The organism is Kitasatospora sp. NPDC002965 (assembly GCF_040611255.1).
Lineage (GTDB): Bacteria > Actinomycetota > Actinomycetes > Streptomycetales > Streptomycetaceae > Kitasatospora.
In genome coordinates this window covers 1-57,188 of the sequence record NZ_JBEXNT010000024.1, presented here as the reverse complement: position 1 = coordinate 57,188, position 57,188 = coordinate 1, and the positions used below count along the sequence as shown (strand labels likewise).

48 protein-coding genes and 1 pseudogene (1 of these 49 running past the window's edge) are annotated in these 57,188 nt (G+C 73.7%); 27 read left to right on the top strand and 22 right to left on the bottom strand.

Features of this window, described 5'->3' with window-relative positions; all coding sequences use genetic code 11:
* The 7 genes from ABZY91_RS13125 to ABZY91_RS13095 all read right to left on the bottom strand — a co-directional run.
* Window positions 1-612 carry the 5' portion of a hypothetical protein gene (locus ABZY91_RS13125; protein ID WP_355402086.1) on the bottom strand. The gene continues 450 nt to the left of window position 1, outside the view, so 612 of the gene's 1,062 nt are visible here — the first part of the coding sequence; it begins with the start codon at window positions 610-612; its stop codon lies off the left edge, out of view.
* A gap of 113 nt (window positions 613-725) precedes the next feature.
* A complete protein-coding gene (locus ABZY91_RS13120; protein WP_355402084.1) occupies window positions 726-2,123 on the bottom strand; it encodes a lysine 2,3-aminomutase in 1,398 nt (465 codons plus the stop codon).
* Between the two features lie 36 nt (window positions 2,124-2,159).
* On the bottom strand, window positions 2,160-3,893 hold the full coding sequence (locus ABZY91_RS13115; RefSeq protein WP_355402082.1) for a class I adenylate-forming enzyme family protein: 1,734 nt from the start codon (window positions 3,891-3,893) through the stop codon (window positions 2,160-2,162).
* A 299-nt stretch (window positions 3,894-4,192) separates the two neighbouring features.
* Window positions 4,193-5,626, bottom strand: coding sequence for an FAD-dependent oxidoreductase (locus ABZY91_RS13110; RefSeq protein WP_355402080.1), 1,434 nt, complete (start codon window positions 5,624-5,626; stop codon window positions 4,193-4,195).
* Window positions 5,623-5,862: a phosphopantetheine-binding protein gene (locus ABZY91_RS13105; protein WP_329878174.1), complete on the bottom strand. Its 240-nt coding sequence runs from the start codon at window positions 5,860-5,862 to the stop codon at window positions 5,623-5,625. Before ABZY91_RS13105 ends, ABZY91_RS13110 begins: the two co-directional genes overlap by 4 nt.
* Before the next feature lie 230 nt (window positions 5,863-6,092).
* Window positions 6,093-7,880, bottom strand: a complete 1,788-nt coding sequence (locus ABZY91_RS13100; protein ID WP_355402078.1) for an AMP-binding protein — start codon at window positions 7,878-7,880, stop codon at window positions 6,093-6,095.
* A 417-nt stretch (window positions 7,881-8,297) separates the two neighbouring features.
* Window positions 8,298-8,825, bottom strand: a complete 528-nt coding sequence (locus ABZY91_RS13095) for a cupin domain-containing protein (RefSeq protein WP_355402076.1) — start codon at window positions 8,823-8,825, stop codon at window positions 8,298-8,300.
* A gap of 121 nt (window positions 8,826-8,946) precedes the next feature.
* On the opposite strand from ABZY91_RS13095, the gene ABZY91_RS13090 reads away from it, so the two are divergent.
* The 7 genes from ABZY91_RS13090 to ABZY91_RS13060 all read left to right on the top strand — a co-directional run bounded on the left by ABZY91_RS13090 (window position 8,947) and on the right by ABZY91_RS13060 (window position 15,036).
* Entirely contained in the window at window positions 8,947-9,843 is an 897-nt protein-coding gene (locus ABZY91_RS13090) for a LysR substrate-binding domain-containing protein (protein ID WP_355402074.1), read from the top strand.
* 150 nt (window positions 9,844-9,993) lie between these two features.
* On the top strand, window positions 9,994-10,557 hold the full coding sequence (locus tag ABZY91_RS13085) for an RNA polymerase sigma factor (RefSeq protein ID WP_355402072.1): 564 nt from the start codon (window positions 9,994-9,996) through the stop codon (window positions 10,555-10,557).
* Window positions 10,554-11,369: a zf-HC2 domain-containing protein gene (locus ABZY91_RS13080; RefSeq protein ID WP_329951956.1), complete on the top strand. Its 816-nt coding sequence runs from the start codon at window positions 10,554-10,556 to the stop codon at window positions 11,367-11,369. The genes ABZY91_RS13085 and ABZY91_RS13080 overlap by 4 nt, the downstream gene beginning before the upstream one ends.
* 152 nt (window positions 11,370-11,521) lie before the next feature.
* Window positions 11,522-12,328: an ABC transporter ATP-binding protein gene (locus ABZY91_RS13075; RefSeq protein ID WP_355402070.1), complete on the top strand. Its 807-nt coding sequence runs from the start codon at window positions 11,522-11,524 to the stop codon at window positions 12,326-12,328.
* Window positions 12,325-13,710, top strand: a complete 1,386-nt coding sequence (locus tag ABZY91_RS13070) for a hypothetical protein (protein ID WP_355402068.1) — start codon at window positions 12,325-12,327, stop codon at window positions 13,708-13,710. The genes ABZY91_RS13075 and ABZY91_RS13070 overlap by 4 nt, the downstream gene beginning before the upstream one ends.
* Window positions 13,707-14,282: a hypothetical protein gene (locus ABZY91_RS13065; protein ID WP_355402067.1), complete on the top strand. Its 576-nt coding sequence runs from the start codon at window positions 13,707-13,709 to the stop codon at window positions 14,280-14,282. Before ABZY91_RS13070 ends, ABZY91_RS13065 begins: the two co-directional genes overlap by 4 nt.
* Window positions 14,283-14,472: 190 nt before the next feature.
* Window positions 14,473-15,036 (top strand): HD domain-containing protein, encoded by a 564-nt coding sequence (locus ABZY91_RS13060; protein ID WP_355402065.1) that lies wholly within the window; start codon window positions 14,473-14,475, stop codon window positions 15,034-15,036.
* On the opposite strand, the gene ABZY91_RS13055 is transcribed toward ABZY91_RS13060, so the two are convergent.
* Window positions 15,024-15,491: an NUDIX domain-containing protein gene (locus tag ABZY91_RS13055; RefSeq protein WP_329878192.1), complete on the bottom strand. Its 468-nt coding sequence runs from the start codon at window positions 15,489-15,491 to the stop codon at window positions 15,024-15,026. The two genes, ABZY91_RS13060 and ABZY91_RS13055, sit on opposite strands and share 13 nt — an antisense overlap.
* Entirely contained in the window at window positions 15,478-16,248 is a 771-nt protein-coding gene (locus ABZY91_RS13050; RefSeq protein WP_355402063.1) for an XRE family transcriptional regulator, read from the bottom strand. Before ABZY91_RS13050 ends, ABZY91_RS13055 begins: the two co-directional genes overlap by 14 nt.
* A gap of 94 nt (window positions 16,249-16,342) precedes the next feature.
* On the opposite strand from ABZY91_RS13050, the gene ABZY91_RS13045 reads away from it, so the two are divergent.
* The 5 genes from ABZY91_RS13045 to ABZY91_RS13025 all read left to right on the top strand — a co-directional run bounded on the left by ABZY91_RS13045 (window position 16,343) and on the right by ABZY91_RS13025 (window position 19,861).
* A complete protein-coding gene (locus ABZY91_RS13045; RefSeq protein WP_329878196.1) occupies window positions 16,343-17,035 on the top strand; it encodes a haloacid dehalogenase-like hydrolase in 693 nt (230 codons plus the stop codon).
* A 107-nt stretch (window positions 17,036-17,142) separates the two neighbouring features.
* Window positions 17,143-18,045: a radical SAM protein gene (locus tag ABZY91_RS13040; RefSeq protein ID WP_355402061.1), complete on the top strand. Its 903-nt coding sequence runs from the start codon at window positions 17,143-17,145 to the stop codon at window positions 18,043-18,045.
* Entirely contained in the window at window positions 18,038-18,679 is a 642-nt protein-coding gene (locus ABZY91_RS13035; protein WP_355402059.1) for a hypothetical protein, read from the top strand. The genes ABZY91_RS13040 and ABZY91_RS13035 overlap by 8 nt, the downstream gene beginning before the upstream one ends.
* A complete protein-coding gene (locus ABZY91_RS13030) occupies window positions 18,597-19,274 on the top strand; it encodes an SAM-dependent methyltransferase (RefSeq protein ID WP_355402057.1) in 678 nt (225 codons plus the stop codon). Before ABZY91_RS13035 ends, ABZY91_RS13030 begins: the two co-directional genes overlap by 83 nt.
* Entirely contained in the window at window positions 19,271-19,861 is a 591-nt protein-coding gene (locus tag ABZY91_RS13025; protein WP_355402055.1) for a class IV adenylate cyclase, read from the top strand. The genes ABZY91_RS13030 and ABZY91_RS13025 overlap by 4 nt, the downstream gene beginning before the upstream one ends.
* 117 nt (window positions 19,862-19,978) lie before the next feature.
* Here ABZY91_RS13025 and ABZY91_RS13020 read toward each other — a convergent pair whose 3' ends face one another.
* On the bottom strand, window positions 19,979-20,581 hold the full coding sequence (locus tag ABZY91_RS13020) for a hypothetical protein (protein WP_355402053.1): 603 nt from the start codon (window positions 20,579-20,581) through the stop codon (window positions 19,979-19,981).
* A gap of 698 nt (window positions 20,582-21,279) precedes the next feature.
* On the opposite strand from ABZY91_RS13020, the gene ABZY91_RS13015 reads away from it, so the two are divergent.
* Window positions 21,280-21,711: a VOC family protein gene (locus ABZY91_RS13015; protein WP_355402051.1), complete on the top strand. Its 432-nt coding sequence runs from the start codon at window positions 21,280-21,282 to the stop codon at window positions 21,709-21,711.
* A 70-nt stretch (window positions 21,712-21,781) separates the two neighbouring features.
* Here ABZY91_RS13015 and ABZY91_RS13010 read toward each other — a convergent pair.
* Window positions 21,782-21,883: pseudogene (locus tag ABZY91_RS13010) on the bottom strand (IS5/IS1182 family transposase); the annotation flags it as partial.
* 122 nt (window positions 21,884-22,005) lie between these two features.
* Window positions 22,006-23,445 carry a GuaB1 family IMP dehydrogenase-related protein gene (locus ABZY91_RS13005; protein ID WP_355402049.1) on the bottom strand — a complete coding sequence of 480 codons (1,440 nt, stop codon included), beginning with the start codon at window positions 23,443-23,445 and terminating at the stop codon, window positions 22,006-22,008.
* A gap of 302 nt (window positions 23,446-23,747) precedes the next feature.
* Between ABZY91_RS13005 and ABZY91_RS13000 the strand changes: the two genes are divergently transcribed.
* Window positions 23,748-25,253, top strand: coding sequence for an SDR family NAD(P)-dependent oxidoreductase (locus tag ABZY91_RS13000; protein ID WP_355402047.1), 1,506 nt, complete (start codon window positions 23,748-23,750; stop codon window positions 25,251-25,253).
* 47 nt (window positions 25,254-25,300) lie between these two features.
* Window positions 25,301-25,756, top strand: coding sequence for an NUDIX domain-containing protein (locus ABZY91_RS12995; RefSeq protein WP_355402045.1), 456 nt, complete (start codon window positions 25,301-25,303; stop codon window positions 25,754-25,756).
* Window positions 25,757-25,831: 75 nt separating this feature from the next.
* Here ABZY91_RS12995 and ABZY91_RS12990 read toward each other — a convergent pair whose 3' ends face one another.
* Genes ABZY91_RS12990 through ABZY91_RS12980 form a run of 3 tightly spaced genes read right to left on the bottom strand, consistent with a single transcriptional unit; the run spans window position 25,832 to window position 29,291 of the window.
* Entirely contained in the window at window positions 25,832-28,063 is a 2,232-nt protein-coding gene (locus tag ABZY91_RS12990) for an FtsX-like permease family protein (protein ID WP_355402043.1), read from the bottom strand.
* A complete protein-coding gene (locus ABZY91_RS12985; RefSeq protein ID WP_355402041.1) occupies window positions 28,060-28,770 on the bottom strand; it encodes an ABC transporter ATP-binding protein in 711 nt (236 codons plus the stop codon). Before ABZY91_RS12985 ends, ABZY91_RS12990 begins: the two co-directional genes overlap by 4 nt.
* Window positions 28,767-29,291 (bottom strand): PadR family transcriptional regulator, encoded by a 525-nt coding sequence (locus ABZY91_RS12980; RefSeq protein ID WP_329948583.1) that lies wholly within the window; start codon window positions 29,289-29,291, stop codon window positions 28,767-28,769. Before ABZY91_RS12980 ends, ABZY91_RS12985 begins: the two co-directional genes overlap by 4 nt.
* A gap of 463 nt (window positions 29,292-29,754) precedes the next feature.
* Here ABZY91_RS12980 and ABZY91_RS12975 point away from each other — a divergent pair, with 463 nt between their 5' ends.
* The 4 genes from ABZY91_RS12975 to ABZY91_RS12960 all read left to right on the top strand — a co-directional run bounded on the left by ABZY91_RS12975 (window position 29,755) and on the right by ABZY91_RS12960 (window position 31,938).
* Entirely contained in the window at window positions 29,755-30,201 is a 447-nt protein-coding gene (locus tag ABZY91_RS12975) for a hypothetical protein (RefSeq protein ID WP_355402039.1), read from the top strand.
* Window positions 30,202-30,389: 188 nt separating this feature from the next.
* Complete coding sequence (locus ABZY91_RS12970; protein WP_355402037.1) at window positions 30,390-31,055, top strand: hypothetical protein; 666 nt, start codon at window positions 30,390-30,392, stop codon at window positions 31,053-31,055.
* A gap of 8 nt (window positions 31,056-31,063) precedes the next feature.
* The gene (locus ABZY91_RS12965) at window positions 31,064-31,588 is read left to right on the top strand and encodes a GNAT family N-acetyltransferase (protein WP_355402035.1); all 525 of its coding nucleotides are present in this window, start codon (window positions 31,064-31,066) and stop codon (window positions 31,586-31,588) included.
* Entirely contained in the window at window positions 31,585-31,938 is a 354-nt protein-coding gene (locus tag ABZY91_RS12960) for a hypothetical protein (protein WP_355402033.1), read from the top strand. The genes ABZY91_RS12965 and ABZY91_RS12960 overlap by 4 nt, the downstream gene beginning before the upstream one ends.
* Here the strand turns inward: ABZY91_RS12960 and ABZY91_RS12955 are convergent.
* From ABZY91_RS12955 to ABZY91_RS12945, 3 genes are all read right to left on the bottom strand, one after another.
* Window positions 31,898-32,578 (bottom strand): YoaK family protein, encoded by a 681-nt coding sequence (locus ABZY91_RS12955; protein ID WP_355402031.1) that lies wholly within the window; start codon window positions 32,576-32,578, stop codon window positions 31,898-31,900. The genes ABZY91_RS12960 and ABZY91_RS12955 overlap by 41 nt on opposite strands.
* A 318-nt stretch (window positions 32,579-32,896) precedes the next feature.
* A complete protein-coding gene (gene asnB / locus ABZY91_RS12950) occupies window positions 32,897-34,729 on the bottom strand; it encodes an asparagine synthase (glutamine-hydrolyzing) (RefSeq protein WP_329876715.1) in 1,833 nt (610 codons plus the stop codon).
* A gap of 262 nt (window positions 34,730-34,991) precedes the next feature.
* Window positions 34,992-35,789, bottom strand: a complete 798-nt coding sequence (locus ABZY91_RS12945) for a DUF2785 domain-containing protein (protein ID WP_355402029.1) — start codon at window positions 35,787-35,789, stop codon at window positions 34,992-34,994.
* 219 nt (window positions 35,790-36,008) lie between these two features.
* On the opposite strand from ABZY91_RS12945, the gene ABZY91_RS12940 reads away from it, so the two are divergent.
* Window positions 36,009-36,944, top strand: a complete 936-nt coding sequence (locus ABZY91_RS12940) for a TIGR01777 family oxidoreductase (protein WP_329876719.1) — start codon at window positions 36,009-36,011, stop codon at window positions 36,942-36,944.
* A 70-nt stretch (window positions 36,945-37,014) separates the two neighbouring features.
* Here the strand turns inward: ABZY91_RS12940 and ABZY91_RS12935 are convergent, their stop codons facing one another.
* Entirely contained in the window at window positions 37,015-37,599 is a 585-nt protein-coding gene (locus ABZY91_RS12935) for a helix-turn-helix domain-containing protein (protein ID WP_355402027.1), read from the bottom strand.
* Between the two features lie 138 nt (window positions 37,600-37,737).
* Here ABZY91_RS12935 and ABZY91_RS12930 point away from each other — a divergent pair, with 138 nt between their 5' ends.
* From ABZY91_RS12930 to meaB, 4 genes are all read left to right on the top strand, one after another.
* The gene (locus ABZY91_RS12930) at window positions 37,738-39,216 is read left to right on the top strand and encodes an MFS transporter (protein ID WP_355402025.1); all 1,479 of its coding nucleotides are present in this window, start codon (window positions 37,738-37,740) and stop codon (window positions 39,214-39,216) included.
* A 321-nt stretch (window positions 39,217-39,537) separates the two neighbouring features.
* Window positions 39,538-41,454, top strand: coding sequence for a methylmalonyl-CoA mutase family protein (locus tag ABZY91_RS12925; protein WP_355402023.1), 1,917 nt, complete (start codon window positions 39,538-39,540; stop codon window positions 41,452-41,454).
* Entirely contained in the window at window positions 41,454-43,658 is a 2,205-nt protein-coding gene (gene scpA, locus ABZY91_RS12920) for a methylmalonyl-CoA mutase (protein ID WP_329876728.1), read from the top strand. The genes ABZY91_RS12925 and scpA overlap by 1 nt, the downstream gene beginning before the upstream one ends.
* A gap of 11 nt (window positions 43,659-43,669) precedes the next feature.
* Window positions 43,670-44,668, top strand: a complete 999-nt coding sequence (meaB, locus tag ABZY91_RS12915; protein ID WP_329876730.1) for a methylmalonyl Co-A mutase-associated GTPase MeaB — start codon at window positions 43,670-43,672, stop codon at window positions 44,666-44,668.
* Between the two features lie 188 nt (window positions 44,669-44,856).
* Here the strand turns inward: meaB and ABZY91_RS12910 are convergent, their stop codons facing one another.
* Complete coding sequence (locus ABZY91_RS12910; protein WP_329876732.1) at window positions 44,857-45,459, bottom strand: superoxide dismutase; 603 nt, start codon at window positions 45,457-45,459, stop codon at window positions 44,857-44,859.
* Between the two features lie 203 nt (window positions 45,460-45,662).
* On the opposite strand from ABZY91_RS12910, the gene tsaD reads away from it, so the two are divergent.
* The 3 genes from tsaD (at window position 45,663) to ABZY91_RS12895 (ending at window position 51,858) form a co-directional block, all read left to right on the top strand.
* Window positions 45,663-46,715 (top strand): tRNA (adenosine(37)-N6)-threonylcarbamoyltransferase complex transferase subunit TsaD, encoded by a 1,053-nt coding sequence (gene tsaD, locus ABZY91_RS12905; RefSeq protein ID WP_355402116.1) that lies wholly within the window; start codon window positions 45,663-45,665, stop codon window positions 46,713-46,715.
* Window positions 46,716-46,960: 245 nt separating this feature from the next.
* Window positions 46,961-49,285, top strand: a complete 2,325-nt coding sequence (locus ABZY91_RS12900) for a collagenase (protein ID WP_355402020.1) — start codon at window positions 46,961-46,963, stop codon at window positions 49,283-49,285.
* Between the two features lie 266 nt (window positions 49,286-49,551).
* Window positions 49,552-51,858 (top strand): collagenase, encoded by a 2,307-nt coding sequence (locus ABZY91_RS12895; protein ID WP_355402018.1) that lies wholly within the window; start codon window positions 49,552-49,554, stop codon window positions 51,856-51,858.
* 85 nt (window positions 51,859-51,943) lie between these two features.
* Here the strand turns inward: ABZY91_RS12895 and ABZY91_RS12890 are convergent, their stop codons facing one another.
* Window positions 51,944-52,444 (bottom strand): DUF5990 family protein, encoded by a 501-nt coding sequence (locus tag ABZY91_RS12890; protein ID WP_355402016.1) that lies wholly within the window; start codon window positions 52,442-52,444, stop codon window positions 51,944-51,946.
* An 84-nt stretch (window positions 52,445-52,528) separates the two neighbouring features.
* On the bottom strand, window positions 52,529-57,188 hold a 4,660-nt coding region (locus ABZY91_RS12885), incomplete at its 5' end, for a pentapeptide repeat-containing protein (RefSeq protein WP_355402014.1).

The following is a 57,188-nucleotide window of genomic DNA, read 5'->3' as shown; positions in this document are numbered from 1 at the left end:
GTCGACGGTGCCGTCGCCGAGGTACGGCTGGGCGACGAGCGTGGTGTCGCCGCCCTGGGCGAGGCTGGCCAGGCCCCGGATGTCCTCCGGACCGCGGGCCAGGTTGATCCCCCCGCCGCCGCACCAGCCGGCCGGCTTCACGATGGCCGGGTAGGTGAGGCCGCCCAGCGCCACCTCGTACAGGTGCTTGCTGATGTCCCGGCCGGTGCCGATCCGGACCGACGGGATCGCCGGCACGGGGGAGTCGGCGAAGTGCAGGACGGTGGCGACCTTGTCGTTGCCGATCAGCGAGACGTGTGGCGGGAACGGCAGGTAGAAGCCGGCCTGTTCGAGCACCGCGTACAGCGCGTACTGGTTGAAGACGTCCATCGACTGGTAGGGCAGCGAGTAGAGCGCGGTGATGAACAGGGTGTCCTGCGGGGTCACCGGCTCCTCGTCCACGTAGACCAGCGGACGGGCGGGGTCGGAGGCGTCCACGGTCACCGCGTCGGGCGAGTGCCGGCACCAGGTGAGGCCGAGCTCCTCGGCGATCTCCGCGTAGAGGTCCCAGAAGAAGTGGTGCCAGGTCGCGGACATCCGGCTCGACTCGCGGTCGGGGAAGATCCAGCACATCCGGCGCAGCGGGCCGGAGCCGTCCGCGGAACCGGGGGCGTGCGCGGGGCCTGTGGGGTTCTCGGTGTCTGTGGGGTTTGCGGGGTCAATGGGGTGTGCGGGGCCGGTGGGGTTCACCGTGCTCCTTCCGGGTTCGTCGGGTGCCCGGCGTGCCCGGCCCACCAGCGGCGGCCGGGCTCCGGGAGGGTGTCCACCGGGTCGTAGTACGGGTGGCGCCGGTCGAGCGGGTCGTCACCGTCCGGTCCGCCGCCCTCGCGGACCTCCAGCTCGGTGCGGTAGTTCTTGGTCCAGTACGAGATGCCGCGCTCGCGGTCGTACCCCACCGCCTGGTGCACCCAGCGCTTGCCGAGGTCCGGCACGTCGCAGACCAGGCGGGGAGTGGCGTAGCCGGGGAGGTAGCCCATGATCGCCTCCTGGAGCCGCTGCGCCTCGTGCACCGAGGTCCGCCAGTGCTCGGCGTTCGGGATCATGTCGCAGAGGTAGAAGTAGTACGGCAGGATGTTCGCCTCGCCCTGGAGGGCGAAGCAGAGGTCCAGCAGGTCGCCGGGGGTGGCGTTGACGCCGCGCATCAGCACGCCCTGGTTGCGGACGTCGCGGACGCCCGCGTCCAGCAGCCCCCGGGCCGCCTCGGCCACCAGCGGGGTCACCGACCGGACGTGGTTGGCGTGGGTGTGGACGGCCAGGTTCACCGCGCGGCGCGCGGCGACGGCGGCTACCCGGGCCACGCCCTCCCGGATCTGCGGCTGGAGCCAGTGCTGGGGCAGTCCCACCACCGCCTTGCTGGCGAGCCGGATGTCGCGGACCGACTCCAGTTCCAGCAGCCGCAGCAGGAACGACTCCAGCTGCGGCCAGGGCACGTTGGCGAGGTCGCCGCCGGAGACCACCACGTCGCGCACGGCCGGGGTGCGCTTGAGGTAGTCGAGCATCTGCTCCTGCCGGTGGGCGGGCCGGAGCACCAGCCGCTTCTTGGCGACCTGGGCCGTGGAGGTGCCGACCAGGTCCATCCGGGTGCAGTGCCCGCAGTACTGCGGGCAGGTGGAGACCAGCTCGGCCAGCACCTTGGTGGGGTAGCGGTGGGTCAGGCCCTCGACCACCCACATCTCGGCCTCGTGCAGCGAGTCGCGCTCGGCCCGGGGATGGCTGGGCCACCGGGGGTGCCGGTCGGAGCGGACGGGCAGCATGTACCGGCGGACCGGGTCGGCGAGGAACGCCTCGGTGAACGCCTCCGGCACGGTCGGGGCGCGCGGGGCCACGGTGTTGAGCATCTGCGGCGGGAGCAGGATCGGCATCGTCGCGAACTCGGCCTGGTCGGCGAGGAGTTCCTCGTAGAACCGGTCGGTCAGCAGGTCGCCGACGACGGCCCGCAGCTGCCGGACGTTCTTCACGCAGTGCGCCCGCTGCCACTGGGCGTCCCGCCACTGGGCCTCGGTGACGTCGCGCCAGCCCGGCAGTCTCCGCCAGTCCGGTTCGACCAGCGGGGTCCGGACGTACTGGTACGGCTGCCCCGTCACGGGGTGTGCGGGGGGTAGGGGGCGGTCCATCCGGCACTACCGGCCGGTGAAGAGCGTGGCGAGGCGGGTCCGCAGCTCGCGCTTGAGCACCTTGCCGGTCGGCCCGAGCGGGAACTCCTCGGCGGTGCGCGCGATCCGGACGGCGGCGAGGGCGGACAGCCCGGCCCCGGCCAGCGCCTTGTTGGCGGCCTCCTGGACCTCCTCGGCGCCCACCTGGTCGGCTTCGTGCTGCAACTGAACCACTGCGACGGGGAGTTGACCCTTCCCGGCGCCGCCGGGCACGCCGATCACCGAACAGTCCCGCACCAGCTCGGCGCAGTCGGCCAGCAGTACCTCCTCGATCGGCAGGCTGTAGACCGGCCCCGCCACGGTGTCGACGACGTCCACCGTGCGGTCGAGGTGGTAGAAGGAGCCGTCCGCGTCCCGCCGGGCGACGTCCCCGGTGAGCCAGTAGCCGTTCAGCTCGAAGCTGCCGGTCAGCCTGGCGTTGTTCCAGTAGCCGGGCGTCCGGGACGGCGTGACCACGCCGAGCAGCCCGACCGTGCCGTCCGGGACCTCGGCGCCGTCCTGGTCCAGCACGGCCGCCTTGAGCACCACTTCGAGCGGCTTGCCGACGCACCGGTCATTGCGCGTGCTCTCCGGCGTCGTCACCTGGCCGAACAGCGCCATGCCCATCTCGGACGATCCCAGGCCGTCGACGAACTGCGAACCTGGCAGGGCGGGTTGCTCGGCCTTCTCGCTCGGCAGCAGCCAGGGCCGGATCAGCCCGGCGGGCCGTTCGCCCAGCCCGACCAGCCGGCGGATGTGCCCGTAGTGCGCGCTGTCGCCGGTGTTGAACCAGGAGTGGACCCGGGCTGCGCCCGCCACCGGCAGCTCCCCGGTGGCGAGTTCGACGAACGTGCGCGGGAAGGAGGCCACCATGGTCGGCAGGAACGCCTCCATCACCGGCTCCACCACCGCGCGCCGCCAGTCGGACATGACGACCGTCGGCAGACCGAGCAGGGTGGCGGTGAGGAAGTAGCTCAGCCCGCCGGCGTGGGTGTGCGGCATCAGCGACATCAGCCGGTCGTACGGCTCGGCGGGGAACCGGACCATCCGCGGCTGCTTGCCGTCCCAGAACTGGCGGTGCGCCAGCATGGTCGACTTGGGCGTGCCGGTGGTGCCGGAGGAGTGGATCAGCCCGACCACGTCGTCCGCCGCGTGCCGGTACGGGTACGCCTCGGGGAGTCCGCCGGACGCGGCGGCGTCGAAGGCCTGGATCTCGGCGGCGAGCGCGAGGAAGCGGGGCCGGCTCTGCGGGTCCTCACGGTAGGCGGCGGCCAGCCGGGTGGTGTCGTCGGCGACCACGCCGACCACGCCGACGTGGTGGAGGTAGCGGACCATCACGTCGTGCCGCATGGCGTCGTTGACCAGGGCCGGGACGGCGCCCAGCGCGGTGAGCGCGAGGAAGTGCAGCAGCGGCTCCAGACCCTCGCCGACCACCACGGCGACCGGCTCGCCCGGGCGCACGCCGTTGGCGTGGTACCAGGCGGCGTACCGGTCGCGCAGGGCGGCGAGGTCCAGCAGACTGTGGCCGCGCAGCACCACGGCGCCGCGGTGGTCGGTGTGGTGGCTGAACGCGAACGGGACCGCGCGGTTGGGGTTCACCGCGATGGCGTGTTCGAGGAAGTTGCCGGCCCCGAGCTCCGGCTCGGTCATCAGCCGCTCCCGGGCGGCGAGGGGCGCGACGGGGCTCTGGCCGGCGGGCTGGATGGAACTCTGGTCGCTCATGGCGTCTCCTGAGGGGGTGGCCCGCCGCGGTTCTTGTGGAACACACGGGGCGGGCCGACGGGGGGTGGGAGAACTGGTGCTCGGCGGACGGGTTCGTGCGGTGGTGCGGGTCCTGTGCGGCGGTGGTGCGTTCGTCCGGTCGTGCTCTCCGCGGCAGGTGGTCGCCTCCGCCGGTGGGGTGGCGCGGCGGTGGTGCGGGGCGGAGCGGGGATCGCGGTGGTACGGGGAAGCGCGGCGGTGCGGGGTGGTCCGGGGTGGTGGGGTGGGTACGGGGCGGTACGGGTGCGGCGGGCCGCGGCTCAGCGGTGGTCGCCGAGGATCTCCGCGACCACGCGGTGGCCGGAGCGGATCGCCCCCTCCATCAGCCCGAAGAACTCCGTACTGGTCTCGGTGCCGGCCCAGTGCACCCGGCCGTGCGGTGCGGTCAGTGCCGGGCCCTGCCCGAGCCAGTCGCCGGGACCGAACAGCGCGGCGTAACAGCCCCTGCTGTAGGGCTCGTTGACCCAGTCGGTGACATGGAACCCGATCGGCTCCGGGAGCATCGGGAAGAGCCGGGCGGCCTGCGCGACCGCGGTGGTCCGCTGCTGCTCCGGGCTCCGCGCGGCGAACCGGTGCGCCTCGGCGCCGGTCACGAAGCCGGTCAGGACCCCGACCCCGTCGGCCGTCGGCGAGTCGTCGACGGTCGAGAGCAGCGGGCCCTCCGCGTTGACCGACCACCCGGAGAGTCCGTGGTCGCGCCAACCGGGCGACGGATAGACCAGGTTGACCTTCACCGCGCAGCCGCGCCCGGTACGCGCGCCGGCCCGGGGGCCGGGCGGGGCGGGCCGGTGGTCGAGGCCGTCGGCCAGCAGCGGGGGGAGCGCGACCACCGCCGCGTCCGCCCGGTGGACGCCCCGCCCGGTGCGGACGGTGACCCCGTCGGCGTCCTGGTGGACCGCCACGGCGGGTTCGCCGAGCCACAGCCGCGCGCCCGGTCGCTCGGACAGCCGTTCGGCGAGCCGCTCGCACAGCAGGTGGGCGCCGCCCGCGACGCGGTCCTGCTGGGCGCCGCCCTCGAAGGCGTTGAGATAGCGCAGACCGCCGCCCGACCGGAGGTAGAAGGCCATGTGCAGGACGGAGAGTTCGGCCGGGTCGGCGGCCATCATCTCGCCGAGGAAGAGCGGGAAGAAGAGCCGGGCGTCCGGGTGGGTCAGGTGCCGGTCGGCCCACTCGGCCGCGGTGAGGGTGTCCAGGCGCTCCGCGTCGGGGGTGAGCCACGGCGCGTCGGGCCGCACCGCTGCGGTGAGTTCGGCCAGCCGGTCGAAGAGGTCGCCGAGTGCCACGGCGTTGAGGGGTGGGAACCGCCCGTCGCGGGTGGCGTGTTCGGGTCCGCCGAGCGCGAAGCGGCTGGCGCCGAGCATCGTGGTCGGCGTGGTGTCGAGGCCCGACTCCTTGAGCAGGGCGAGGAGTTCGGTGTGCCGGTCGCCCAGGTAGGCGGCGCCGGCGTCGACCCAGGAACCCGGGGCCACCTCGTGGCCGTGGATCCGGCCGCCGACCCGCTCGCGTGCTTCGAGCACGGTGACCTCGACCCCGCGGGACGCGAGCCCGTTCGCGGCGGTCAGGCCCGCGAGGCCGGCGCCGACGACGACGGCGGAGCGGACGCCCGCCGGGCCGGAGCCCTGCGGGGCGTCGTGCTGTCTCCCGGAGTCCTGGGGGGCTTCGTCCCGCCCGGCGGCCGTGTCCCGGCCGCTCATCCGGCTGCCGCGATCAGCTCGGCGAGGCCCTCGGGGGTGGGTGCGAGCACGAAGTCCTCGAAGGACAGCTCGACGCCGTACGTCCGGGCGACCGCGCTCAGTACGCGGGTGGCGATGAGCGAGTCACCGCCGAGGAGGAAGAAGTCCGAGTCCGCGGCGACGTCGGTGGTCTCCAGGACGCGGCGGAAGATCGCCACCACGTCCTCGGCGTCGGCGGAGGTGGTGTCAACGCTCATCGAGGCTCTCCTTTTCATGGACCGGCAGGTGCCGCCTGTCGGCGCACCTGGTGGGGTGTCGGTGAGGGGCCCGGCGAGGGGCCTCGGGACGGGTCCTGCCCGGGGATCTGCCCGGGGCCCGCCCCGCGTGCGGGGTGTGTCCGTGTGCGGGGGTGCGCCTGGGTGCCCGCGGTTCTGCGGGCCCGCCCGTCGGCGCGTCGGCGCGTCGGCGCGTCGGCGCGTCGGCGCGTCTAGTGCGGGGAAGGCGTCGCGCGTGCCGCCCGGAGCGGCTGCGCCGGGTACACCGGATGCGGTGGATGCGCCGGGGCGGCCGAGTGGCGGCGGTGGGAGCCCGCCCGGTCGACCTTGCCGCTGGCGGTGAGCACCAGCTCGGGCACGACGGTGATCCGGCTGGGCACGAGGTGGCCTGGCACCCGACTGCTCAGGTAGGCCCGGACGTCGGCGTCCAGCGTCCCCGCCGCCGCTCCGGCGCGCGGCACCAGGTACGCGACCAGGGCGGACCGGCCGGCCACCGTCGCCCCGGCCACCGCCACCGCGCTCACCCCCGGGTGGCCGGCGATGTGTGCCTCGACCTCGGCCGGGTCGACCCGGATGCCGCGCACCTTGATCTCGCCGTCCAGCCGGCCCCGGTGGGTGAGCACGCCGTCCGGCGCGCGGCTCACCCGGTCGCCGGTGCGGAACCAGCGCTCGCCGTCGACGACGGTGAACCGGGCCGCGGTGGCCTCCGGCAGCCCGTGGTAGCCCGCCGCGACGGCCGGGCCGCCGATGACCAACTCACCCTCCGCGCTGATCTGTTCGACGACGTGCGGCAGTGCCCGCCCGATCGGCGCGGGCTCGCCGGCCGTCCAGTCCGGTCCGGACGAGGGTGCTCCTGGTCCGTGCAGGTCGACGGCGTGGGTGATCAGCGTGGTCTCGGTGCAGCCGTAGGTGTTGAGCAGGCGGATCCGCCCGGTGTCGAGGCGGCTCCAGTCGGCGAGCCTGGCCGGGTTGGCCGCCTCGCCGCCGATGACCAGCAGCCGGACCGAGTCGGGCAGGCCGGCCTGCTCCTCGGTGAGGTGGAGGACCAGTTCGTGCCAGAACGCGGTCGGCAGGTCGAGGACGGTGATCCGCTCGCGCCCGACCATCCGCAGGAACCGGGGGAACGATCCCGAGTGCGCCTCGTCGTCGAGGACGAGGGCGGCGCCGGTGGTGAGCGCCGGGAGGATCTCCTCGAAACAGGTGTCCCAGTTCAGCGACGCGAACTGCAGCACCCGGTCGTCGGCCGTGAGGCCGAACAGTCCGCGCAGCGCGTGCACGGTGGCGGAGATCGCCCGGCGGGGCGTCACGACGGGTTTCGGCTGCCCGGTCGAACCCGACGTGAAGAGGAGGTAGGCCGGCTGCTCGGGGTCGGCCGGTCGCGGCCGTTCGGGCTGCGGCGGAGCCGGCGGACGCGGGGGACCCGCCGGCGCTGCGGGCCCCGACGGACCGCGCGGAACCGCCTGATCGGCCTGAACCGCCTGATCGGCCTGACCCGGCGCGGCTGCGTCGGGTGCGGCTAATCGCGGCAGGTCGACGATCTCCGGCCCGGACGGCCCGGACGGCCCGGACGGCCCCGGCGACCCCGACAGCCCCGACAGCCCCGACGACCCCGACGACCCCGACGGCCCGGACGGCCCGGATCGGGCGTCGGGGTCGGTGACCGGCGCTGCGAGCCCGGTGCGACACCCCACCGCCGACAGCATCGCCTGTTGGCGCTGCGGCGGAAAGGCCGGATCGACCGGGCAGTACACGCCGCCGGCCGCGAGCACACCGAGCAGTCCGACGACCGTCTCCGGCGCATGGACCGCCGGGACGGCGACCACACCGGGCCCGGCCCCCAGCCGGACGGCCAAACTGCTTGCCAACTCGTCGAGTTGGCGATAACTAAGGACGCGTCCGTGGTGGACGATCGCCGGCCGTTCGGGAAATCGCCCGACGGTTTCCGTGAACGCGTCAATCAGGTCGGAAGTGGCCCCGTTGATGTTGCGGTTATTTGTCATGCCCGCCCCAAAGAATGCCGTGCGAGCACTTGTCGGTGCTCGGCGGAGCGGGACTCTACCTTCGAACATGCGTGGCCACAATGCTTGTTGAGGATGTCGCTTCAAGGATGTGTGGTTGACATGTGAACGTGACGCGGTCCACCTGGGCGGGTTGCTGGGGCCCGAGTGGCTTCGAGTGGTAGTCGCCCGGATGCGGGGAGTGTTCGGCGCTCCGGCGGTGGAACCCTCCAGTACGTACGCGATCCGAACCGCCCTCTGTTTTACGAGGGTTGCCCGGCCCGGATTCCTGATGGATCGTCAAAAACATGGTCCGTACAGGAACATGTCGGGCGTTCCGGCCGGTCGTGGCCGGGGGGACGGACCTCCGGCCCCGCCGCGGCCGAAGGTCCGGGGAAAATCCGGCACGGGTGCTGGATTTCACGGAAGAACGCCGACGGACCGTCGGGCGGGCGGCTGTCGGCGGCGAGCGGTGTCCCAGACCTCGCTCGACCCGAAGTGGACGTCGTACCGGTCCTGCAAGGGCGTCAGCCGGTCGAACGGCTGCCGCCCCCAGGCCGCTTCCGCGAGTTCCCGGAAGTACCCGAAGCGCTCGACCCCCGGCGACGCGACGACCAGGAGGTCGGTCGGGCTGCCGGCCGCCGCCCCGAAGGCGTGCGGCAGCAGCGGCGGTACCGACACCACCCCGCCCGCGGCCACGGTCACCAGGGAGTCGCCGAGCAGGAACTCCGCCACGCCGTCGAGGACGTAGAACAGCTCCCAGGACACCGCGTGGTGGTGCGGCCGGGCGCCGTCGGCCCCGACGCCGAGCGTCAGCCGGTTGGCGCCGTACGAACCGCCGGTCGCGTCCGCGTCGACCAGCAGGCCGAACGCGCCGCCCGCCGGCAGCGCGAGGCGCTCCGCCTCCTGCGACCGGACGACCAGGGCGCGTGGTTGATCCGCGGTCATGGCTCTCCCCTTTCCCCTCGGGATCACGTGTACGGCACCATTCGACCCGGGGAGCGACCACCGGGCCAGAAGCAGTCGGAGCGGGCGGTGATCACCGATCGAGATGAGTGGGGGTCCGCGCATGGAGCTCAGGCAACTGCAGTACTTCGTCGCCGTGGCCGAGGAGGGCGGGTTCGGCCGGGCCGCCGAACGGCTGACCATCGTGCAGTCCGCCGTGAGCCAGCAGGTCCGCCGCCTGGAGCGCGAACTCGGCGTGGTGCTCCTCGACCGGTCCACCCGGGGGACCCGCCTGTCCGCCGCCGGTGAGCGCCTCCTCCCGCAGGCCCGCGCCGCACTCGCCGCCGCCGAGCAGGTCCGGCGCACGGCGGCCGGCATCCGCGCGGGAGCCGACGGCGTCCTCCGCCTCGGCGCCGTCCAGACCCCGGGGACCCGCCTGGACGACGCCCTGGCGCGGCTCGCCGACCGCGCACCCGGCCTCCGGGTGCGACTGCGGCAGGGCCCGCCCGCCGAGCGGCTGGAGGCCCTGCGGACGGGCGGGCTGGACGCCGCCCTGTTCTGCGCGGTCACCGCGCACCCGGACCTCGACCTGGTCCCCGTCTGGCGCGACCCCCTCCACGTCGCGCTCCCGGCGGACCACCCCCTGGCGGCCGAGGACGAGCTCCGCCTCGACCGGCTCGCCCACCTGCCCCTGCGGCTCGCCGCCCGCGACCGCAACCCCGCCTTCCACGCCCTCGTCACCGACGCCTGCCGCGGAGCCGGCATCGACCCGCCGCCCGGCGAACCCTTCACCACCCTCCGCGAGACCCTCGCCGAGATCGGCTCCGCCACCACCCCCTCCTGGACCGTCTTCTACGAGGTCAACGGCCTCCCCGACCTCCCCCGGGTGGCCGTCCGCCGGCTGGCCGGGCCGACCGTCACCACCTCCCTCGCCCGCCCGGCCGGTCCCCCCACGCCGGCCCTCCGCCATCTCCTCCACGCCCTCGGCGCGCCCCGCGCAGCCCACGCGCCCCACCCGTGATCCCGGCGGGCACCGCCGGGGCGTTCCCGGGCCGCGGCGGCCGGCGGTCCCGCGCGCCGTCGGCGGACGCCCGTCCGCACCGTCGGCCCGGACGTGACCCGGATCACGTCCGGGAGAAAACCCGCAGGCCCGACGGGGCGTCTAGTAGGTGTGAAACGGGTTGGGGCGGCAGCGCCGCAGGAACTGGACGAGGAACACCTCCTACGACGGGTGGCCCGGGGCGACCGGGCCGCCTTCGAGGAGCTGTACCGGCGCACGTCGCCGTGGCTGGCCGTGCGGTTGAACCGCCGCTGCACGGACCAGCAGATCGTCGCCGAGGTCATGCAGGAGACGTACCTGGCGGTGTGGCGCGCGGCGGGCTCCTTCGCCGGGAGCCGGACCGGAGGGACGGCCGTCGGCTGGCTGTGGACGATCGCGGCCCGCCGCCTCGTCGACGCGTTCCGGCGCAGGGCCCACCACGCGGAGCCCCCGCCCGCCGCGGCCCCGCACCCCGTGGCGCCCGCGGCCGAGGAGGAGGCCCTGGTGGCCACCGTCGGCGGTGACGTCGGGGACGCGCTGCGGCGCCTCGCACCGGAACTCCGGGAGGTACTGCAGGCCATGGTGCTCGACGGGATGTCCGTCCGGGAGACCGCCGTCGTCCTCGGACTGCCCGAGGGAACGGTCAAGACCCGCGCCCGCCGGGCCCGGATCGCGATGCGGGAGGCACTGGGATGAACGTGGAACACGCGTCGGCACGACTGATCGACGGATACGCGCGCGGCGACACGGATCTCGTCGCGGACGAGGTGTGGGCCCTGGAGGCCCACCTGGAGGGGTGCCGCCCCTGCCGCGACCGGCTGTCGGCCGCCGTCCCGGCCGCCGCGCCCGCCCTGGCGGCGCTGACCGACACCGTCTGGTCCGATCTCGAACACCAGCTGGCGACGACCGCCCCGTCGGCCCCGCGCCGGCGCCGGGCGCGGCTGTCGGCCTGGACGACGCCCGCCATGACGCCGTGGCTGGCCATGGTCGTGGCCGTGACGCTGCTCGCCCTGCTGCTGGACCTGGCGGGCCCCGGCTCAGGACAGGTGTCCCTGATGCTGCTGCTCGCCCCCGTCCTGCCCGTGTGCGGCGTCGCGGCCTCGTGGTCGCGCGGCCTCGACCCGGCGTACGAGCTGACGGCCTCCACCCCGAGGGCGGGGCTGCAACTGGTGCTGCGGCGCACCGCCTCCGTGCTCGTCGTGGTGATCCCCGCGCTGCTGGCGGGCGGATGGGTGACGGGGGTGACGGCCGCCCAGTGGCTGCTGCCCTGCCTGGCCTTCACCTCGATGACCCTGGCGCTCGGCGGGATGATCGGGGTGACCCGCGCCGCCGTCGTCCTGGTGGCCGCCTGGGCCGCGGTCGTGGTGGCACCGACCCTGGCCACCAGCCGGACGGCCTTCGCCCTGCGGACGGACGGCCTGCCCGTGTGGGGGCTGATCCTCCTGCTGGGCGTCGGCGTCGTCCTCGCCCGCAGGGGCGCCTACACCGTGCTGGGCGCCCACCGGTGAACGTTCGCGAGACGCCCCATCCCCGAGCCACCCCCCATCCCCGAGCCACCCCCCATCCCCGAGCCACCCCGCACCCCCGAGAGACCCCGCACCCCCGAGCCACCCCGCACCCCCGAGAGACCCCGCACCCCCGAGAGACGAGGAAACGCACGATGCCCGCAGTGAGCAGGGCCGACATCGCCCCCACGGCCTACGCCTGGGAGATCCGGGCGACCGGACTGAAGGTCAGGGTCGGCAGGAAGCGGATGGCCGTCGACGGGCTCGACCTGTCGCTGGGCACCGGCGTCCACGGACTCCTCGGTCCCAACGGGGCCGGCAAGACCACGCTCATCCGGGCCCTGGCCACCGTGCTGCGCCCCACCGGGGGTGCACTGGAGCTGCTCGGGGAGCCCGCGGGCGGACCGGGCGAGCACCGCGCGCTGCGCCGCCGGATCGGCTACCTTCCGCAGGAGTTCGGCTACTACAAGCGCTTCACCGTGCGAGAGTTCGTCGAGTACATGGCCTGGTTGAAGGAGGTGCCGACGGCGGACATCCCCGCGGCGGTGCAGCGGGCCGTGGAACGGGTCGGCCTGGCCGACCGCGCGGACGAGCGGATGAAGGCCCTGTCGGGCGGGATGGTGCGGCGGGCCGGCATCGCCCAGGCGATCGTCAACGACCCCTCGATCCTGCTGCTCGACGAGCCGACGGTCGGTCTGGACCCGGCGCAGCGGCTCCGCTTCCGCGGGCTGCTCCAGGAGCTGGGGACGGACACCTGCGTGGTCGTCTCGACCCACCTGGTGGAGGACGTGGCCGCGGCCTGCACCGAGGTGGTGCTCTTCGCCGAGGGGCGGCTGGTCTTCCAGGGCACCCCGGACGAGCTGGCCGCGGCCGGCGGCCCGGAACACGTGGGCGACAGCCCGCTGGAGCGCGGCTACTCGGCCCTGCTCGTCGACCCCGCACGCACGAGGGGCGCCTGGTGAACCTCCGTATCCTCCGCATCGAGCTGCGGCGTTCCGTCGCCCCGTGGGCCGGCGCCGTCGTGGTGGCGTTCGCCCTCGCGTTCCTGCACCTCGTGCCCGGAGCGTGGTCGAGGGGCACCACGCTGTGGACGGCCCAGTGGACCTCGATGGCCCTGTGGACCCGGTTCCTGCTGCTGTTCCTGTGGCCGCTCGCGGTGGGTCTCGGGGCGCTCCAGGGGCTGCGCGACCACCGCTCGAAGACGGCCGAACTGCTGGCCAGCACCCCGAGACCCGCACGGCACCGCGCGGCCGCCCTGGCGGGCACGACGGCGTTCGCGCTGGTCTCGGCCTTCGGGCTCGTCCTCCTCGTGGGTGCGGTGCGGGTGCTCGCCGGAGACGCCGCGTACACCCACCTCGGCTGGCTGCCGGTCTCGCTGGTGGGGGCGCTCGCGCTGGTCGCGGGGGCCGTCCTGGGCATGGGCGTCGGACGGGCCCTGCCCTCCGTCCTCACGCCGCCCGCACTGGCCGTGGGCGCCTTCGTGGCCGTCAGCCTCCTGCGGCAGACCACGGACGCCGCGGTGCCGTCGTCCGCCGCGCCGAACCGCCTCGCGCTGCTGTCGCCTGCGGTGTCCGAGGTACGCCAGACGGTCTTCACGCTGTCCGCGTCCGTGCACCTCGGACAGACGCTCTGGCTGCTCGGCCTGGCCGCGACGGGCTTCGCGCTGCTGGCCGCCGCCGGCCCGCGCGCCCGGCTGCTCGCCCTCACCCCGCTGCTGGCGGGCGGCGCCGTCGCGCTGCTCCTGCTGCCGGCCGACCCCCGCGCCACGTACGTCGTCGACCGGGCCGCGGTGACGCAGGTCTGCGACGGCCCGGTGTGCGTGACGGCGGCCCGGCAGGCACGGCTCGCCGGTATGGCCGGTCCCGGCCGGGAGGCGCTGCGCCTGCTGCACGGGGCCCTGGGCGACGCGGCGCCCGTGACCGTCCGTGAGACCACCGTCCCGAGGGAGCTCCTCGGTGAGGCGGAACGGTCGCGCGACGCCCTGCTCGTCGACTTCGGCGACGAGGTGTTCGGGGGTGCGTCGGGCGAGCGGCTCACCCGGGCCCTGACGGGCCAGGGCCTGGTGCCGCTGTGCCACGCGCGGAGCTCCGCCGAGAGCGGCACGCTGGAGGAGGCCGTCGCCCAGAGCGTCGCGGCGGCCTGGGTCCTCGGAGGGGAGCTCCGGCCCCTCGACGGGACCATGTACACCCTGAAGGACTGGAACGCCATGGCCCGCCCGGTGTGGGAGGAGCTCACCGCGCTGCCCGGGCCGGAGCAGCGGCAGCGGATCGGCGCCCTGCACGCCGCCGCGGTCTCCTGCACGGACTTCCCGTTCGCCGCACTGACCGCCGGCAGGGTCCAGTGAGGTGGCTGACGCTGTACGCGCGTTCGCGGCGGGTACCGGCCGCCCTCGCCGCGGTGGCGGTCGGCGCGGTGGCGGTGTGGACGCTCGCCCGGCTGGGCGGCGGGCTGCCCGGGGACCCCCTGCCGTCCACGCTCGTCCTCGCCGCCGGGGCGACGGCGTTCTCGGCCGGCCTCGCCGGACAGGACCACGCGTTGGACTGGACGGCCGCGATCCGCTGGTGGCCGCGCCGGGCGGCGCACGTCCTGCTCTGCGGGGTCGTCGTCGGCGCGGTGGTGCTGGCGGTGCAGGTGGTGAGCGGGCAGCCGGCCGCCCCGGCCCTCGTCGTGCGCGACATCGCGGGGCTGATGGGGCTCGTGGCGGTCGGGGCGGCCTGCTGGGGGGCGCAGTTCGCGTGGGTCCTGCCGTTCGTGTGGCTGTCGTTCGCGTTCGTCCTCCCGCCCGCGACGGACCCGGCGACGCAGGTCATGACCTGGATGCTGCTCCCGCCCGGCACGGCCGCCGGTACCTGGACGGCCCTCACCCTGGCCGCCGTCGGCACCACCGCCTACGCCACCACCGGCCCCCGCCGCTGACCACCCCCCGGACCCCACCCGGCCACCGCAGCGAGGGATCGACGAGTCGCCGTCTCGTCGATCCCTCGGACACCCGTCGAACGACCGGGGACAGCCGGGTGTGCAGCTCTCCGCAGCAGGTGGCCCTCGACACGCGACCGCGCTGCTGCCGGAGGACTGTCCTCTCGACCGCGAGGGAAGGCACCTGGGCATGAGTGAGGTCCTGACCGAGTGGGCGTGGCGGCTCACCGAAGCGGAACTGTCCGTGGTGCTGCCCCGTCGCTGGGCGCATTCGAAAGGCGTCGCTGCACGGGCCGCCGGTCTCGCCAGTGTGCTGGGCGACAGCGCCGATGTGGTCCACGCATCGGCGCTACTGCATGACATCGGCTATGCACCGAGACTGGCGATGACCCATTTCCACCCGCTCGACGGTGCCCGGTTCCTCCGAGACGTCCACGGGGTGGATGATCGGCTGACCCGATTGGTGGCGAACCACTCGTTCGCGCTGCTCGAAGCCGAGGAGCGGGGACTCCGCGACGTTCTGGAGACGGAGTTCCCGCTGCTGGACGACCGGCGGCCGGTGGATGCGCTGGTCTACTGCGACATGACGACGACGCCCGACGGGGCCCTGACGACCGCCGGAGAACGGGTGGCGGAGATCGTGGGGCGCTACGGGGCGGACAGCGTGGTGGGGCGGTTCATCCGTCGGGCAGCACCGCCGATCTTCGCGGCGGTGGCGCGGGTGGAGGCCGCGCTGGCCGCTCAGCCGAGGTAGGGATAGGTGCCGGCGAGGTAGTCGCCGATCTGTCGGCGCATGCTGGGGTGGATGTCGTACCGGTCGAGGTCGGCGGGCCGAATCCATCGGACGTCGTCGGCCTCGTCGTTGATCGTGGGCTCGCCGCCGACGGGCCGGCCGATGTACGCGTTCTCGTACTGCTGGCGGATCTCGCCGTCGGTGTACGCGACGATGTGGTGCGGGTTGCTGTAGACGCCCAGGAATCCGGTCACCTCGGCGATCACGCCGGTCTCCTCCAGGCATTCGCGCACGGCGCACTGGGCAGCGGTCTCGCCGATGTCCTGCGCCCCGCCGGGCAGGGCCCACTGGCCGGTGTCACGTCGGCGCTGCATCAGGATGGCGCCGTTGTGGTCGGCCACGAGCAGGTTGCTCGCAGGAACGAGGGTGTTGGCCTTGGGGGCGTCGGGGTCGTCGAGATACTCAGTCCTGCCCATGTGCGGTGTTCCCCTCCGATACGGGTGTCCAGGGTTTCGCGCCGGCCCAGACGGCTTCGAAGCTCTGAGCGTAGTTGTCGAACCATCCTGTGGAGTCGACCCTCCTGAGGTGGAGCAGAGGGTTGGCACTCGCGGGCTGGCCCCACACGTGCGGATTGACCAGGAGGTCACCGTCGTAGCGGAACAGCGAGTTGTAGAGCGTGGTGTCGTGGAGGCGCACCTCGCAGCCGGCCGTGTCCGGCAGGATCCGGTAGTAGGTGAGCGAGGCACGGATCTTCGCGGCGAGCGCGTCACCGATACCCTCCTCACGCCCCCGGACAACGGCCGCCCTGCCAGCCGGATCTCCGAAGCACAGACGGACGCGAACACCGGCCGAGGCCCGTTCCGCAAGCATCCTGGCGACGTGCGGGTTGGTCTGTGCGAAGAACGTCCCGGAGAACACGAGCACGTCGATCTGGGTCTCGGCCTCCCGCAGCAACGACAACCACATCTCCCGTGGCACGCTCGCTCGGTTGACGTAGGTGCCGACCAGCTCGGTGCCGGCCGCGAGCGGCCTGCCCGTCAGTGGCTCCGGTGCGGGCCAGAGGAAGGTCTCCTCCACTCGTAGGTGCTGGGCGGCCGCGAAGCGGTGTCGCGCGTGCGGCACTCGTCCGCCGATCCAGCGGCCCACGGTCTTGGGGTCCACCTCGCACGCGGCGGCGAGCAACTCGGGAGAGACACCGCGCTGAGCGAGTACGGAGCGAAGTCGCTCGTTCACGGAAACCATACAAGCCGAGGCAGGCGTCGGCTTGCAAGGAGGTAGGGGGACACCTCATGGGCTCACGGATCGGCAGGGTGCCTACGCTGGCGCCATGCCGCTGATCATCCTCTGGGACATCGACCACACGCTCATCGAGAACGCGGGGGTCAGCAAGGAGATCTACGCGGCCGCCTTCGCCGCCCTGGCGGGGTATCCACCGAACCATGCGGCCCGGACCGAAGGCCGAACCGACCGCCTGATCATGCGTGAGATGTTCCGCCGCAACGATCGACCGGAGCCCGACTGGCCGACAGTCCAGACGGCCCTCGAAGTGGCGGGGATCGAGCGGTTCGACGACCTCCGCCGACGCGGCACGGCTCTCCCGGGCGTCCGGGCAGCACTCGAAGCGGCAGCCGACCGGCCCGGCTGGGTCTCTTCGGTACTGACCGGCAACATTGCGGCCAACGCGCGGGTGAAGCTCGCGGCCTTCGGCCTCGACGACCTGCTGGATCTGGCCGTCGGAGCCTACGGGGCCGATGCCGTTCAGCGCCGTGAGCTGGTGGCCGTCGCGCGAGAACGTGCTCGCCGACACCGCGGCCTGCCTGTTGACGTACCAGTGGTCCTGGTGGGGGACACTCCTCGTGATGTCGAGGCGGCGCTCACCTCCGAGGCCGGGGTCATCGCCGTGGCCACGGGTGTCGACAGCCAAGCCGACCTGATTGCGGCGGGCGCGAGCACCGTGCTGCCGGACCTCTCCGACACCCCGGCTCTTCTGAAACTCTTGCGGTCATTCGCGTCCGACTGAGAACGTCCCAAGACGTCTCCGAGCCGTCCCGGTACGCGGTGCCGCCATCCCGGAACCCTTCGCCACCATCAGGTCACCAGCCGAGCGACCGGCCGAGGGAGACTCGTATGATCGGCGAAGTGACCGGGATCCAACGGATCCGAATGCTCTACCTGCAGTTGTTGTACCGCTGCAACTTCGAGTGCCTGCACTGCTTCCACGGCGAGCGGCTCAAACGCGCGGACGCGTTCTCGTCAGAGGAGGCCATCGAGCTCCTCACCCTCATGCGTGACCGGTACGGCACCGAGGCCGTCACCCTGCTCGGTGGCGAGCCGTTCATCTACAAGGCCCTGCCGCAGGTCGTCCGCCATGCCAAACAGGAACTCGGTCTGCAGGTCCAGATTTGCACCAACGGCTACCGCATCGAGCGCCGGCTCGCGGAGATCGCCCCCTACCTCGACCTGCTGAGGGTGTCGTTGGAGGGCATCGGCGCGACCAACGACCACGTCCGCAGGTTCGGCAGCTACCAGGGCGCGCTGAGCGCGCTCGACCTGGCGCGGGAGCTCGGTGTCGCCACCGGGGCCACCATGACGGTGACCGCCCGCAACATCGACGAGGTGGTCCCGCTGGCTCGTACCCTCCAGGACTTCGGGGCCCGACAACTGAAGCTCCACTGCATGCGCCCGGTCGGCAACGCGGCCGACCACCCCGAGCTGCTCGTGACCGAGCCCGCCGCGTACGCCCGCCTGCGCGAACGGCTGAAGGGCGCGAAGCTCTCGATCGAGGTGATCGTTGACGAGGACCTGTCCGAGGACGGTGCCCCGGACATCTGCGCTCACATCGACGGACCGCGAGAGATCGAGCGGATCGAGGCCGACCCGCGCGGTGCGCTCACCATGTCCTGCAAGGCCGTCGGCAAGGACTCGCATGCTTTCTGGTACGACAAGCTCGCCGGTCACATCGTCCACCGGCCCTCCGCGACCGACGAACTCACCCTCGCCGTTCCGGACGTGGTGTACGCCCGTGTCTGACCGTCCGCTGTTCGAGAGCCTCGAAGGGCTGCGCGGCACTGGCAAATCGACCGTCGCACCGATGCTCGCCGCAGCCCGCGAAGCCGTTCTCGTCCCCACCGTGCCGGTCTTCTACCAGCCACTGCGGCGCGAGATCGACATGCGGGACAACATCGAAGCCCGGATGAGCTTCTACCTCTCCGCACTCTTCACCGCCGTCGACGAGATACGGCACCACCTCGCCGCCGACGTCCCGGTCGTCGTGGAGAGCTACTTCGCCCGGTGCCTGGCCAACCATCGAGCCCTGGGCGCGAATCTCGGCGTCATACTGCCGCCGGATCTCCCCCAACCTGTCACCTACCAGCTGTTCTGCACGGAGGACGAGCGCCAACGCCGCCTCGCCGGGCGGCACAAGCCGATCTCCCGGTGGGACGCCCTCGGTGAGGACGTGGTCGAGCGGATCACCACCGCCTACGCGCAGTTCCCGATGCGCCGGGTGGACACCACGGGCCTCGAACCGGAGCAGGTAGTCCAGTCCATCCTCGCCATCGACGCGGAAGGATCCCACTGCCGTGCAGACACGGAGCCTTTGGGAGCACACCCTCACCTTCTTCCCCCAGTTCCTCGCCGCGCTGAAGGAGCACGCACCCCGTGACGCCACCGTCGCGGTCATCGGCGCGAGCGACGGCAAGTTCGTCCTTCCACTGGCAGCCGCCGGCTACCGCGTCATCGCGGTCGAACGCGACCCGCTCGCCCTTCACGGCGGAGAAGTGCACCTGCCCGGCACCGCACACGCCCACGCGACGGGGCTGATCGACCGTCTCAGGCTCGAAGACCTGTATGACCGGGTCCAGGTCGTGGAGCAGGACTTCCTCGGCTCCGAGCCGCTCGACAGGCTCTGCGACGCGGTTTGGACCAGCTGCTCCTGGCACTACAGCGTCAACCACCGCCGCCCGCTCGCCGAGTTCGTCGCCCGCATGCAGTTCCTGGTGCGCGCCGATGGTCTGTTCGGCGCGGAGTTCATGATGCCGGTGGAGGCGCGCCACCATCTGGTCGACCACTACACATCGCCCGAGAAGCTCAGCCGCCACTTCACGGGCGCCTGGAACGTTCTGCTGACGCTGCGGACTGCGGAGTTCACCGAGCGGGCCCACCTCGGCCGGCTCCAGGACCATACCCACCGGATGGGACTGCTCCTCGCAGCCCGCACGTCGGACCACCCTCACCCGCACGGGAAGAAGGACGCATGAAGCACGAGTACGAGGCCAAGTTCCTCGCTGTCGACGTGGCCGACCTCCAGGCGCGACTGACAGTACTGGGAGCCGTCCAGGCTTTCCCCCGCACCCTGCTCACCAGGAAGATCTTCGAGAACGATGCCCTCGACGGCGGTGCATGGGTCCGTCTGCGCGACGAGGGTACCCGATCCACGTTGACGCTCAAGCAGGTCACCGACGCCACCACGATCGACGGCACCACCGAGATCGAGACCGAGGTGGCCGATCTGCAGTCCATGGCCGAGATCCTCCGCAGCCTCGGTCTGCGGGAGGTCCGCTACCAGGAGAACTATCGAGAGGAGTGGCGTCTGGGTGAGGTCGCCTTCGACTTCGACACCTGGCCCGACCTCGCCACCTTCGTGGAGATCGAGGGCCCCGACGAGGCATCCGTCCGCCAGGCTGCGTCGCTGCTCGAACTCGACTATGCCGAGGCCCGGTTCGGCAGCGTCGACGAGATCTACAAGAGCGAGGCCGGCCGCGACATCCTCGCCGAACCCGCCCTCCTGTTCGACAACGGCCGTCAGCGGGAGGGATCCGGTAGCCACGGAACTCCCGCGACCTGAACGGGGGGCGAGCTGCCCCTCGTCGATCGGCCGTTCCGGCTCGTGTCCACCCGGCCACCGCAGCGCCCCCGCCCCCGTCATCGAGCGGGGGCGGGGGCGGGGGCGGTCCGGGGTGGGTCAGTGGAGCCAGGGGCGGGTGCGGACGGCGGGGAGGGCGGTCCAGCGGTGGCCGAGGCCCCAGGTGGTGCCGGCGCCGGTGACGGCGAGGACGGCGAGGAGCAGGGCGTAGACGAGGTGGTAGTCGATCAGCGGGTTGCTGGAGCCGCTGGCGGTGCCGTCGGCGAGGTGGCGGGCGGGCGGCCACTCGGCGGCCCACATCAGGGCGAGGAGGGCGGTGCCGCCCACGGCGGCGATCCGGAGCCCGATCCCGCCGAGGAGGGCGAGGCCGAGGCCGAGCAGGCTCGCCATGAACAGCCAGTCGACCCAGGTCTGACCGGCCATGGCGTGGAAGGTGCCGCGCAGCGGGCCGGCGGCGACGTGGCCGAGGAAACCCTCGGTCGGGGAGGCGCCGTCGAGCCAGGCACGCCCCGCGGCGGTGCCGTAGCCGAGGCCGAAGGTCTTGTCGAGGAAGGCCCAGAGGAAGACGGCGCCGAGGGCGATGCGGGCGGTGGCGAGGGTGGCGGCGGTCGCGAACGGGGCCCGGCTGGTGGCACCGTCCTCCGGGCGGCCGGTGCGGCGGGGCGTCAGGGGCGTGGGGGCAGGGGTGTGCTGGGTGGCCATGCCGGCTCTCCTCGGTGGGGTGGCGCGCCGAGCGGCTGCGCCGAAGTGCCCTGGTGGGGTGACGTGGTGGGGCGGTGGTCCGTGCGTGCCGCCGCCGGGTGCGGGGCGGGCGGCGGGGTGCGAAGGGGCGCGGTGCGGTGGCGCTGCTGTGCGTCGGTGCAGGGTGGCGCACGCGGCGGCCGGGTCACGGCCGGTGGGCCGGGCGGTGCTGTGGAGCTCCGGCCCGGGCGTCTGCCGACAGCTTGCACCGGGGGTGCCGGGCGGGTCTGCGGGCCGTTGGTCCCTGATGTCGGGACAAGGGTCCCGAGGGCGCCCGGCGCCTCAGCGTGGGCGCGTCAGCGGGGTGGAGGGTCGGGCCCGACCGGGAGCGGTGCCGGGCCGCCGTGCAGGCTCGCCCAACGCCCTTCCGGGCAGGTGGCGTTGGCCGTAGGCGCCGAGGCGGGCGCCGTCGCCGGGGGCCCGGGCGGGCAGCCGGATCCGACCGGTCAGGCGGTGGCGGGCCTGCTGACGGCTGAAGGTTGTCCCGTCACTGCTCTTCGACAGCACGAGAGTGGCTGGCCGGGTTCCCTCTGGAGAGACGGTGACCTCGGTTCACCCCTGCGACCGCGCGACACGACAGCGGGCAGCAGCCCTCCTCCTGACCACCTGCGGACCCCTTGACCTGCGGAGATGAGCAGAACCCCTGTTATTGTGCGCCAATGTCAACGATCAAACAGTTCCAAGTGGCCTTCGACTGCGCGGAGCCTGTGCGTCTCGCCGCCTTCTGGTGCGAGGTGCTGGGGTACGTCCTGCCGGCGGTCCCGGAGGGCTTCGCCACGTGGGAGGAGTGCTACCGCTCGCTGCCGCCCGAGGATGCGATCTACTTCGCGTGCACTGATCCCGCGGGTGTGGCTCCGCGCCTGCTCTTCCAGCGAGTTCCCGAAGGCAAGGTCGTCAAGAACCGGGTGCATCTCGATGTGCGGGCCGGCGTCGGGCTCGTGGGTGACGAGCGCCTGGCCGCGCTCGAGGCCGAGTGCGCACGGCTGATGGCGCTCGGCGCGAAGCACGTGCTGACGCAGCGCGCCGATGGCGTCAACGAGTCGTGCATCACGATGCAGGACATCGAGGGCAACGAGTTCTGCCTCGCCTGACTTCTCCTCCGAGACTGCGAGGTGGGGAGCCCTCTCCCGGGAACCTGTCAGGTCCCGCATGCGGCGGGAGTCATCCCGTGAGAGCGAGGTTGTGCGGGCGGGCAACGCCGTGCATCGCGTGGCGCGCACCGTCGCCTCTCGGGCGGCGGTCGCGCAGGATCTTCCAGATCTGTCCGGGGAGTGGGTGCGCCGCCGAACGCCGCCGCACCCGCAGGAGCCGGTGAAGGGTCCCGGCGGCGGACGGAGCGTCCCGGGCCCCCGTCCGCCGCCGAACCGCGATGAGGTGACTGTCCGTCAACTCCAGCTGGAGTGGAGCGGCTTGCCCTCGGCGTAGCCGGCGGCGCTCTGGATGCCGACGACGGCCTTCTCGTGGAACTCCTCCAGGGAGGCCGCGCCCGCGTAGGTGCAGGAGCTGCGCACGCCGGCCACGATCGAGTCGATGAGGTCCTCGACGCCCGGGCGGGCCGGGTCCAGGAACATCCGGGAGTGCGAGATGCCCTCCTCGAACAGGGCCTTGCGCGCCCGGTCGTAGGAGGAGTCCTGGGAGGTGCGGTTGCTCACGGCCCGCTTCGAGGCCATGCCGAACGACTCCTTGTACTGGCGGCCGTCGGCGGTGACCTGGAGGTCGCCCGGCGACTCGTAGGTGCCGGCGAACCAGGAGCCGATCATCACGTTGGAGGCGCCGGCGGCCAGCGCCATCGCGACGTCGCGCGGGTGGCGGACGCCGCCGTCGGCCCAGACGTGCTTGCCGAGCCGGCGCGCCTCGGCGGCGCACTCCAGGACGGCGGAGAACTGCGGACGGCCCACGCCGGTCATCATCCGGGTGGTGCACATCGCGCCCGGCCCGACCCCGACCTTCAGGATGTCGGCGCCCGCCTCGACGAGGTCGCGGACACCGACCGCCGAGACGACGTTGCCGGCCACGATCGGGACCTGCGGGTCCAGGCCGCGGACGGCCCGCAGCGCGCTGATCATCGACTCCTGGTGGCCGTGCGCGGTGTCGACGACCAGGGTGTCGGCGCCGGCCTCCAGGAGGGCCTTGGCCTTGCCCGCGACATCGCCGTTGATGCCGACGGTGGCGGCGACCCGCAGGTTTCCGGCGGCGTCGACGGCCGGGGTGTAGAGGGTGGCGCGCAGCGCGTTCTTGCGGGTCAGGATGCCGACCAGGCGGCCCTCCGCGTCGACGACGGGGGCGAGCCTGCGGTGGGCCTCGCTGAGCCTGTCGAAGGCGGCACGCGGGTCGATGCCCTCGTCCAGGAGGAGCAGCTCGCGGGACATCACGTCGACGAGCGAGGTGAAGCGGTCGACGCCCTGGCAGTCGGAGTCGGTGACGACGCCGACCGGCCGGCCGTCCTCGACGACCACGAGCGCGCCGTGGGCGCGCTTGGGCAGCAGCGAGAGGGCCTCGGCGACGGTGGCGCCGGGGCCGAGCGTGAGGGCGGTGTCGTGCACCAGGTGGCGGCGCTTGACCCAGCCGATGACGTCGGCGATCACCTCGGTCGGGATGTCCTGCGGGATGGCGACCAGGCCGCCGCGGCGGGCGACGGTCTCGGCCATCCGGCGGCCGGCGATGGCGGTCATGTTGGCGACCACCAGCGGGACGGTCGTGCCGGTGCCGTCGTTCGAGGAGAGGTCGACACCCTGTCGGGAGCCCACTGCGGAGCGGCTGGGGACCATGAAGACGTCGTCGTACGTCAGGTCGTACGACGGCGTGAGGTCGTTCAGGAAGCGCATGAAACGGGGCTCTCTGGCTGGGAGAAATGACACCTCGGGTGCGGGTGCGGCACAGCCGCAGGGCGCACTCGGGCGCCCCTGCACCCAACGTTCGATTCTCCGGCACCCCGCGGTCAAAAGCCAGTTCGACCCCGTTTGCTGGTGCACCGCACAAGCCATGATCACCGAACGGGGACCCTGCTTGGAGGTTCCTCCAAGGTTCCCGGGTTTCGCCCCGGCCGGGGCCGCTCCCGTAGCATTCACGCGGTAACGGCGGTGGCGAACAGCAACGGCGAACAGCAACCAGGGAAGCGGCAACAGGCATGACGGCGGGCGTGGGCATCGAGCAGGACAACGGCACCGGGACCGCCGAGGAGATCGACTACGGCCCCGGCCTCGACCCGGAGCGGCTGAAGCTCTGCCTGGACGTCATCGCCGAACTGGACCGGATGCACGTCGACCACCCGGACGCGATCACCGTCCGCCAGGCCGTCGGCGGCATATTCCGCACGCTCAAGCAGCGCCGCCGGCAGGAGACCCGGGCCCGGAAGACCGCCAACGACCGCGAGGTCACCGCGAAGACCGCGACCGGCGCACCGACCCGGATCGACGACGAGACCGCCGGCGCCTTCGGCCTGACCACCGTCACCACCAACGAGATCGCCGGCATCCTGGAGCGCCCCCGCTCCTGCTACATCTGCAAGCAGCGGTACACCGAGGTCGACGCGTTCTACCACAACCTCTGCCAGGACTGCGCCGTCAAGAACCGGTCCCGCCGCGACGCCCGCGCCGACCTCACCGGCAAGCGCGCGCTGCTCACCGGCGGCCGGGCCAAGATCGGGATGTACATCGCGCTGATGCTGCTGCGCGACGGCGCGCACACCACGATCACCACGCGCTTCCCGAACGACGCCATCCGCCGGTTCACGGCGATGCCGGACAGCGCCGACTGGCTGCACCGGCTCAAGGTCGTCGGCATCGACCTGCGCGACCCGGCCCAGGTCATGGCGCTGGCCGACGAGGTCGCCGCCGACGGCCCGCTCGACATCCTGATCAACAACGCCGCGCAGACGGTCCGCCGCCCGCCGGAGTCCTACCGCGAGCTGCTCGCCGCCGAGTCGGCTCCGCTGCCGGCCGGCATGCTGCCGCAGTCCACCACGATCGGCCGCTTCGGCAGCGGCAGCGTCGACCTGCCGGCCCTGCCGCACCAGGCCGGCGGCGGGGGCGAGCGGATCTCCGCCGAGGACGTCACCTCGCTCGCCCTGCTCACCGGTTCGGCGACGCCCGATCGGATCCGGGCGGGCACGGCGATCGACGCCGGCGGCCTGGTCCCCGACCTCGCGGACACCAACAGCTGGGTGCAGACCGTCAGCGAGGTCGGCCCGGTCGAGCTGCTGGAGGTGCAGCTCTGCAACTCCACCGCGCCGTTCATCCTGATCAGCCGGCTCCGCCCGGCGATGGCCGCCTCGCCGTCGCGGCGCAAGTACGTGGTCAACGTCTCCGCGATGGAGGGCGTGTTCCAGCGCGGCTACAAGGGCGCCGGCCACCCGCACACCAACATGGCCAAGGCCGCGCTGAACATGCTCACCCGCACCAGCGCGCAGGAGATGTTCCAGAACGACGGCATCCTGATGACCGCCGTCGACACCGGCTGGATCACCGACGAGCGCCCGCACCCGGACAAGATGCGGCTCGCCGAGGAGGGCTTCCACGCCCCGCTCGACCTGGTCGACGGCGCGGCCCGGGTCTACGACCCGATCGTGCGCGGCGAGCAGGGCGAGGACCTGTACGGCGTCTTCCTGAAGGACTTCGACCGCTCCGCCTGGTGACGCCCGCGGGCCCACCCTCCGGCAGCGCCCACGGGGAGGAACAGCAGTTGACGACCGCACCGATGCTCGGGGCCGGGGTGATCGTGCCCACCGGGGACGGCCGGGTGCTGCTCGGCCGGCGGACCACCGCCGGCGAGCCGCCCACCTGGAGCCTGCCCGGCGGCAAGGTCGACGGCGGCGAGTCCTTCGAGCAGACCGCGGCGCGCGAACTCGCCGAGGAGACCGGGATCGTGCTGCCCGCCGAGGAGATGCGGGTGCTCGCCGTCCTGCTCGACCACGAGCTGGGCCGCCCCCGGGTGACCGCGGCCGTGCTCGCCCCGCCGAGCCTGGCCGACGCCGTGGTCACCGAGCCGCACGCCTGCGGCGGCTGGGAGCGGTTCCGGCTGGACGCGCTGCCGGGCCCGATGTTCTACCCGTCCGCGCTGGTCCTCGGCAGCTGGCGCCCGGAGCTGGGCGACGTCCGGCGGGCCGGGACGCACGCGTACCCCGTCCCCGGCCGGTGACCTGACACGGGGACGGGGACGGGGACGGGGTACGGGCGCGAAGGACCCTGGTGCGGGCGCCGCGGTCCGGGGCGGTCAGCCGTTGCGGGCCGCCTCCGGGCCGGTGATCCGCTTCAGCAGGGGCAGCGTCGAGGCGATGATCCCGAGCGAGGCCGCGAGCCCCAGCACGACGAGGACGAAGTACACCGCTCCCGGGGAGACCAGGTCGTACCCCATCTGCGACTTGAGGAACATCGCCGCCGCGCCGAAGCCCGTCCCCGTGGAGACCGCGGCGACCACCAGCAGCGGCAGCGCGCTCTCCAGACCGACCACCCGCCGCAACAGCCCCAGCGGCGCACCGGTGAGCCGGAGCATCGCGAACGGCCGGCGCCGGTCGGAGAGCCCCGCCACCACGCTGACCGCCAGGCTGCACCCGGCGATCGGCAGGGTGGTGAGCAGCACCACGTCCGCGAGCTGGCGCCAGCCGGCCAGTTGCTGCTGCTGGCTGGAGCCCCAGTCGTCGACCATCCGCGCGACCTGGTCCGGGAAGGCCCGGGACAGCAGGGTGCGGACCTGCTCCATGGCCGCCTTCGAGCCGTCGGTCGTCACGTAGAGCGCGTTGACGGGCAGTTTCGCGACCTCCTCCACGGAGAGCGGCACGGTCGGCCACTGCGTTTCCGTCCGGGACCGCAGGTCGAGGAGGCCGTGGTGCGGGACGGCGGCCACACCCGCGCCGGCCGCGCAGTGGCCCACCACCGGGGTGGTGGCGAGTTCCGAACAGAGGGTCAGGACGGGCTCCCGGCCGCGCGGGTCCTCCGGGTCCCGGCCCACGCCGTCGGGGTTGGCGTGCGCCACGACGAGCCCCTTGAAGCCCGGGACGGCGCGCAGTTCGGCCAGCACCCGGTCCGGGACGGCGGCGGTCATCGGCGGCCCGTCGTCCAGCACGCCGTGCTCCACCGCGACCCGGGTCCCCGGGTCCCCGCTGAGCGCACCGCGGTTGGCGTCGATGGTGCCGATGATGGCGACGGTCGCCGTGGTCACGAAGAGGGCCAGCACCAGGCCGGCGACCGAGCGGAACCCGGCCCTCGGATCGTCCGCGAGCCGCCGCACGGCGATCAGGGTGGCCGGGCGGCTCGTCCGGACGGCGACCAGCCGGGCGGCGGCCATGGTCAGCCAGGGTCCGGCGATCACCAGTCCGAGCATGATCACCAGGAAGCCGGTCAGGTAGGCGGCGGTCTGCCCGTCGGTCGACTGCGGGCGGCGGCCGACGAACCAGCCGAGTTCGGCGAGTCCCGCGACCAGCGGCACGACCCGCCAGGCCGTCGGCGGCTTCGGGGTGACCCGGCGGGAGACGCCGAGCGGGGAGACGGTGACCCGGCGCAGCGCCAGCCGGGCGGCGGCGGCCGCGACCAGTGGGACGCCCAGCAGGACGGCCATCACCTGGACGGGCGTGAGCGAGAGGTCGTCGAGGAAGAAGCGCCGACCGGTGAACGGGACGGTCGCCACCAGCGGGCGCAGCAGCAGGTAGGTGGCGAAGCCGAGCACCGTTCCGGCGGCCGCGGCGACGGCGGACTCGACGGTCGAGATCACGGTGATCTGGCGCGGGGTCGCGCCGACCAGGCGCATCGCGGCGTAGCGCTGCTCCCGGGTCGCCGCGGAGAGCCGGGTCGCGGTGCCGATGAAGACCAGCACGGGGAAGAGCAGCGCCCCCGCGACGACGGAGAGGATGAGCGTCATGGCGTCGCCGCGCACGCCCGCGCCCGGGCATTCGTTGCCGTCGCAGCCGGCCGGCAGGGCGGTGGCGATGGTGGTGAACTGCCGGGCGCCCGGCCGGGCGGCGAGCTCCTCGGGGCTCCGGCCGACCAGGACGAGCAGCGAGTCCGGGGACGGCAGGGCCTCGGCGCCGATCTCCCCGGCGAGCCGGCCCGGGAAGCGGTCGCCCAGCTGCACGGCCGGGGTCTCGCGGATCCGCTTCGCCAGGGCCGGCGAGGCGTAGTACTCGCCGGCCTTCGGGAGCGCGGGAACCCCCGGCGGGACGGGCGAGGTCGGGCCGGTGGCGGCGACCTCGACGCGGAGGAGTTCCTCGCCGTCGTAGTACTCGGCGCTGTGGCGCCACCGGAGCGGGTCGACGGGCGCCGTCTCGTTCCGGCTCGCGGCCGCGGAGTTGAGCCAGAGCGCGCGGTCGTTGGACTTCTCGACGGCGTTGATGCTCGCCAGCGTCGAGAGGAGCAGTCCGACGCCGATCGCCACCGCGGCGGTGATCGTCAGCAGTCGGACGGCGGCGGCGCGGCCGCCGCCGACGGCGAGCCGGAGGGCGAAGGCGATCACGAGGCGACCCGCCCTGCGGCGACGCCCGGCACCGGGCCGGAGGAGAGGGTCCTGGCCCGGCCGTCGCGGACGACCGCCTCGCGGTCGGCGTAGGCGGCGACCCGGGCCTCATGGGTGACCAGGACCACGGTGGTGCCCTGCGAGCGGGCGGCGTCGACCATCAGCTCCATCACCTGCTCACCGGTGAGCGAGTCCAGCGCGCCGGTCGGCTCGTCGGCGAAGAGCACCTGCGGACGGGTCACCAGGCCGCGGGCGAGGGCGACCCGCTGGGCCTGACCACCCGACAGCTCGCCGGACCGGCGGCGCTCCATGCCGTCCAGGCCGAGCCGGGCGAACCACGGACGGGCCTCCGCGAGCGCGGCGGCCCGGCGGACGCCGTTGAGCAACAGCGGCAGGGCGACGTTCTCCTCGGCGGTCAGTTCGGGGACGAGCTGGCCGAACTGGAAGACGAAGCCGAAGCGGTCCCGCCGTAAGGCGCTGCGCCGGGCCTCGTTCATGGTGTCCATGCGCTGCCCGTCGAAGTGCACCTCGCCCGCGTCGGGCACCAGGATGCCGGCCAGGCAGTGCAGCAGGGTGGACTTGCCGGAGCCGCTCGGGCCCATCACGGCCAGCACCTCGCCGGCCTCGACCGACAGGTCGGCGCCGCGCAGGGCGGGGGTCTCGCCGAAGGCCAGCTCGACGGAACGGGCTTCGATCAGCGGGCTCATGCGCGTACCTCCGCGGCGAGGGCGTCCAGGCGGGCGGTGGTCAGGTCGATCCACCGGAGGTCCGCCTCCAGGTGGAAGAGGCCGTGGTCGGCGAGCAGGCCGTCGATCAGCGGGCCGGTCCGGCGCAGTTCGGTCAGTTCGCGCATCCGGCGCAGGTGGGCGGCGCGCTGGGTGTCGAGGTACTCCTCGGCGTCGCGGCCGAGCATCAGGGCGAGGACGACCTTGGTGAACAGCACCGACTGCAGGGTGGGTTCGGGGGCGACCGGCTCGGTGAGCCAGTGCTCGAACTCGGTCACCCCCGCGTCGGTGATGACGTAGCGCTTGCGCTCGGGGCCGTCGCCGGGCTCGGCCTCGCCGGCCACGACCTTGCCGTCCCGCGCCAACCGGCCGAGCGTGGCATAGACCTGACCGTACGGCAGGGGCTTGCCGCGCCCGAAGAAGGCGTCGTAGTCGCGCTTGAGGTCGTAGCCGTGGCTCGGTTCCCGCTCCAGCAGCCCGAGAAGGGTCAAAGGAACACTCATGGGGTGACCATACACCCGACGTATACTCCGAGTGTATAGCTGGGGAGAATACGGCGCCGATCTGGGAGAACGCCTGACGGGGGCGGAGGCTCCGGCGGCAGGTCGGCTTCGGCGGCAGACGTGAGCGGAGGGCGGCCCCACACCGCCCTCCGCTCCGCACGGCGGCCCGGCGAGCCCCCACAGCGGGCCGGACCTCCGCGTCCCGGCACGACGAGGACGCGGTCACCGACAGCCTGCCCCCTCACCCCCGCCCCGGCCGAGGGCCGAACGTCCCGGTCCTGCGCGCTCTCCCGGCCGACGCCGGGGCCGACACCGGGGCCGGGGCTCCGGTCCTGCGGCCCGGGGCGGCGTTCGGGACGGCGTTCAGGGCCGCATTCAGGGCCGCATTCAGGGCGGCCTGACGGAGGCCCAGAACCGATCGGGGACGGCGGACCGTCCTCCCGGGGGGACGGGGGTGGCGCGGATGGCACCGGAGGGCCGGGACGGAACCGGACGGCACGGCGAGGGCGTTCCGCCGGCCATGCCGGGCGCGGACGGGGAGCGCGAGAAGCAGGCGGACGGGGTGGACCGGGCGGACGGGGTGAACCGGGCGGACGGGGTGGACCGGGCGGACGGGGTGGACCGGGCGGCCCTCGCGCTCCTCGGGGGCCTGCTCGTCGCCGGCAACCTGCTGACGGCCTGGCTCCTGCTGAAGTCCTTCCTCGTCCGGCCGCCCGACGGGCACTGGGACCAGGAGAGCGTCACGGCCGCCGGGGTTCCCGCGATGTGCGCCCACATCGGCTCCTGGCTCACCGACTGGGGCACCGTGTACCTCGTCCGGTGGGGTCTGCTGCGCCCGTGGTGGTACGCGGTGCCGATCGCCGTCGGGGTGGTCTCGCTGGTACGGATGCTGATGCTCACGGGGAGGTGACCCGACCACCCCGGGGCCGGGGCGGGCGGGGAGCGGAGGCAGCGGCGGAGAGACACCCGTGGGCGACGGACGAGCGGGCAGGCCCCCGGGCCGGGTGGGGCCGCACGGCTCTTGTGCACGGGGGCCGGAGCTGGAAAATGGTTCCGACGGGGGCCGAACAGCGCCAACAGCCGTGAGGAGCACGCATCGTGTCCACCACACCCCGCCCGGCCCGGCCAGCGTCGGCGCCCCGGCGGGTGGGCCGTCAGCTGCGTCGGGCCCTCGGCCGCTCGGCGGACCCCCGCGAACCGCTCATCCGCCCCGTCGACCGGGCCCGCAGCCGGGCCTGGCTCGCCGCCGCGCTCGCCCTCGCCGTCGGAGTGGCCGGTGTCGTCGCCGCCGCCCTGGTCGGCTACCGCACCGCCGCAGGCACCGCCCAGACCGAACGCGGCCGGCTGCACCGGGTCGAGGCCGCGGTGCTCGGCAAGGCCGTGCCGGAGCCGCCGGCGAACAGCCGATGGGCCGGCGGCTACGAGAACCGGGTGGAGGTCTCGACCGCCTGGGCGGCTCCGGACGGCCGCCTGCACACCGGCACCGTCGAACTGCCGCGCACCACCCTGACCAGGCCCACCGTTACCCTCTGGGTGGACGACGCCGGCGAGCCCGCCAGGGCACCGGACACCCGGATCGGCCTCACCGTCGCCGCCGTCTGCACCGGCCTGGCCGGCTCCACCACCCTGGCCACGCTGATCGGTGTCGCGCTCGCCCTGCGGCTGCGCGCGCTCGCCCGGCGGGCCGACCGCGACTGGCAGCGGTCCTGGGCCCGTTGGGAACCCCGTTGGAGCGGCCGGGCCAACCAGCCGCAGGAGGACTGAGGAGCACCGTGTTCGTCACCGACCGTCTGACCGCCCGGCTCTGGACCGGCGCCGACACCGACCGCGCGTTCGACCTGTACTCCCGCTGGGAGGTCGCGCGCTGGCTCGGCGCCACCCCGCGGGCGCTGGAGTCCCCCGACGAGGCGCCCGCGCTGATCGACCGGCTGCGGGCCCGCTCCACCGACCCCCGCTACGGCGCGTGGGCCCTGGAGCGGCGGGACACCGGCCTGGTCGTCGGCACGGTCCTGCTCGCCCCGCTGCCCGACGGTGACGGCGAGGTCGAGGTCGGCTGGCACCTCCACCCCGACTCCTGGGGCCACGGCTACGCCACCGAGGCCGCCCGCGCCGCCCTGGCCAAGGGCTTCGCCGACGGCCTCGGCGCGATCCACGCCGTCGTCCGGCCCGGCAACGACCGCTCGGCCGCCGTGTGCCGACGCCTCGGCATGACGCCCCAGGGCCGCACCGACCGCTGGTACGGGGCGGAGCTGGACGCCTTCCTGGCCGTCCCGGACGCGGCGGAGCCACCGCGGTGACCGGCTCCCGCGCGACCGGCCCGCGGTCGGCCGGTCGGCGGCGGCCGGTGGTCGAGTTGGACGCCGGACTCGCGGAGTGGGTCCGCGCGTTCGCGGAGCTGTCCCACCGCACGGTCGAGGACGTGGTCGGCTCGCTGCCGGCGGCCGAGCGCTCCCGCATCGAGGCGCACCGGACCAGCGACCCGGGTGACCCGGGCGGCGCGGACCGAACGGACGGGGCGGACCGAACGGACCGGGCGGGCGGTGCGGGCGGCGTCCACCGTGCGGCGGCGCAGGCGGGCGCCTGCGGGGCGGGAGGCGGAACGCCCGTCAGGGGGCGGCGCCCCCGGGCCGGGTCCACGGCGGGGTGAGGCGGCCGGCCCGGTGGGTGGCGGCGGCGACCGCGAGGATGAGGACGAGGGCCGCCGCGAGCGCCGCCGGGACGCCGGGCCCGAGGACGAGGGCGGCCCCGGCGAGCGCTCCGGCGAACATCCAGCCGGCGGAGGCCAGACGGCGGGCTCCGGCGCGGTCCGCGGCCAGGGCGGTCAGCGTCATGGTCAGCACGGTGGTGGTCAGGTCGGGGACCTTCAGCGCCCGGACGACGGCGTTCTGCAGGCCCATCGCGAAGCCCAGCACGCCGATCAGGGTGTAGCGGACCGGGTCGTGGGTGTGGCCGAACACGGCCGCCGCCACGGTGCAGCCGGCCAGCAGCACCGCCTGCACGGTGACGGCGGTGACCAGCAGCCGGCCGCGGTGGTCCGGCCGGTGTTCGGCGAGACGGCCGCCCGACACCGCACCGGCCAGGAAGGCGGCGAGGGCCGCGAGCGAGGCCGAGGCGGAGAGCCCGGGCGCACCGACCAGTGCGAAGCCGAGGAAGACCACGTTGCCGGTCATGTTGGCGACGAAGACGTGGCCGAGGGCGAGGTAGCTCACCGCGTCGACCAGCCCGGTGACCACGGTGAGCACCAGCAGCATCGCCACCAGCGGGCCGTGGCGGGGATCGTCAGGCATCCGCGTCCTCCTCGGAACGACCCGGCCCGCCTTCGGTGGGCCCCGGCCCGGCCTCGGTGTGCGCTCCCGGGGTCCGGGACCTCCGGCGGTCCCGTCCGTTCTACGCCCGACCGGTCTCCGGAGCGGGCCGACCCGGCCGGAGCAATTGAATCTACATCCCTGTAGAGGACCTGCCGAACCCGGGGCGGTTGCGTGGGACGGTTGCGTGGGGCGGAGACGCGCGGGGCGCGCAGGCCGGGGGGTGCAGGCCGGGCGCGCAACGAGGAGCGCCCGCCCCCGGGTGCGGCGGGGGCGGGCGCTCGGCTCTCGGGCGGGCACTCAGACGGCGAGCGCCGGGCGGTGGTGGTCGAGCCAGAGGGCCAGGTCCACGACCCGCTCCAGGCGGAGCCGGTGGCCCCACTCCAGCTGGTCCGCCGGGGTGTCCAGACTGCTCTTGATGACCGTCTCGTCGGCGATGTCCCGCACGTGCGGCGCGTCCAGCGCCTCGCGCGCGAGGCGCTGGAGGCCGCTGTTGTAGTCGGCGTGGTGGGTGGCCGGGTAGTGGTTCTTCGGCCGCCAGAGCACCGAGTCCGGGGCGATGCCCTGCCCGGTCGCGCGCAGCAGGCTCTTCTCCCGACCGTCGTAGCTCTTCATCGCCCAGGGGGTGTTGAAGGCGTACTCGACCAGGCGGTGGTCGCAGTAGGGCACCCGCACCTCCAGGCTCTGGGCCATCGAGAGGCGGTCCTTGCGGTGCAGCAGCTGGCGCAGCCAGCGGGTCAGCGAGAGGTGCTGCATCTCGCGCTGGCGGTGCTCGGTCGGGGTCTCGCCGTCGACGTGCGGGACGGCGGCGAGCGCGGCGCTGTAGGTGTCGTCGCGGAACTCGCCGATGCGCAGGTGCGCGGCGAGGTCCGGGTTGATCGGCATGGCCGCCTCGTCGCCGGTGACGAGCAGCCAGGGGAAGGTCTGCGCGGCGAGCGCCTTGGGGTTGTGGAACCACGGGTAGCCGCCGAACACCTCGTCCGCCGCCTCCCCGGAGAGGGCGACCGTGGAGTGCTTGCGGATCTCGCCGAACAGCAGGTACAGCGAGGTGTCCATGTCGCCGACGCCGATCGGCGAGTCCCGGGAGATCACGACGGCCCGGCGGTGCTCCAGGTCGAGCAGGGTGCGCGGGTCGAGCACGACGGTCGAGTGGTCGCTGCCTATGAAGGCTCCGGCCTCGGCCGCGAACGGGGTGTCGTGCCCGGTGCGCAGCACGTCGCCGGTGAATTCCTCGGCCTGGTCGCTGTAGTCGACGGCGTAGGAGCGCAGCTTGGCCTGCGGGCCCTCCTGGAGCCGGAGTTCGTCGGCGACCAGGGCGGTGACGATGGTGGAGTCGAGGCCGCCGGAGAGCAGGCTGCAGAGCGGGACGTCCGCCTCCAGCTGGGCCCGGGCGGCGCGGTTGACCAGCGACCCGATCTGCTCCAGGGTGACGTCGAGGTCGTCGGTGTGCGGACGGGCGGTCAGCTCCCAGTAACGGCGCTCGCGGACGCCCCCGCGGTCGAGGACGAGCAGGCCGCCGGGGTGGACCTCGCGGACGCCGGCCCAGACCGTGGGGCCGGTGTTGAAGAGCAGGCTGTACGCCTCCCGCAGGCCGTCGGCGTCCACGGTGGGCGTGACGTCGGGGTGGGCGAAGAGCGCCTTGGGCTCGGAGCCGAAGACCAGACCGCCGTCGACCTCGGCCCAGAACAGCGGCTTGACGCCGAGCCGGTCGCGGACGAGCAGCAGGCGCTGGTTGCGCTCGTCCCAGATGCCGAAGGCGTACATGCCCTCCAGCCGGTCGACCAGGGCGTCGCCCCACTCCTGGTAGGCGCGGAGGACCACCTCGGTGTCGCTGCGGGTCTCGAAGCGGTGACCCTTGGCGGTCAGCTCGGCCCGCAGCTGGTGGTGGTTGTAGACCTCGCCGCTGTAGGTGAGGACGACACCCGGCTCGTCCCGGCGGTCGACCATGGGCTGCGCACCGCCCTGGATGTCGATCACGGCGAGGCGGCGGTGACCGAGAGCGGCGTGACGACCGAGCCAGACGCCGCCGGCGTCGGGGCCGCGCAGGGCCATGGTGGCGGTCATCGCCTCGATGACGGGGGCGCTGTGGCGGACGTCCTGATGAAAGGACACCCAGCCGGTGATTCCGCACATGCGCGAGCACTCCTTGGACGGGCAGACGAACGGACGGGCAGGACGGGCACGGGCGACCGCGCCGAGGTCCGGTCCACCAGTCGGGCGGGGAGCAGCCGCAGTTCCACGAAATCGGACACATTTCCGGCCAACGCTCGGATGCCCGGTCCGGACGGCCGATTCGGACGCCCGGCCCGGAGGCACGCCCCGGTTGCTCCTCCGGCCGCCGGGCCGGCCGGAGGAGCAACCGGGGAGCGACCGGGGAGCGACCGGGGAGCGGGCCTCAGACCGGGCCCAGCGCCCGCAGCAGCGCGTCCGTGACGGCGGGGCCGTGGGCGAGCGGCAGCAGCGGCGTGCCCGGGCCCGCCGCCCGCACCCCGGTCCGGGCGAGGACGAGCAGCGCCCGCAGGGTCCGCGCGCAGTTGGACACCCAGGCCGGGGCCGGGCCCCGCCGGTGGTCCGCGAGGGCGGCGGCCGACCGCTCGACCCAGTCGACGCACTCCTTCTCGGTCAGCTCCGGCCTGGTGAGGGTGCGCGCGACGCCGGTCGCCGTCCGCTCGTCCTCGCGCTGGCCGAACAGGTGGTCGGTACGGGCCAGCAGCCGGGCCGCGGCGAGGTCGAGCACCGGCCCGGGGGCGACGGCGGGGTGCCGGCCGAACGTGCCGAGCAGGTCGGCTCCGTGCGCGGCCGCGTGCAGCCAGCCGAGTTCGGGGTGGTGGCCGCGCAGGTCGGTCTCGGCCGGGTACCAGCGGGCGAAGGCCCCGAACCAGGCCGGGTCGTGGTCCCCCCGGGAGACGATCATGTCGAGGACGAGGGCGGCGAAGCTCCGCGCCTCGATCGCCGGGTCGCCGAACCGCGCCGCCATCCGGTGCCCGAGGGCGGTCCGCAGCTCACCGGCCACCACGTCGCGTTCGATCCAGGCGCCGAGGACCGCGTACGGGTCACCGTCCCGGACCAGCGGGTCGGGGTCGGCCAGGGCCGCGGCGAGTTCGTCGACGAGGGCGTCCAGCGGGCGGCCGGCCGGGACGGCGAAGTCACGGGCACAGACCTCCGACCAGTCGGTGGCGGTGGGGACGGACATCGGAGGCAGGCCCTCTTCTCGGTCGGTGCGGGCCCGGGCGCGGGCCCGGGCGCGAATCCGGGTGCGGGTCCGCGCGGGTCGGGTACGCGCCATCCGTATCACCGCGGCGGGCTCGCGGACCATCGGGTTTCCCTCGGCCACAGAGTGCGGCGGACGCCGTTTTGAACGCGTTCACATATCTCGCTACGCTGGCCGTGAACCACACCGAGGGGGAACTCGATGAAGATCGTCATACCCGGGGGAACCGGGCAGGTCGGACGCATCCTGGACCGGGCGCTGACCGCCGAGGGCCATGAGGTCCTCGTCCTGACCAGGCAGCCCCGGCGTGACCGGGAGATCTACTGGGACGGCCGCACCCTGGGCCGCTGGACCGAGGTGATCGACGGCGCCGACGCCGTCGTCAACCTCGCCGGGCGCAGCGTCAACTGCCGCTACACCGAGCAGAACCAGCGCGACATGATGGACTCGCGGGTGCACTCCACCCGGACCGTCGGCCGGGCCGTCGCCGGCGCCCGGCGCCCACCCCGGGTCTGGCTCCAGATGAGCACCGCCACCATCTACCCCCACACCTACGGCGCCCCGCACGACGAGGCCGGCCCGCTCGGTGGCGGCGAGCCGGGCGCCCCCCGGTCCTGGGACCGCAGCGTGCAGATCGCCCGCGCCTGGGAGCGCGAGCAGACCGACGCCGCGACGCCCGCGACCCGGCGGGTCGCGCTGCGCTGCGCCATGGTCATGAGCCCCGACCGCGGCGGCGCCTTCGAGCAGCTGGTCAGGCTGGCCCGGACCGGCTTCGGCGGGCCGATCGACGGCGGTACCCAGTACATGTCCTGGATCCACGACCGGGACCTCGTCCGCGCCGTCCGCTTCCTGATCGAGCGTGACGACCTCGAAGGCCCCGTCAACCTGGCGGCGCCCGCCCCGCTGTCGCAGCGGGCCTTCATGCGGGCCCTCCGGCGGGCCAAGGGCGTCCCGATCGGCCTGCCCGCCACCCGCTGGATGGCCGAGGTCGGCGCGTTCGCCCTGCGTTCGGACACCGAACTGCTCCTCAAGAGCCGCGCGGTGGTGCCCGGGCGGCTCCTCGACGCGGGGTTCGGCTTCGAACACCCGCACTGGTCGGCGGCGGCCGGGGACCTCGTCCGGCGGATGCGCCGCTGATCCCGCCGGGGCCGGCCCCCGTCGGCGGGCGGGGGGGGCACATCCGGCCCGCCCGCCCACCGGTCCGCCGTCAGGCCTTCGGCCTCGCCCGGACGTGCATCCGCTCGCCCTGCCGCCCGAACAGGCTGAGCAGTTCCACCGGGCGCCCGTCCGCGCTGGTGAACCAGTGCGGGACCCGGGTGTCGAACTCGGCCGCCTCGCCGGGGCCGAGGACCACGTCGTGCTCCCCCAGCAGCAGCCGCAGCCGGCCGTCCAGCACGTACAGCCACTCGTAGCCCTCGTGCGTCCGCAGGTCCGGCTCGGTGCCACGGTCGACGATCACCAGCTTGTACGCCTGGAGCGGGCCCGGGCTGCGGGTCAGCGGGACGACCGTCCCGCCGTTCGGCAGCGCACGCGGCGTCAGCCGGACCCGGGGGTCGCCCACCTCCGGGGCGCCGACCAGTTCGTCCAACGGCACCCGGTAGGCGCCGGCGAGCGGCAGCAGCAGTTCCAGGCTCGGGCGCCGCTGGCCGGACTCCAGCCGGGACAGCGTGCTCTTGGAGATGCCGGTCGTCTCCGACAGGGCGGCGAGCGTGATGCCCCGTTTCTCCCGCAGCCGGCGGAGCCGGGGCGCCACCTCGTCGAGCACCGCCCGGTAGCCCTCTGGTTCGTCCATCCGCGCTTCCCACCTCCGTCGTCCCGGAACCGGCAACAAAGTTTGCCACCCCGACGCGCCCGGAGCACGCTCCCCCACGTGTGCCGCGCAGCGGCCACGGGACGGCCCCACCCCGGGCCGCGGAGAACGGAGTTCGGGTTGACCACCACAGACGCGGGACAGAGTCCGGCGACGGCCGGACGGGCGACGCGGGCGGACTCCGTCCGGTGGGCGCTCGCCGGCCTCTCGCTCTCCATGCTGCTGTCCTCGCTCGGCACCAGCATCGCCAACGTCGGCCTCCCGACCCTGGCCCAGGCGTTCGGCGCCTCGTTCCAGGCCGTGCAGTGGGTCGTCCTCGCCTACCTGCTGGCCGTCACCACGCTGATCGTCACCGTCGGCCGGCTCGGCGACCTGGTCGGACGGCGGCGGCTGCTGCTGGGCGGCCTGCTGCTGTTCACCGCCGCCTCCGTCCTGTGCGGTCTGGCCCCCACCCTCGGGCTGCTGGTCGCGGCCCGGGCGGCGCAGGGCCTCGGCGCGGCCGTCATGATGGCGCTCACCATGGCGTTCGTCGGGGGGATCGTCCCGAAGGAGCGGACCGGCCGCGCCATGGGGCTGCTGGGCACGATGTCCGCGGTGGGCACCGCGCTCGGCCCCACGCTGGGCGGCGTGCTGCTCGCCGGTCCCGGCTGGCGGGCGGTGTTCCTGGTCAACGTGCCGCTGGGGGTGACGGCCCTGCTGCTCGCCCGTCGCCACCTGCCGGCCGACCAGGCCGACCGAACGGCGTCCGGCGCCACCCGGGCCCGCTTCGACCACCTGGGCACACTGCTGCTCGCCCTGACGCTCGGGGCCTACGCACTCGCCATGACCCTCGGCCGCGGACACTTCGGTGTGCTCAACCTGGCCCTGCTGGCGGCGGCGGCCGTCGGCGTCGTGCTCTTCGGACTCGCCCAGACCAGGGCGGCGGCGCCGCTGGTCCGCCCGGGCGTCCTGCGCGACCGGCGGCTGAGCGCGAGCCTGGCGATGAGTGCCCTCGTCTCCACGGTGATGATGGCGACGCTGGTGGTCGGCCCCTTCTACCTCGCCCGGACGCTCCGGCTGGACGCGGCCCTGGTCGGGCTCGCCCTGTCGGCCGGCCCGCTGGTCGCCGCCCTGACCGGGATCCCGGCCGGGCGGATCACCGACCGGTTCGGCGCGCCGCGCACCACGGCGGCCGGCCTGGCGGCCGCGTCGGCCGGCGCGCTCGCCGTCGCCCTGCTGCCGGACTCGCTCGGCGTGGCGGGCTACCTCGTGCCGGTCGCCGTCGTCACGGCCGGCTACTCGCTCTTCCAGACCGCCAACAACACGGGCGTCATGGCGGACGTCCCCGCCGACCGCCGGGGCGTCGTCTCCGGCCTGCTCAACCTGTCCCGCAACCTCGGCCTGGTCACCGGCGCCTCCCTGATGGGCGCCGTGTTCACCCTCGCCTCGGCCACCTCCGACGTCGCGACCGCGGCCCCCGGCCCGGTCGCCACCGGCATGCGCGTGACCTTCGCGGTCGCGGCGGGCCTGCTGCTGGCCGCGCTCGGACTCGCGCTCGCGCCGGCGCTCGCCGCCACGCCGCGCGCCGCCCGCCGCGGACGCCGGATCCGGACGGAGTAGGACGGAGCACGGAGTAGGACGGAGCGAGGCGGGGAACCCGACCGCGGCGGGGCGGGCCCGTGGCAAGCGGGTGGCAAGCGCGCGGCAAGCCGCCGGTAACCGGCCGGTAAGCGAGTGACGGGTGGGCGGTGAGCGGGTGGTGGGCCGCCGGTAGGCCATCGGTGAGCGGGTGGCGGGCGGGTGGCGGGCGGAGCAGCGGCAAGCCCGTCGCGCCGCCCCGGTGACACCGGCGGCACCGTTAGTGCAACAGAGTGCACAGCGAGGGCAAGGTCACACCATCCACCCCTGCTACGCCTTGCCACGGAGCGCTAACCTGCGGGCATGACGGTCCCGCCCGAAGGGCTCCCCCTGGCCGCCGAGTTCCCGGCCGCACACCGAGAGCAGTGGCAGACCCTCGTCGAGGGTGTGCTGCGCAAGTCCGGTGCGCAGCACGCGGACGGCGCAGCGGCCGAGCAGGCGCTCACCACCGCACTCCAGGACGGGCTGCGCGCCCGCCCGCTGTACACCGCCGAGGACGGCCCCGCCGACCCCGGCCTCCCCGGCTTCCCGCCGTTCGTCCGCGGCAGCCGGCCCCAGGGCTGTTCGGTCACGGGCTGGGACATCCGTCAGCGGCACGCCCATCCGGACGCCCGGCGGACCAACGAGGCGGTGCTGGCCGACCTGGAGCACGGCGGAGGCTCGCTCTGGCTGGAGCTCGGCGGGAACGGCCTGCCGGTCGCCTCGCTGCCCGAGGCGCTGACCGGCGTCTACCTCGACCTGGCCGGTGTGGTGCTCGACGCGGGGCCCGAATTCCCGGACGCGGCCGAACAGTTGTTCCAGCTCTACCAGGTTCGCGAGGTCTCCCCCAGCGCCGCCGCGGGCAACCTCGGCGCCGACCCGCTCGGTCTGCAGGCCCGCACCGGGGAGGCCGGACGGACCGACGCACTGCTCGCCGCGGCGACCGCCCTCGCCGCCCGCTGCGCCGGGGACTACCCGGGCCTGCGCGCACTGACCGTCGACGCCCTGCCGTACCACGAGGCCGGCGCCTCGCCCGCGCAGGAGCTCGGCGCCTCGCTGGCCACCGGCGTCGCCTACCTGCGTGCGCTGACCGCCGCCGGGCTGTCCGTGGACGCCGCGCTGGGCCAGCTGGAGTTCCGCTACGCGGCCGACGCCGACCAGTTCCTGACGATCGCCAAGTTCCGGGCCGCGCGCCGGCTCTGGTCCCGGGTCGCCGAGGTGTCCGGCGCCGCCGCGGAGTCCTCCGCACAGCGCCAGCACGCCGTCACCTCCGCGGTGATGATGACCGCCCGCGACCCGTGGGTGAACATGCTCCGCACCACGATCGCCTGCCTGGCCGCCGGGGTCGGCGGGGCGGACGCGGTGAGCGTCCAGCCGTTCGACAGCGCGCTCGGCCTGCCGGACGCCTTCGCCCGCCGGATCGCCCGCAACACCCAGTCCATCCTCCTGGAGGAGTCGCACCTGGCCCGGGTCGTCGACCCGGCCGGCGGCTCCTGGTACGTGGAGCGGCTGACCGACGAGCTGGCGCACGCAGCCTGGGAGTGGTTCCAGGAGATCGAGCGCGCCGGCGGGCTGCGGTCCGCACTGGAGTCCGGGCTGGTCGGCGAGCGGATCGCGGCCACCTGGGCGGAGCGCTCGGTGCGACTGGCCAAGCGGCGCGAACCGGTCACCGGCGTCAGCGAGTTCCCGAACCTGGGCGAGCAGTCGCCGGTCCGCGAGCCGGCCCCGGCCGCACCGGGCGGCGGGCTGCCGAGGGTGCGCCGCGCGGAGGCGTACGAGGCCCTGCGGGACCGCTCGGACGCGTACCTCGCGGCCACCGGCGCCCGGCCCGGGCTCTTCCTCGCCTCGATCGGCTCCGCCGCAGCGCACACCGCGCGCACCACCTTCGCCGCCAACCTGTTCCAGGCCGGCGGCATCGCGACCACCTCGGTGGAGGGCACCGAACCCGCCGCGTTCGCCGAGGCGTTCGCCGCCTCGGGCGCGCGGGTCGCCTGCCTCTGCTCCAGCGACGCGCTGTACGGCGAGCGGGCCGAGGCCGTCGCCGCCGCGCTCAAGGCGGCCGGCGCGCAGCGGGTGCTGCTCGCGGGGCGGCCCGGCGAGCAGCGTGAGGCGTACCTGGCGGCCGGCGTGGACGAGTTCGTCTTCGCGGGCGGCGACGCCGTCGCGACCCTGACCGCCCTGCTGGACCGGATCACCGACGAGATCCCCGTGGAAAGCCTCGACGAAAGCGGAGTGGCGTGATGATCCCCGACTTCACCGGAATCGGGCTGGACGGGGACGCCGGCGCGGACGTCACCGACGGCCAGTGGCGCAACGCCTGGCGGCAGGCCACCGGCAAGGACGTCGACGAGCTGCTCTGGGACACCCCCGAGGGCATCGGCGTCAAGCCGCTGTACACCTCCGCCGACCTGGCCGGCCTGGACTTCCTGGACACCTACCCGGGTATCGCCCCGTACCTGCGCGGCCCGTACCCGACGATGTACGTCAACCAGCCGTGGACGGTCCGTCAGTACGCGGGCTTCTCCACCGCGGAGGAGTCCAACGCCTTCTACCGCCGGAACCTGGCCGCCGGTCAGAAGGGCCTCTCGGTCGCCTTCGACCTGCCGACCCACCGCGGCTACGACAGCGACCACCCGCGCGTCACCGGCGACGTCGGCATGGCGGGCGTGGCGATCGACTCCATCTACGACATGCGCCAGCTCTTCGACGGCATCCCGCTGGACCGCATGTCGGTGTCGATGACCATGAACGGCGCGGTGCTGCCCGTGCTGGCGCTGTACATCGTCGCGGCCGAGGAGCAGGGGGTGCCGCCCGAGAAGCTGGCGGGGACCATCCAGAACGACATCCTCAAGGAGTTCATGGTCCGCAACACCTACATCTACCCGCCGCAGCCGTCGATGCGGATCATCTCGGACATCTTCGCGTACACCTCGCAGAAGATGCCCCGGTACAACTCGATCTCCATCTCCGGCTACCACATCCAGGAGGCCGGGGCCACGGCCGACCTGGAGCTGGCCTACACCCTCGCCGACGGCGTGGAGTACCTGCGGGCCGGACTGGACGTCGGGCTGGACGTGGACGCGTTCGCGCCGCGCCTCTCGTTCTTCTGGGCCATCGGCATGAACTTCTTCATGGAGGTGGCCAAGCTCCGCGCGGCCCGCCTGCTCTGGGCCAAGCTGGTCAAGCAGTTCGACCCGAAGAACGCCAAGTCGCTCTCGCTGCGCACCCATTCGCAGACCTCCGGCTGGTCGCTGACCGCCCAGGACGTGTTCAACAACGTCGCCCGCACCTGTGTCGAGGCGATGGCCGCCACCCAGGGCCACACCCAGTCGCTGCACACCAACGCGCTGGACGAGGCGCTCGCGCTGCCGACCGACTTCTCGGCCCGGATCGCCCGCAACACCCAGCTGCTGCTCCAGCAGGAGTCCGGCACCTGCCGGGCCATCGACCCGTGGGGCGGCTCGGCGTACGTCGAGAAGCTCACCCACGACCTCGCCAACCGTGCCTGGCAGCACATCCAGGAGGTCGAGGCCGCCGGCGGCATGGCCAAGGCGATCGACGCGGGCATCCCCAAGCTCCGCGTCGAGGAGGCCGCCGCCCGCACCCAGGCCCGGATCGACTCCGGCCGCCAGCCGGTGATCGGCGTCAACAAGTACCGGGTGGAGAGCGACGAGCAGATCGAGGTGCTCAAGGTCGACAACTCCTCGGTGCGCACCCGGCAGATCGAGAAGCTCCGCCGCCTGCGCGACGAGCGCGACGAGGCCGCCACCCAGGCCGCCCTGCACGCGCTGACCCGCGCCGCCGAGGCCGGCCCGCAGCGCGGCGGATCGCTGGACGGCAACCTGCTCCACCTCGCGGTGAACGCGGCCCGCGCCATGGCCACCGTCGGGGAGATCTCGGACGCCCTGGAGAAGGTGTACGGCCGGCACTCGGGCCAGATCCGTACCATCTCGGGTGTGTACCGAGACGAAGCGGGCCAGTCGGCGCCCCTCCAGCGCACCCGGGACCTGGTCGAGCGGTTCGAGCGGGCCGAGGGCCGCCGACCGCGCATCCTGGTCGCCAAGATGGGCCAGGACGGCCACGACCGCGGCCAGAAGGTGATCGCCACCGCCTTCGCCGACCTCGGCTTCACGGTGGACGTCGGCCCGCTGTTCCAGACGCCCGCCGAGGTGGCCCGCCAGGCGGTCGAGGCGGACGTGCACATCGTCGGCGTCTCCTCGCTGGCGGCCGGGCACCTCACGCTGGTGCCGGCGCTGCGCGCCGAGCTGGCCGAGGCCGGCCGGGAGGACATCACCATCGTGGTCGGCGGGGTGATCCCCCCGCAGGACTTCGAGGCGCTGTACGCGGCGGGTGCCGCGGCGGTCTTCCCGCCCGGCACGGTGATCCCGGACGCCGCCTACGACCTCCTGGAGTCGCTCGCCGCCGACCTCGGCCACGAGCTCTGAGGCGCTGAGCGATGGCGCCCCGGACGATCGACCTCGACAGCTACGCGACGGGCGTGCGGGAGGGCTCGCGCGCCTACGTCGCGCGGGCCATCACCCTCGTCGAGTCCACCCGGCCCGACCACCGCGCGCTGGCGCAGCAGCTGCTGACGATGCTGCTGCCGCACGCGGGCGGGGCGGTCCGGGTGGGCATCACCGGGGTCCCCGGTGTCGGCAAGTCGACCTTCATCGATGCCTTCGGCACCATGCTCACCGGACTCGGCCACCGGGTCGCGGTGCTCGCCGTCGACCCGACCTCCAGCCGGACCGGCGGTTCCATCCTGGGTGACAAGACCCGGATGGAGCGCCTCGCCGTCGACCCGGCCGCGTTCGTCCGCCCGTCCCCCACCTCCGGCACGCTCGGCGGGGTGGCCCGGGCCACCCGGGAGTCGATGGTGGTGATGGAGGCCGCCGGCTACGACGTCGTGCTGATCGAGACGGTCGGCGTCGGACAGTCGGAGACCGCGGTCGCGGGCATGGTGGACAGCTTCCTGCTGCTCAGTCTGGCCCGCACCGGTGACCAGTTGCAGGGCATCAAGAAGGGCGTGCTGGAGCTCGCCGACGTGATCGCGGTCAACAAGGCGGACGGCCCGCACGAGACCGAGGCCCGTGCGGCGGCCCGCGAACTCGCCGGCGCGCTGAGGCTGTTGCAGGCCCCGGACGCGCCGTGGACGCCCCCGGTGCTGACCTGTTCCGGCCGCGACGGCAGCGGGCTGGACACCCTCTGGGAGCGGCTCCAGCAGCACCGCAAGGTGCTGGACGCGACCGGCGCGCTGGCCGCCAAGCGGCGCGACCAGCAGGTCGAGTGGACCTGGGCGATGGTGCACGACCAGCTCCTCGCCCGGCTGCACGCCCACCCGGAGGTCCGCCGGCTCGCCCCCGCCCTGGAACACCGGGTCCGCGAGGGCACCCTGCCGGCCGGGCTCGCGGCCCAGCGGATCCTGGACGCCTTCCGGACGCCCGACGAGGACTGACGAGGACCGACGGCCGGGGGCGCCCCGGCGGGAGCCCGGGGCGGGGCGACGTCCCGCCGACGGCCCGCCACGGCGTCCCACGGAGCGCCGTGACACGGAGAGGCCCCCGACCGGGCAGGTAGCCGGTCGGGGGCCTTCCGTCACCCGCCCTCGCGGGTCAGGTGCTCACGGGCGGTTCACCCGGAAGGTCAGGCGCTCGTGACCGCCGCGAAGCGGGTCGAGACGTCCTGCCAGTTGACGACGTCCCACAGACGGGTGACGTAGTCCGGGCGCACGTTGCGGTACTGCAGGTAGTACGCGTGCTCCCAGGCGTCGAAGGCCAGCAGCGGGGTGGTGCCCTGGCCGACGTTGCCGTGGTGGTCGTAGACCTGCTCGACGACCAGGCGCTGACCCAGCGGCTCCCAGGAGAGGATGCCCCAGCCGGAACCCTGCACACCGACGGTCGCGGTGGTCAGCTGCTTCTTGAAGGCCTCGAACGAACCGAAGTGCTCGGTGATCGCGTCGGCGAGGGCGCCGTCGGGACGGTCGCCGCCCTCCGGGGAGAGGTTCTCCCAGAACAGCGAGTGCAGCACGTGGCCGGAGAGGTGGAAGGCGAAGGTCTTCTGGAGACCGACCAGGCCGCCGAACTGCTCCTTGTCACGGGCCTCGGCCAGCTGCTCAAGGGTGTCGTTGGCGCCCTTGACGTACGCCGCGTGGTGCTTCGAGTGGTGCAGCTCCAGGATCTCGGCGGACATCGCGCGCTCAAGAGCGGAGTAGTCGTACGGCAGGTCGGGAAGCGAGTAGGTGCCCATCAGGACACGGCCCCTTTCGGCGAGTTCAACGGTGACGATCGTGCCGGAAACACACTATTGCGTATCGGTTGCAGAAACTAAGCAAGGGCTCCTGCGTATTCCTCACACCCCGGGGATCGTCACCCTTCACTCCTATTGCACAATGGTTGCAGGTACGCACTTTCAGCAGCAAGGGCGGGTGGACGACGGTGACCGGATCGCCGGTGGTACTGGGCATCGAGTCGTCCTGCGACGAGACCGGGGCCGGGCTCGTGCAGGACGGGCGGCTGCTCGGCCAGGCGGTGGCCTCCAGCATGGACGAACACGCCCGCTACGGCGGCGTGGTGCCGGAGATCGCCGCCCGGGCGCACGTCCACGCGATGGCGCCGGTGGTCCGCGAGGCGCTGGACCGGGCCGGGCTCACCCTGGCCGACGTCGGCGCCGTGGCGGTGACGGCCGGTCCGGGCCTGTCCGGGGCGCTCCAGGTCGGGGTGGCGGCGGCCAAGGGCTACGCGTACTCGCTCGGCGTCCCGCTGTACGGCGTCCACCACCTGGCCGGGCACGTGGCCGCCGCCACGCTGGACGGCGAACCGCTGCCGAACCCGTGCGTGGTGCTCATCGTCTCCGGCGGCCACACCTCGCTCCTGCTGGTGCGCGACCTCGCCCGCGACCCGATCGTCCACCTCGGCGACACGCTGGACGACGCGGCCGGCGAGTGCTTCGACAAGGTCGCCCGGATCCTGCACCTGCCCTACCCCGGCGGGCCGGCCATCGACCGCGCCGCCCGCGACGGCGACCCGCGCGCCGTGCGCTTCCCGCGCCCGCTGACGGGCCGCAACGACGCCCCGTACGCGTTCTCCTTCTCCGGCCTCAAGACCGCCGCCGCCCGTTGGGTCGAGGCGCACCGCGCGGCCGGCACCGAGCCGCACGTCCCGGACGCGGCCGCCGCGCTCCAGGAGGCGATCGCCGACGTGCTGACCCGCAAGGCCGTCAGGGCCTGCACCGACCACGGGATCCGGACCCTGGTGGTGGTCGGCGGCGTCGCGGCCAACTCGCGGGTCCGGGAGCTGGCCGAGCGGCGCTGCGCCTCCGCCGGGATCACCCTGCGGGTGCCGCCGCTGCGGCTGTGCACCGACAACGGGGCGATGGTCGCGGCCATCGGCGACCTGCTGGTCCGGGCCGGCGCCGAGCCCGCGCCGGCCGACCTGTCGATCGACCCGTCGGCGCCGCTGGAGTTCGCGGCGCTCACGCCGCTCGCGGCCCCGCGGGCCGCCTGACCCCGACCGCACACCGGCGCGCCCGCACACTCGCGCGCCCGCACGCCCCTCGGTCACACCGGCGGCCGAGGGGCCGGCACGCCTGCGGTCTGACAGCCCTCTGACAACGTTTCGGTTGCGACGGTGGACAAACCCCGTCCGGGCCCTTCCCGACACGATGCGACATGTGCCATTTTACATGTCACACATCGAGTGGCCGCGTCCCCCAACTACGCGGCCCCGAACGGCCCCGGAGGCCCCCACAGATGCGTCCCTTCCGCATATCCAAGGCCGGCGCGCGCAGACTCCCTGCGCTCGGCGCCGCCTTCTTCATCGCCCTCGGCCTGTTCGCACCGCAGAGCCAGGCCGCCCCGGCCGGCGCGGCCTCCCCCGCGGCCAGGGCCGCCACCGGAGTCACCTCCGCGCCCGCGCCGAAGGCGATCCCGGTGCCCAAGTCCCCCGACGCCGACACCGGCAACCGCCCGCTCGCCTCCGAGAGCGCCGGCAAGGACACCTCCGTCCGGGCCGTCACCCCGCCCCCGGCCACCGGCGCCGCCACGAGCGCCAAGCAGTTCTCGGCCGCCCCGGCAGCGGTGGACTGCAACCTCTCCGGCGTGCTGGGCGCCTCGGGCAGCGCACTCGTCCAGTCGCTCAAGGCGCTGCCCGACGTCACCTGCACCTACCCGCTGTTCAACCTCACCGGGACGGACGCCGGGAAGGTCTTCCGCGAGGCCCAGATGGTCACCGTGGCCGACGCGCTGCGCACCGCCTCGGCCACGTACGCGGGCAACAACGGCGCGGGCATCGGCCAGCTGGTGATGTTCCTCCGCGCCGGCTACTACGTGCAGGGGAACAACGAGGCCGCCGTCGGCCCATACGGCACCGCGCTGCAGACCTCGATCCGCGGCGCGCTGGACGCCTTCTTCGCCGCCCCGCGCAGCCAGGACGTCACCGAGGCCAACGGCGCCACCCTCAACGAGGCCGTCACCCTCATCGACAGCGCCGACGAGAACGGCCGGTACGCCGGCGTCGTCAAGCGCCTGCTCGCCGGTTACGGCAGCAACTGGCCTGCCTCGATGAAGCTCGCCGTGGACCACGTCGAGTGGGTCATCGAGGGCGGGTTCGACCTGAAGTACGGCGACACCGGCTTCATCGCGGCCCTCCAGGCCGACCCGACCGTCGCCACCACCTGGGCCGCCTTCGTCACCCGCAACGCCGCCCAGCTGGACGGCGGCGACGTCGCCACCCGGATCGGCATGCAGCTCGGCAACCTGCTCACCGTCGACGCGCTGAAGGCCCAGGGCCGCCCGCTGGTCAAGGACCTGATCAACCGCTACCCGCTGGTCGGCGCCACCGGTCCGCTCACCATGAACCTGGTCTGGTTCACGGAGGACGCGGACAAGGGCAACTGCTCGTACTACGGCACCTGCGACCTGCCGACCCGGCTCGTCCCGCTGGTCCTCGTCAACACCCAGACCTGCAACCCCAACCTGCGGATCCGCGCCCAGCAGATGAGCGCCACCGAGCTGGCCGACACCTGCACCAGCCTGGTCAACCAGGACGCGTTCTTCCACAAGGTGATCAAGGACAACGGCGCCGTCCCCGGTGACCTGAACACCAACCTGGAGGTCGTCGCCTTCGACGACTACTACAACTACAAGCTGTACGCCTGGATCATGTACAACATCGACACCGACAACGGCGGCATGTACGAGGAGGGCGACCCGAGCAAGGCCGGCAACCAGGCCCGCTTCATCGCCCACGAGGCCGACTGGCTGCGCCCGCAGTTCCAGATCTGGAACCTCAACCACGAGTACACCCACTACCTCGACGGCCGCTACAACATGGGCGGCGACTTCAACGCCGGCATGACCACCCCGACCATCTGGTGGGTCGAGGGCATCGCCGAGTACGTCTCGTACCACTACCGGAACGAGCGCAACGCCGGTGCGATCGCGGAGGCCGGCAAGAAGACGTACAAGCTCAGCGAGCTGTTCGACACCGTCTACGACCAGACCCCCGACGCCGACGTCAACTCCACCCGGGTCTACCGGTGGGGCTACCTGGCGGTCCGTTACATGCTCCAGTCGCACCCCGAGGACCTGAACGCGGTGCTCGCCAAGTACCGCGCGGCCGACTGGGCCGGCGCCCGCACCCTCCTCAAGAGCACGATCGGCACCAGGTACGACGCCGACTTCGCGACCTGGCTGACCGCCTGCGCGGCCGACAACTGCGGCACCCTGCCGACCTCCCAGGCCCCGGTCTGCACCATCGCCGACCCGCGCCAGTTCGACAAGAACTGCCGCCGCGACAACCTCGCGGCCGCCACCGGCAACTACAGCTACCACTTCCTGTACCTGCCGGCCGGCGTCAAGCAGCTGACCGTCACCACCACCGGCGGCACCGGCAACGCCGACCTCTACTACGGCGGCAGCAACTGGGCCACCACCTCCTCGTACCAGGCGAAGTCCACCAACGCCGGCAACAACGAGACCCTGACGGTCAACAACCCGCCGTCCGGCTGGGTCTACTTCAGCCTCGCGGCCCAGCAGGGCTTCGGCGGCGTGAGCGCCACCACCACGTACCAGTAGTCCGCGACCGCTCGACGGCACGCGTCGCCGAGCAGCGCGTTCCCACGGACCCGGAGGGCCCCGCCGCACCGGCGGGGCCCTCCGGCCGTGTGATCTGACAACGTTTCGGTTGCGGCGAACGCCAATCCGGTCCGGGCCCTTCCCGGCGCCATGCGACATGTGCCATTTTACATGTCACACATCGATTGGCCGCGTGCCCCAACGCGCGGTCACAACGGCCCCGGAGGCCCCCACAGATGCGTCCCTCCCGGATATCAACGGCCAACGTGCGCAGACTCCCTGCGCTCGGCGCGGCCTTCTTCATCGCGCTCGGCCTGTTCACACCGCAGAGCCAGGCCGCGCCCGTCGGCGCCACGGCCCCGGCCGGCGTGAACGCCACCGGAACCACCACCTCGGCGCCGCGGTCGATCCCGGTCCCCAAGTCGCCCGAGGCCAGGAACAACAGCCCCTTCAAGCTCTCCTCGCAGGACTACGGCAAGCAGTCCGCCGTCCCCGCCGTTCCGGTCACCGAGCCCCTCAAGGCGGCCAAGCAGTTCTCGGCCGCCGCCGGGGAGCCGTGTCCCAACCTCTCCGAACTGATCAACGCCACGGGCAGCGCGTTGGTCCAGCAGCTCAAGGCACTGCCGAACGTCCCCTGCGCCTACCCGCTGTTCCAGCTCACCGGAGCCGACGCCGGCAAGGCCTTCGGCGAAGCCAAGATGGTGACCGTCGCCAACGCGCTGCGCGACGCCTCCGCGACCTACCCGGGCGACAACAGCACCTCCGTCGGGCAGTTGGTGATGTACCTGCGCGCCGGCTACTACCTCCACGAGGTCCTCCCGGACGCCGTCGGCGCCTACGGTCCGACCCTGGAGACCGCGGCCCGCGGCGCGCTCGACGCCTTCTTCGCCGCCCCGCACAGCAAGGACATCACCGACGCCAACGGCGACACCCTCAACGAGGTCGTCACGGTGATCGGCCAGACCAGGACCTTCGGCCGGTACAACGGCGTCCTCAAGTGGATGCTGAACAGCTACGACGGCAACTGGCCCCGGCTGATGAACCTCTCGCTGAAGCACTTCGACTGGCTCATCGAGGAAGGCCTCGACCCCAAGCCCGAGAAGGACGGCCAGGGCCTCAAGGCCGCGCTCAAGGCCGACTCCTCGCTCCTCGACGCCTGGTCGGGCTTCATCACCCGCAACGAGGACCTGCTGAACCGTGACGACATGGTCAGCAACATGGGCCGCTACCTCGGCTACGCCCTCGTCGTCCCCGAGCTCAAGGACCGGCTCCGGCCGCTGCTCAAGGACCTGATCAACCGGTACCCGAACGTCGGCCCCACCGCGCCGATCACCATGAACCTGGCCTGGGCCACCCGCCAGTTCGACAAGGGCAACTGCGCGGCCTACGCCATCTGCGACCTGACGGACCGCCTGCTCCCGGTCATCCTCCCGATCCAGCGCACCTGCAACACGGGCCTGAAGATCCGCGCCCAGGACATGTCCCCCGCGCAGCTGACCAGCACCTGCACCAGCCTGATCAACCAGGACGCGTACTTCCACAAGGTGATCGGCGACAAGGGCGCGATCCCCGGTGACGTGAACACCGACCTGGAGGTCGTCGCCTTCGACGACTACTACAACTACGCGCTGTACGCCTGGGCCTTCTACAACATCGACATCGACAACGGCGGCATGTACGAGGAGGGCAACCCGGCCCTGCCCGGCAACCAGGCCCGCTTCATCGCCCACGAGGCCGACTGGCTCCGCCCGACCTTCCACATCTGGAACCTCAACCACGAGTACACCCACTACCTCGACGGCCGCTACAACATGGCCGGCGACTTCGACGCCAGCCTGACCACCCCGACCATCTGGTGGGTCGAGGGCATCGCCGAGAACATCTCGTTCGGCTACCGCAACCTGCCCAACACCGACGCGATCGCCGAGGCCGCCAAGAAGACCTACAAGCTCAGCCAGCTGTTCGACACCGTCTACGGCCAGGAGGCGGACCCCGACGTCAACTCGACCCGGGTCTACAAGTGGGGCTGGCTGGCCGTCCGCTACATGCTCCAGGAGCACCGCGCGGACATCGAGACCGTGCTCACCAAGTACCGCGCCGGTGACTGGGAGGGTGCCCGCACCTTCCTGAAGCAGACCATCGGCACCAGCTACGACGCCGGCTTCGACGCCTGGCTGACCGCCTGCGCGACCAACGGCTGCGGCACGCTGCCGGACGCCCCGGTCGCCCCGACCACCCCGGTCTGCACCATCGCCGACCCGCGCCAGTTCGACAAGAACTGCCGCCGCGAGAACCTCACCGCCACCGCCGGCAACTACAGCTACCACTTCCTGTACCTGCCGGCCGGCGTCCAGCAGCTGACCGTCACCACCACCGGCGGCACCGGCAACGCCGACCTCTACTACAGCGGCAGCAACTGGGCCACCACCTCCTCGTACCAGGCGAAGTCCACCAACGCCGGCAACAACGAGACCCTGACGATCAACAACCCGCCGTCCGGCTGGGTCTACTTCAGCCTCGCCGCCGGGCAGCAGAACTTCAGCGGCGCCGGCGCCACCGTGACCTACCAGTAGGCCGCTCCACCGGAACCCCCCGGGATCCGCCGCACGAGCAGGGCCCCGCCGCACCCCTTGAACCCAGGACCGGCGGGGCCCTCCGTCATGCCGCGGCTCCCCCACCGCCCCCGGCCGACCAGGCGATCACCGGCGGGCGGACCGCCCCGCAGAGCGGGTGGCCCTTCGCGTCGGTCAGCCCGAGCCGGCCCACCAGCAGCCCGCCGCGCACCGCCGCGCCGAGGGTGGCCGGCGGGACGGCGTCCAGGAACAGCTTGGCGCGGCGGAGCAGCGCGGGGCCGTCCGGGCCCGGGGTGAGCCAGGTGAGGTAGACGAACCGGGCGCCCGGGCCGCCCTGCACGTACGGGCCCAGCAGGTCCGGGCCGGCCGGGCCGGGCTTCACGGTGCACTCCACCGTCCAGACCGCCCCGTCCGCGTCCCCCGCCACCGGGTCGAGCAGTTCCCCGGGCCTCCCCTTGCGCTGCACACCCACCTGGACGGCGGTGTACCCGGGGAACCCGGGGACCGGGGCGCAGCTGCGGCCCGGGAGGTCGGTGGCCTCGATGCGAAGGCGGACGGTGCTCGTGGTCGTGCTCGTGCTCGGCATGCCCTCATCCTGCCCGCACGCACCGACGACACCGGCTCATCGACGGCGGCTCACCCGGAACGGAGGCTCACCCGGAACGGCCGCTCACAACTCCTCCTCCGGGGGGAGCCGGTGGACGCCCGGGAGGTGGGTGTCCAGCTCGCCGGGCTCGAACCGGCACATGCCGACGGCGTGCCAGAACTCCCCGGCCACGTCGCCCTCGCACTTGTACGCACCGGAGGGCAGCAGCGCCGCCCAGCCGTCCGGGGCCCCGAGCAGGGTGGCGAGCGCGGTGGGCCGGCCGTCGGCCCGGACGCGCCAGAGCCGCACGGTGCCGTCCTCGCCGCCGCTGGCCAGCAACGAGCCGTCCGGGCTGAAGGTGACCGCGAGGATCCGGCCGGTGTGGCCGCGCAGGCCGGCCACCTGCTCGCCGGTGCGCGGGTCCCAGACCCGGACCACCCGGTCGTCCCCCGCGGTGGCGAGCAGCGGCCGGGACGGGTGGGCCGCGGCGGTCCAGAGCCGCCCGACGTGGCCGGTCAGCCGGTGCCGGACGACGCCGTCGCCCCAGATCAGGGTGGTGCCGTCCCACGAGGCGCTGGCCAGCCAGGAGCCGTCGGGTGCCGGTGAGACGGCGTACACCCGGTCGGTGTGGCCGTCGAGTTCGGCCTCGACCCGGCCGGTGTCGACGTCGGAGATCCGGACCCTGCTGTCGTCGCAGCCGGTGAACAGCCGCCGGCCGTCCGGGCTGAACGCGATGGAGCGGACCCGGCCCCGGTGCTCGCGCAGGGTGATGAGGTGGGCGCCGGTGCGGCGGTACCAGACGCGGACGGTGTCGTCGTCGTTGGCGGTGGCCACGAGGACCCCGTCGGGGCTGAACGCCTCGGCCCAGACGTGCTCGGTCTCGACGTCCATCTCGCGCAGGTACTCGCCGGTCCGGGCGTTCCAGAGGCAGAGGTCGCCGTCGTTGGTGGCGGTGGCCAGGATCGCCTCCTCCGGGCTGAACTCGGCGGAGACCAGCCGGCTGCTGCGGCCGGAGAGTTCGCGCACCCGGCGGCCCGTGGCCGGCTCCCAGAGCCGGACCACGCCGTCGTTGCCGCCGGCCGCCAGCAGGGTGCCGTCACCGCTGAAGCTGAGCGAGCCGATCCGGCGGCCGTGGCCGCGCAGCAGCTGGCGGCTGCGGCCGGAGGCCGGGTCCCAGAGCCGGACCAGTCCGTCGTTCCCGCCGGTGACCAGCAGGGCGTCGGTCTCCGCGCTGCCCCGGCCCGCGCCCGGGCGGAACCGGCAGGCCCAGACCGAGCCCCGGTGCTCGGGCGGCTGACGGCGCAGCGGCACCACCTCGTGGCCGCCCCGGGCCGCCGGCTCCCCGCCCGACCGACCGGCGCCGTCCGCCCGGGGGATCCGGGTGACCCGCCAGATCCGCACCCCGCCGTCGCTGTCGCTCGCGGCGAGCCGGGTGCCGGCCTCGTCGAAGGTGACCTGGTAGATCTTGCCGGTCGAGTCCTCGGGCCGGCCGGCGGTCGTGCCGTCGAGCGGGTTCCAGAGCCGGACCTGGCCCTCGGTGTCGCCGCTGGCGAGCAGGTCGCCGTCGGGGTGGAAGGCCAGCGTGTAGATCCGCCCGGCGTGGCCCGGCAGGGTGTGCAGCAGGCGTCGTCCGGCCGCCTCCCAGATCCGCACGGTGCCGCCGGTGCCGTCGCCGCCGTCGGCGGTGGCGATCAGGGTGCCGTCCGGGCTGAACGCGCACCGGTAGACGGTGCCCCGGTGGCCGGGGAGCACGGCGAGCCGCCGGCCGGTGGCGGTGGACCAGAGCCGCGCCCCGCCGCCCTGGTCACCGGTGACCAGTTGGGCGCCGTCGGGGCTGAACACCGCCGTGTAGACGGGCGCGTCGTGACCGGGCAGGCGGTGCAGCGGGCGGCCGGTGCCGGTGTCCCAGAGGGTGACCACGCCGTTCGGGTCGCCGGTGGCGACCAGTCGGCCGGACGGCCCGAGGGAGACCGGCCAGACCCCGCCGGCGTGGACGTCGAGGCGGTGCCGGCACTCCCCGGAGACCTGGTCCCAGAGCCGGACGGTGCCGTCGGCGCTGCCGGTGGCCAGCACGTCACCGGCGAACTTGACCGCGTAGACCCGGCCGATGTGGTCCTTGAGGGTCCGCAGGGCGACCCCGGTGACGGCGTCGCAGACCAGCACGCTGCCGTCCTCGCTGCCGACCGCGAGCAACCGGCCGTCGGGGCTGAAGGCGACGGGTTCGGGCAGCCGGGTGGAGCGCACGTCGAACCCGTACGGGACGCCGACCTCGGAGGGGCTGAACCCGGCCTCGACGGGCAGCCCCGGGGCGATGGCGGCGGCCCGCAGCTCGGGCGCGGCCAGCACCTCCGGGTCGGTGACGGCGGAGATCAGCGCGGCCCGCTGCCACCGGCTCCCGCGCAGCCGGGCGGCGCGCAGGTCGGTGCGGACCAGGCGGGCGCCGCGCAGGTCGGCGGAGCGCAGGTCGGCGCCGGACAGGTCGGCGCCGTCGAGCCGGGCGCCCGCCAGGGTCGCGCCGCGCAGGTCGGCGCCGGACAGGTCGGCCCCGAGCAGGCGGGCGTCGGTCAGGTCGGCGCCGGACAGGTCGACGCCGGACAGGTCGCGGTGCGAGAGGTCCTCGCCGGCCAGCGTGGCGCCGCGCAGGTCGGTGTGCGCGGGCACCCGCAGCCGGTCCAGCACCTTGACCGCGTTGAGCCGGGCCGCCTCGCCGCCCTCGTGGGCGCCGTCCAGGACGGACCGGGCCCAGCGCTGGCAGACCTGGTGGTCCGCGAGGTCGCAGAGGAACTCGACGGCGAGCCGGCTGAGCGGTCCGCGGGCGAGCAGCTCGGTCTCGCCGCGCTCCAGGGCGGCCGCGGCGGCCCGGGCCACCAGCCACTCCACCACCGAGCCGTGGATGAAGTGGAACATGCCCTCGTCGGAGCGGATCAGCAGGCTGCCGGAGCCGACCGCGTGCGCGAACTGCGAGGTGGGCATCGGGTTCTCCGCCAGACCGCTCAGCACCCCGGCGATGTCCACGATCTCGTCGAGCGCCATGGAGACCCGGCCGCTCTCCCAGAGCCGCACCGCGAGCAGCGTGACGGCCTGCCAGAGCTGGTCCAGGCGCAGGCCGGGGGCGGCGCCCGGGCCGCCGTGGCCGCGCTGCTCCTCGAACCTCAGCCAGGAGGTGAAGACCTCCTGGTAGAGGCCGGCGGCGCTGAGCGCCCGGCCGGCGCCCGCCACGGCGCGCAGCCGGTCGTGGTCGAGGTCGGCGACGAAGCTGAGCAGCCGGGGGTTGCGGCAGAGCGCGAGCAGGTCGGGGATCGCTTCCAGCAGCCGCATCCGGCGGGCCGCGGCGTCCGGGTCGCCGTACCGGTTGGCGAGGTAGCCGCGGATCTGGTGCGGGGTGAAGTCCTGGACGGCGACCAGCCGGCGCTGCGGGAGCAGGCCGACCCGCTCGCCGAGCGCGGTGAGCACCTGCTCGTGCGAGCTGAAGTGCTGGGTGCGGCTGGTGACGACGATCTTGGCGTTGTCGACGGCGGCGTCCAGCAGCACCTGGAGGTGGTCGGCGGCGCGCTCGTAGCTGACCCGGTTGACCAGTTCGTCGAAGCCGTCGAAGAGCAGGACGACGCGGCCCTGCCGGAGCATGTAGCGGAACGCCCGCAGGTCGAGGGTGTCGATGCCGTGCTCGGTGAGGTGGGCGGCGACCAGGCCGTCCAGCGAGTGCGCCTTGTCGAGCGCGCTCAGGTCGATGAACAGCGGCGCCAGATGCGGGAGTTCGGCGGGGATGCGGCGGGCCGTCTCGCGCAGCGCGAAGGTCTTGCCGCGGCCGAAGTCCCCGAGCAGCAGGACGAACCGGCCGTGGTCGGAGTCGAGCAGCCGGAGCAGCTCGTCGACCAGGCCCTCGCGCTCCTGGACGCCGGGGCGCTCGGCGTCCCGGAAGCGCTGCGGCAGGTAGAGGCCGGGCTGGTACTGGCTGTCGGTGCTGAGCCGCTCGCTCTGGGCGGAGACGTAGTCGCGCAGGTCCAGCAGGCCCTGGAACTCCACGAAGCTGCGCAGCCGCACCCCCCGGCGCCGGGCCCGCTCGCGCAGCACCCGGGGCGGCGGCGGGCCGTCGTGGACGAGTTCGGCGTCCAGGCCGGCGCCGTCGGCGTGCACCTCGTCGGCGAAGCGGTCGACGTCCTCCACGGTCGGGGTCCGCACGCTGACCGCCACCCGCTGCTGGCGGACCAGGCCGGACTCGGCCCAGGTGACGAAGAGCTGCGGCGGGGATCCGGCCACCTCCCGGATCTGGGCACCCTGGTGGCGGGTGCGGCAAACCTCGGCGACCCGGGCCAGCAGGGCGTCCACCGGCGAGGTCAGCCTGCGGGTCTCGCGCTCCGCCCCGGCGGCGGGGCGGGCCTCGTCCACCTGCGGCGGTTCGACGGTCGGGGCCGGGCCGGCCGGCTCGGGCACCGGGAACGCCCGCCCGGCCCGGCGCCAGGGGACGGCCACCTGCTGGGGCTCGGCGTCCGGGGCGGACCAGCGGGTCAGCCCGTCGCGGGTGAGCCGGAGCAACTGGTGGCCGCCCGCGGCCGGGGCCCCGACCACGGTCACCTCGCCGGCCGAGGTGGTGAGCGGCCCGACGGCGCCGCGGGCGGCGGCCGGGCCGTGCAGCAGCAGGTGGAGCCGGGGCGCGGTCAGCCGGGTGAACCGGTCGACGTCGCGGAGCGGTTCGGCGTCCGGGCCGCCGCGGGCCGGGCGGGCGGCGGTCGGCCGGGAGCCGGCC

Excerpts from the sequence above, each read along its gene's own strand:
- meaB (WP_329876730.1), top strand. The coding sequence starts at position 43,670 with ATGGCGCCCCGGACGATCGACCTCGACAGCTACGCGACGGGCGTGCGG.
- ABZY91_RS12925 (WP_355402023.1), top strand. The coding sequence starts at position 39,538 with ATGACGGTCCCGCCCGAAGGGCTCCCCCTGGCCGCCGAGTTCCCGGCC.
- ABZY91_RS13040 (WP_355402061.1), top strand. The coding sequence starts at position 17,143 with ATGATCGGCGAAGTGACCGGGATCCAACGGATCCGAATGCTCTACCTG.
- ABZY91_RS12945 (WP_355402029.1), bottom strand. The coding sequence starts at position 35,789 with ATGTCCGTCCCCACCGCCACCGACTGGTCGGAGGTCTGTGCCCGTGAC.
- ABZY91_RS12890 (WP_355402016.1), bottom strand. The coding sequence starts at position 52,444 with ATGCCGAGCACGAGCACGACCACGAGCACCGTCCGCCTTCGCATCGAG.
- ABZY91_RS13075 (WP_355402070.1), top strand. The coding sequence starts at position 11,522 with ATGCCCGCAGTGAGCAGGGCCGACATCGCCCCCACGGCCTACGCCTGG.
- ABZY91_RS12980 (WP_329948583.1), bottom strand. The coding sequence starts at position 29,291 with ATGAGTGTTCCTTTGACCCTTCTCGGGCTGCTGGAGCGGGAACCGAGC.
- ABZY91_RS12940 (WP_329876719.1), top strand. The coding sequence starts at position 36,009 with ATGAAGATCGTCATACCCGGGGGAACCGGGCAGGTCGGACGCATCCTG.
- ABZY91_RS13105 (WP_329878174.1), bottom strand. The coding sequence starts at position 5,862 with ATGAGCGTTGACACCACCTCCGCCGACGCCGAGGACGTGGTGGCGATC.
- ABZY91_RS12955 (WP_355402031.1), bottom strand. The coding sequence starts at position 32,578 with ATGCCTGACGATCCCCGCCACGGCCCGCTGGTGGCGATGCTGCTGGTG.
- ABZY91_RS13015 (WP_355402051.1), top strand. The coding sequence starts at position 21,280 with ATGTCAACGATCAAACAGTTCCAAGTGGCCTTCGACTGCGCGGAGCCT.
- ABZY91_RS13095 (WP_355402076.1), bottom strand. The coding sequence starts at position 8,825 with ATGACCGCGGATCAACCACGCGCCCTGGTCGTCCGGTCGCAGGAGGCG.
- ABZY91_RS13055 (WP_329878192.1), bottom strand. The coding sequence starts at position 15,491 with ATGGGCAGGACTGAGTATCTCGACGACCCCGACGCCCCCAAGGCCAAC.
- asnB (WP_329876715.1), bottom strand. The coding sequence starts at position 34,729 with ATGTGCGGAATCACCGGCTGGGTGTCCTTTCATCAGGACGTCCGCCAC.
- ABZY91_RS12975 (WP_355402039.1), top strand. The coding sequence starts at position 29,755 with ATGGCACCGGAGGGCCGGGACGGAACCGGACGGCACGGCGAGGGCGTT.
- ABZY91_RS13110 (WP_355402080.1), bottom strand. The coding sequence starts at position 5,626 with ATGAGCGGCCGGGACACGGCCGCCGGGCGGGACGAAGCCCCCCAGGAC.
- ABZY91_RS13060 (WP_355402065.1), top strand. The coding sequence starts at position 14,473 with ATGAGTGAGGTCCTGACCGAGTGGGCGTGGCGGCTCACCGAAGCGGAA.
- ABZY91_RS13020 (WP_355402053.1), bottom strand. The coding sequence starts at position 20,581 with ATGGCCACCCAGCACACCCCTGCCCCCACGCCCCTGACGCCCCGCCGC.
- ABZY91_RS13115 (WP_355402082.1), bottom strand. The coding sequence starts at position 3,893 with ATGAGCGACCAGAGTTCCATCCAGCCCGCCGGCCAGAGCCCCGTCGCG.
- ABZY91_RS13045 (WP_329878196.1), top strand. The coding sequence starts at position 16,343 with ATGCCGCTGATCATCCTCTGGGACATCGACCACACGCTCATCGAGAAC.
- ABZY91_RS13100 (WP_355402078.1), bottom strand. The coding sequence starts at position 7,880 with ATGACAAATAACCGCAACATCAACGGGGCCACTTCCGACCTGATTGAC.
- ABZY91_RS13005 (WP_355402049.1), bottom strand. The coding sequence starts at position 23,445 with ATGCGCTTCCTGAACGACCTCACGCCGTCGTACGACCTGACGTACGAC.
- ABZY91_RS13000 (WP_355402047.1), top strand. The coding sequence starts at position 23,748 with ATGACGGCGGGCGTGGGCATCGAGCAGGACAACGGCACCGGGACCGCC.
- ABZY91_RS12985 (WP_355402041.1), bottom strand. The coding sequence starts at position 28,770 with ATGAGCCCGCTGATCGAAGCCCGTTCCGTCGAGCTGGCCTTCGGCGAG.
- ABZY91_RS13025 (WP_355402055.1), top strand. The coding sequence starts at position 19,271 with ATGAAGCACGAGTACGAGGCCAAGTTCCTCGCTGTCGACGTGGCCGAC.
- ABZY91_RS12900 (WP_355402020.1), top strand. The coding sequence starts at position 46,961 with ATGCGTCCCTTCCGCATATCCAAGGCCGGCGCGCGCAGACTCCCTGCG.
- ABZY91_RS12935 (WP_355402027.1), bottom strand. The coding sequence starts at position 37,599 with ATGGACGAACCAGAGGGCTACCGGGCGGTGCTCGACGAGGTGGCGCCC.
- ABZY91_RS13090 (WP_355402074.1), top strand. The coding sequence starts at position 8,947 with ATGGAGCTCAGGCAACTGCAGTACTTCGTCGCCGTGGCCGAGGAGGGC.
- ABZY91_RS12910 (WP_329876732.1), bottom strand. The coding sequence starts at position 45,459 with ATGGGCACCTACTCGCTTCCCGACCTGCCGTACGACTACTCCGCTCTT.
- ABZY91_RS13080 (WP_329951956.1), top strand. The coding sequence starts at position 10,554 with ATGAACGTGGAACACGCGTCGGCACGACTGATCGACGGATACGCGCGC.
- scpA (WP_329876728.1), top strand. The coding sequence starts at position 41,454 with ATGATCCCCGACTTCACCGGAATCGGGCTGGACGGGGACGCCGGCGCG.